52 protein-coding genes and 4 pseudogenes (2 of these 56 cut by a window edge) are annotated in these 57,671 nt (G+C 42.4%); 25 read left to right on the top strand and 31 right to left on the bottom strand.

The features are described 5' to 3' along the window. The 4 genes and pseudogenes from WDV75_RS19445 to WDV75_RS19460 form a co-directional block, all read left to right on the top strand. On the top strand, positions 1 to 244 hold the final stretch of the coding sequence (locus WDV75_RS19445; protein WP_273570979.1) for an amino acid ABC transporter substrate-binding protein. It extends 530 nt beyond the left edge of the window; only the last 244 of its 774 coding nucleotides appear in the window; its start codon lies beyond the left edge, outside the window; the stop codon is at positions 242 to 244. Positions 245 to 502: 258 nt separating this feature from the next. After that, positions 503 to 848 (top strand): annotated as a pseudogene (locus tag WDV75_RS19450) (type II toxin-antitoxin system RelE/ParE family toxin). A gap of 1 nt (position 849) precedes the next feature. Beyond that, positions 850 to 1,116 carry a transcriptional regulator gene (locus WDV75_RS19455; RefSeq protein WP_273570978.1) on the top strand — a complete coding sequence of 89 codons (267 nt, stop codon included), beginning with the start codon at positions 850 to 852 and terminating at the stop codon, positions 1,114 to 1,116. Positions 1,117 to 1,539: 423 nt separating this feature from the next. Next, positions 1,540 to 2,514, top strand: a complete 975-nt coding sequence (locus tag WDV75_RS19460) for a methyltransferase (RefSeq protein WP_273570977.1) — start codon at positions 1,540 to 1,542, stop codon at positions 2,512 to 2,514. Between the two features lie 4 nt (positions 2,515 to 2,518). On the opposite strand, the gene WDV75_RS19465 is transcribed toward WDV75_RS19460, so the two are convergent. Continuing rightward, positions 2,519 to 3,691, bottom strand: a complete 1,173-nt coding sequence (locus WDV75_RS19465; protein ID WP_273570976.1) for a PrpF domain-containing protein — start codon at positions 3,689 to 3,691, stop codon at positions 2,519 to 2,521. Positions 3,692 to 3,710: 19 nt separating this feature from the next. Then, entirely contained in the window at positions 3,711 to 4,457 is a 747-nt protein-coding gene (locus WDV75_RS19470; RefSeq protein ID WP_273570975.1) for a sterol desaturase family protein, read from the bottom strand. Between the two features lie 206 nt (positions 4,458 to 4,663). Between WDV75_RS19470 and WDV75_RS19475 the strand changes: the two genes are divergently transcribed. The 4 genes from WDV75_RS19475 (at position 4,664) to WDV75_RS19490 (ending at position 8,166) form a co-directional block, all read left to right on the top strand. Beyond that, positions 4,664 to 5,101 carry a helix-turn-helix domain-containing protein gene (locus tag WDV75_RS19475; protein WP_338860336.1) on the top strand — a complete coding sequence of 146 codons (438 nt, stop codon included), beginning with the start codon at positions 4,664 to 4,666 and terminating at the stop codon, positions 5,099 to 5,101. Further along, a complete protein-coding gene (locus WDV75_RS19480) occupies positions 5,071 to 5,631 on the top strand; it encodes an IS630 family transposase (RefSeq protein WP_338860338.1) in 561 nt (186 codons plus the stop codon). Before WDV75_RS19475 ends, WDV75_RS19480 begins: the two co-directional genes overlap by 31 nt. Positions 5,632 to 5,924: 293 nt before the next feature. Then, a complete protein-coding gene (locus WDV75_RS19485) occupies positions 5,925 to 6,962 on the top strand; it encodes a helix-turn-helix transcriptional regulator (RefSeq protein ID WP_273571406.1) in 1,038 nt (345 codons plus the stop codon). Continuing rightward, a complete protein-coding gene (locus tag WDV75_RS19490; RefSeq protein WP_273571404.1) occupies positions 6,952 to 8,166 on the top strand; it encodes an MFS transporter in 1,215 nt (404 codons plus the stop codon). The genes WDV75_RS19485 and WDV75_RS19490 overlap by 11 nt, the downstream gene beginning before the upstream one ends. 53 nt (positions 8,167 to 8,219) lie before the next feature. Here the strand turns inward: WDV75_RS19490 and WDV75_RS19495 are convergent, their stop codons facing one another. The 9 genes from WDV75_RS19495 to moeB all read right to left on the bottom strand — a co-directional run bounded on the left by WDV75_RS19495 (position 8,220) and on the right by moeB (position 21,913). Next, entirely contained in the window at positions 8,220 to 9,386 is a 1,167-nt protein-coding gene (locus WDV75_RS19495) for an acyl-CoA dehydrogenase family protein (RefSeq protein ID WP_273571402.1), read from the bottom strand. 38 nt (positions 9,387 to 9,424) lie between these two features. Continuing rightward, positions 9,425 to 11,938, bottom strand: a complete 2,514-nt coding sequence (locus tag WDV75_RS19500; protein WP_273571400.1) for an aminotransferase class III-fold pyridoxal phosphate-dependent enzyme — start codon at positions 11,936 to 11,938, stop codon at positions 9,425 to 9,427. A gap of 10 nt (positions 11,939 to 11,948) precedes the next feature. Then, complete coding sequence (locus WDV75_RS19505) at positions 11,949 to 14,360, bottom strand: hypothetical protein (protein ID WP_273571398.1); 2,412 nt, start codon at positions 14,358 to 14,360, stop codon at positions 11,949 to 11,951. Positions 14,361 to 14,380: 20 nt separating this feature from the next. Beyond that, complete coding sequence (locus WDV75_RS19510; RefSeq protein ID WP_273571396.1) at positions 14,381 to 15,403, bottom strand: hypothetical protein; 1,023 nt, start codon at positions 15,401 to 15,403, stop codon at positions 14,381 to 14,383. A 61-nt stretch (positions 15,404 to 15,464) separates the two neighbouring features. Beyond that, positions 15,465 to 16,652 carry an MFS transporter gene (locus WDV75_RS19515; RefSeq protein ID WP_273571395.1) on the bottom strand — a complete coding sequence of 396 codons (1,188 nt, stop codon included), beginning with the start codon at positions 16,650 to 16,652 and terminating at the stop codon, positions 15,465 to 15,467. A 6-nt stretch (positions 16,653 to 16,658) separates the two neighbouring features. Then, on the bottom strand, positions 16,659 to 19,997 hold the full coding sequence (locus WDV75_RS19520; RefSeq protein ID WP_273571393.1) for an AMP-binding protein: 3,339 nt from the start codon (positions 19,995 to 19,997) through the stop codon (positions 16,659 to 16,661). Positions 19,998 to 20,042: 45 nt separating this feature from the next. After that, positions 20,043 to 20,315, bottom strand: coding sequence for a MoaD/ThiS family protein (locus WDV75_RS19525; RefSeq protein ID WP_273571390.1), 273 nt, complete (start codon positions 20,313 to 20,315; stop codon positions 20,043 to 20,045). Positions 20,316 to 20,328: 13 nt separating this feature from the next. Next, positions 20,329 to 20,736, bottom strand: coding sequence for a M67 family metallopeptidase (locus tag WDV75_RS19530; RefSeq protein WP_273571388.1), 408 nt, complete (start codon positions 20,734 to 20,736; stop codon positions 20,329 to 20,331). Positions 20,737 to 20,746: 10 nt separating this feature from the next. Continuing rightward, the gene (gene moeB / locus WDV75_RS19535) at positions 20,747 to 21,913 is read right to left on the bottom strand and encodes a molybdopterin-synthase adenylyltransferase MoeB (RefSeq protein WP_273571386.1); all 1,167 of its coding nucleotides are present in this window, start codon (positions 21,911 to 21,913) and stop codon (positions 20,747 to 20,749) included. Between the two features lie 426 nt (positions 21,914 to 22,339). On the opposite strand from moeB, the gene WDV75_RS19540 reads away from it, so the two are divergent. The 3 genes from WDV75_RS19540 (at position 22,340) to WDV75_RS19550 (ending at position 25,869) form a co-directional block, all read left to right on the top strand. After that, the gene (locus WDV75_RS19540) at positions 22,340 to 23,377 is read left to right on the top strand and encodes a class I SAM-dependent methyltransferase (protein WP_338860343.1); all 1,038 of its coding nucleotides are present in this window, start codon (positions 22,340 to 22,342) and stop codon (positions 23,375 to 23,377) included. Between the two features lie 25 nt (positions 23,378 to 23,402). Continuing rightward, entirely contained in the window at positions 23,403 to 24,932 is a 1,530-nt protein-coding gene (locus WDV75_RS19545) for an aminotransferase class V-fold PLP-dependent enzyme (protein ID WP_273571382.1), read from the top strand. A gap of 433 nt (positions 24,933 to 25,365) precedes the next feature. Beyond that, complete coding sequence (locus WDV75_RS19550) at positions 25,366 to 25,869, top strand: GNAT family N-acetyltransferase (RefSeq protein WP_273571380.1); 504 nt, start codon at positions 25,366 to 25,368, stop codon at positions 25,867 to 25,869. A 79-nt stretch (positions 25,870 to 25,948) separates the two neighbouring features. On the opposite strand, the gene rraB is transcribed toward WDV75_RS19550, so the two are convergent. Then, positions 25,949 to 26,371 (bottom strand): ribonuclease E inhibitor RraB, encoded by a 423-nt coding sequence (gene rraB / locus WDV75_RS19555; RefSeq protein ID WP_189760021.1) that lies wholly within the window; start codon positions 26,369 to 26,371, stop codon positions 25,949 to 25,951. 233 nt (positions 26,372 to 26,604) lie between these two features. Here rraB and argF point away from each other — a divergent pair, with 233 nt between their 5' ends. The 3 genes from argF (at position 26,605) to WDV75_RS19570 (ending at position 30,799) form a co-directional block, all read left to right on the top strand. After that, positions 26,605 to 27,618, top strand: a complete 1,014-nt coding sequence (gene argF, locus WDV75_RS19560) for an ornithine carbamoyltransferase (RefSeq protein WP_273571378.1) — start codon at positions 26,605 to 26,607, stop codon at positions 27,616 to 27,618. Between the two features lie 554 nt (positions 27,619 to 28,172). Further along, the gene (locus WDV75_RS19565; protein ID WP_273571376.1) at positions 28,173 to 29,051 is read left to right on the top strand and encodes a Thoeris anti-defense Tad2 family protein; all 879 of its coding nucleotides are present in this window, start codon (positions 28,173 to 28,175) and stop codon (positions 29,049 to 29,051) included. Positions 29,052 to 29,518: 467 nt separating this feature from the next. Next, positions 29,519 to 30,799, top strand: coding sequence for a bifunctional O-acetylhomoserine aminocarboxypropyltransferase/cysteine synthase (locus WDV75_RS19570; RefSeq protein ID WP_273571374.1), 1,281 nt, complete (start codon positions 29,519 to 29,521; stop codon positions 30,797 to 30,799). 168 nt (positions 30,800 to 30,967) lie between these two features. On the opposite strand, the pseudogene WDV75_RS19575 reads toward WDV75_RS19570, so the two are convergent. Further along, positions 30,968 to 31,123 (bottom strand): annotated as a pseudogene (locus WDV75_RS19575) (transcriptional regulator); the annotation flags it as partial. A 142-nt stretch (positions 31,124 to 31,265) separates the two neighbouring features. Here WDV75_RS19575 and WDV75_RS19580 point away from each other — a divergent pair. Together WDV75_RS19580 and WDV75_RS19585 are read left to right on the top strand one after the other, a co-directional pair. Further along, entirely contained in the window at positions 31,266 to 31,538 is a 273-nt protein-coding gene (locus WDV75_RS19580; protein ID WP_273571372.1) for an AbrB/MazE/SpoVT family DNA-binding domain-containing protein, read from the top strand. Further along, the gene (locus WDV75_RS19585; RefSeq protein ID WP_273571370.1) at positions 31,538 to 31,912 is read left to right on the top strand and encodes a type II toxin-antitoxin system PemK/MazF family toxin; all 375 of its coding nucleotides are present in this window, start codon (positions 31,538 to 31,540) and stop codon (positions 31,910 to 31,912) included. Before WDV75_RS19580 ends, WDV75_RS19585 begins: the two co-directional genes overlap by 1 nt. Before the next feature lie 306 nt (positions 31,913 to 32,218). On the opposite strand, the gene WDV75_RS19590 is transcribed toward WDV75_RS19585, so the two are convergent. The 3 genes and pseudogenes from WDV75_RS19590 to WDV75_RS19600 all read right to left on the bottom strand — a co-directional run bounded on the left by WDV75_RS19590 (position 32,219) and on the right by WDV75_RS19600 (position 34,142). Then, positions 32,219 to 33,244, bottom strand: coding sequence for an IS110 family transposase (locus tag WDV75_RS19590; protein WP_338860193.1), 1,026 nt, complete (start codon positions 33,242 to 33,244; stop codon positions 32,219 to 32,221). A gap of 238 nt (positions 33,245 to 33,482) precedes the next feature. Further along, complete coding sequence (locus WDV75_RS19595; RefSeq protein WP_273572206.1) at positions 33,483 to 33,785, bottom strand: XRE family transcriptional regulator; 303 nt, start codon at positions 33,783 to 33,785, stop codon at positions 33,483 to 33,485. Positions 33,786 to 33,791: 6 nt separating this feature from the next. Next, a pseudogene (locus WDV75_RS19600) lies at positions 33,792 to 34,142 on the bottom strand (type II toxin-antitoxin system RelE/ParE family toxin). 147 nt (positions 34,143 to 34,289) lie between these two features. Between WDV75_RS19600 and WDV75_RS19605 the strand changes: the two are divergent. Both WDV75_RS19605 and WDV75_RS19610 read left to right on the top strand, forming a co-directional pair. Then, complete coding sequence (locus WDV75_RS19605; RefSeq protein WP_273572204.1) at positions 34,290 to 34,562, top strand: AbrB/MazE/SpoVT family DNA-binding domain-containing protein; 273 nt, start codon at positions 34,290 to 34,292, stop codon at positions 34,560 to 34,562. After that, positions 34,562 to 34,936: a type II toxin-antitoxin system PemK/MazF family toxin gene (locus tag WDV75_RS19610; protein ID WP_273572202.1), complete on the top strand. Its 375-nt coding sequence runs from the start codon at positions 34,562 to 34,564 to the stop codon at positions 34,934 to 34,936. Before WDV75_RS19605 ends, WDV75_RS19610 begins: the two co-directional genes overlap by 1 nt. 154 nt (positions 34,937 to 35,090) lie before the next feature. Here the strand turns inward: WDV75_RS19610 and WDV75_RS19615 are convergent, their stop codons facing one another. The 4 genes and pseudogenes from WDV75_RS19615 to WDV75_RS19630 all read right to left on the bottom strand — a co-directional run bounded on the left by WDV75_RS19615 (position 35,091) and on the right by WDV75_RS19630 (position 40,288). Continuing rightward, a complete protein-coding gene (locus WDV75_RS19615; protein ID WP_273572200.1) occupies positions 35,091 to 38,189 on the bottom strand; it encodes an inverse autotransporter beta domain-containing protein in 3,099 nt (1,032 codons plus the stop codon). A 318-nt stretch (positions 38,190 to 38,507) separates the two neighbouring features. Further along, positions 38,508 to 38,641, bottom strand: a pseudogene (locus WDV75_RS19620) (VapC toxin family PIN domain ribonuclease); the annotation flags it as partial. Continuing rightward, positions 38,641 to 38,871: a type II toxin-antitoxin system VapB family antitoxin gene (vapB, locus tag WDV75_RS19625; protein ID WP_273572198.1), complete on the bottom strand. Its 231-nt coding sequence runs from the start codon at positions 38,869 to 38,871 to the stop codon at positions 38,641 to 38,643. The gene vapB and the pseudogene WDV75_RS19620, both read right to left, overlap by 1 nt. 208 nt (positions 38,872 to 39,079) lie before the next feature. Then, a complete protein-coding gene (locus WDV75_RS19630; protein ID WP_338859767.1) occupies positions 39,080 to 40,288 on the bottom strand; it encodes a transposase in 1,209 nt (402 codons plus the stop codon). 22 nt (positions 40,289 to 40,310) lie between these two features. Here WDV75_RS19630 and tnpA point away from each other — a divergent pair, with 22 nt between their 5' ends. Further along, positions 40,311 to 40,727 (top strand): IS200/IS605 family transposase, encoded by a 417-nt coding sequence (gene tnpA / locus WDV75_RS19635; protein ID WP_338861193.1) that lies wholly within the window; start codon positions 40,311 to 40,313, stop codon positions 40,725 to 40,727. Here tnpA and WDV75_RS19640 read toward each other — a convergent pair. The 4 genes from WDV75_RS19640 to WDV75_RS19655 are packed head-to-tail and all read right to left on the bottom strand — an operon-like array spanning position 40,724 to position 44,856. Next, positions 40,724 to 42,046 (bottom strand): F390 synthetase-related protein, encoded by a 1,323-nt coding sequence (locus tag WDV75_RS19640; protein ID WP_273570919.1) that lies wholly within the window; start codon positions 42,044 to 42,046, stop codon positions 40,724 to 40,726. The genes tnpA and WDV75_RS19640 overlap by 4 nt on opposite strands. After that, positions 42,043 to 42,849 (bottom strand): MBL fold metallo-hydrolase, encoded by an 807-nt coding sequence (locus WDV75_RS19645; protein WP_273570920.1) that lies wholly within the window; start codon positions 42,847 to 42,849, stop codon positions 42,043 to 42,045. The genes WDV75_RS19640 and WDV75_RS19645 overlap by 4 nt, the downstream gene beginning before the upstream one ends. Continuing rightward, positions 42,842 to 43,861 (bottom strand): NAD-dependent epimerase/dehydratase family protein, encoded by a 1,020-nt coding sequence (locus tag WDV75_RS19650; protein WP_273570922.1) that lies wholly within the window; start codon positions 43,859 to 43,861, stop codon positions 42,842 to 42,844. The genes WDV75_RS19645 and WDV75_RS19650 overlap by 8 nt, the downstream gene beginning before the upstream one ends. Continuing rightward, a complete protein-coding gene (locus WDV75_RS19655) occupies positions 43,858 to 44,856 on the bottom strand; it encodes a 3-oxoacyl-[acyl-carrier-protein] synthase III C-terminal domain-containing protein (RefSeq protein WP_273570924.1) in 999 nt (332 codons plus the stop codon). Before WDV75_RS19655 ends, WDV75_RS19650 begins: the two co-directional genes overlap by 4 nt. Before the next feature lie 902 nt (positions 44,857 to 45,758). Here WDV75_RS19655 and WDV75_RS19660 point away from each other — a divergent pair. Further along, positions 45,759 to 46,631 (top strand): phosphorothioated DNA-binding restriction endonuclease, encoded by an 873-nt coding sequence (locus tag WDV75_RS19660; RefSeq protein WP_273570967.1) that lies wholly within the window; start codon positions 45,759 to 45,761, stop codon positions 46,629 to 46,631. Positions 46,632 to 46,678: 47 nt separating this feature from the next. On the opposite strand, the gene potD is transcribed toward WDV75_RS19660, so the two are convergent. The 4 genes from potD to potA form a co-directional block, all read right to left on the bottom strand. Further along, complete coding sequence (potD, locus tag WDV75_RS19665; RefSeq protein WP_273570968.1) at positions 46,679 to 47,731, bottom strand: spermidine/putrescine ABC transporter substrate-binding protein PotD; 1,053 nt, start codon at positions 47,729 to 47,731, stop codon at positions 46,679 to 46,681. A 161-nt stretch (positions 47,732 to 47,892) separates the two neighbouring features. Beyond that, on the bottom strand, positions 47,893 to 48,672 hold the full coding sequence (gene potC / locus WDV75_RS19670; RefSeq protein ID WP_273570926.1) for a spermidine/putrescine ABC transporter permease PotC: 780 nt from the start codon (positions 48,670 to 48,672) through the stop codon (positions 47,893 to 47,895). After that, positions 48,669 to 49,529 (bottom strand): spermidine/putrescine ABC transporter permease PotB, encoded by an 861-nt coding sequence (gene potB / locus WDV75_RS19675; RefSeq protein ID WP_273570928.1) that lies wholly within the window; start codon positions 49,527 to 49,529, stop codon positions 48,669 to 48,671. The genes potC and potB overlap by 4 nt, the downstream gene beginning before the upstream one ends. Beyond that, positions 49,513 to 50,628: a spermidine/putrescine ABC transporter ATP-binding protein PotA gene (potA, locus tag WDV75_RS19680; RefSeq protein WP_273570930.1), complete on the bottom strand. Its 1,116-nt coding sequence runs from the start codon at positions 50,626 to 50,628 to the stop codon at positions 49,513 to 49,515. Before potA ends, potB begins: the two co-directional genes overlap by 17 nt. Positions 50,629 to 51,112: 484 nt before the next feature. Here potA and WDV75_RS19685 point away from each other — a divergent pair, with 484 nt between their 5' ends. Continuing rightward, entirely contained in the window at positions 51,113 to 52,258 is a 1,146-nt protein-coding gene (locus WDV75_RS19685; protein WP_273570932.1) for a trans-sulfuration enzyme family protein, read from the top strand. 45 nt (positions 52,259 to 52,303) lie between these two features. After that, complete coding sequence (locus WDV75_RS19690) at positions 52,304 to 53,728, top strand: Na+/H+ antiporter NhaC family protein (RefSeq protein ID WP_273570934.1); 1,425 nt, start codon at positions 52,304 to 52,306, stop codon at positions 53,726 to 53,728. A 118-nt stretch (positions 53,729 to 53,846) separates the two neighbouring features. On the opposite strand, the gene WDV75_RS19695 is transcribed toward WDV75_RS19690, so the two are convergent. Together WDV75_RS19695 and WDV75_RS19700 are read right to left on the bottom strand one after the other, a co-directional pair. Then, positions 53,847 to 54,470, bottom strand: a complete 624-nt coding sequence (locus WDV75_RS19695) for a LysE family translocator (RefSeq protein ID WP_273570936.1) — start codon at positions 54,468 to 54,470, stop codon at positions 53,847 to 53,849. Between the two features lie 35 nt (positions 54,471 to 54,505). Beyond that, positions 54,506 to 55,051 carry an RNA 2'-phosphotransferase gene (locus WDV75_RS19700; RefSeq protein WP_273570938.1) on the bottom strand — a complete coding sequence of 182 codons (546 nt, stop codon included), beginning with the start codon at positions 55,049 to 55,051 and terminating at the stop codon, positions 54,506 to 54,508. A gap of 264 nt (positions 55,052 to 55,315) precedes the next feature. On the opposite strand from WDV75_RS19700, the gene WDV75_RS19705 reads away from it, so the two are divergent. After that, positions 55,316 to 55,579: an antitoxin gene (locus WDV75_RS19705; protein WP_273570940.1), complete on the top strand. Its 264-nt coding sequence runs from the start codon at positions 55,316 to 55,318 to the stop codon at positions 55,577 to 55,579. Beyond that, the gene (locus WDV75_RS19710; protein ID WP_273570942.1) at positions 55,579 to 55,971 is read left to right on the top strand and encodes a type II toxin-antitoxin system VapC family toxin; all 393 of its coding nucleotides are present in this window, start codon (positions 55,579 to 55,581) and stop codon (positions 55,969 to 55,971) included. The genes WDV75_RS19705 and WDV75_RS19710 overlap by 1 nt, the downstream gene beginning before the upstream one ends. A gap of 68 nt (positions 55,972 to 56,039) precedes the next feature. On the opposite strand, the gene WDV75_RS19715 is transcribed toward WDV75_RS19710, so the two are convergent. Next, positions 56,040 to 57,245, bottom strand: coding sequence for an RtcB family protein (locus tag WDV75_RS19715; protein ID WP_273570969.1), 1,206 nt, complete (start codon positions 57,243 to 57,245; stop codon positions 56,040 to 56,042). Between the two features lie 258 nt (positions 57,246 to 57,503). Here WDV75_RS19715 and rtcR point away from each other — a divergent pair, with 258 nt between their 5' ends. After that, positions 57,504 to 57,671: the start of an RNA repair transcriptional activator RtcR gene (gene rtcR / locus WDV75_RS19720; RefSeq protein WP_273570944.1), read on the top strand. 1,407 nt of this gene lie beyond the right edge of the window; only the first 168 of its 1,575 coding nucleotides appear in the window; the start codon lies at positions 57,504 to 57,506; its stop codon lies off the right edge, out of view.

The following is a 57,671-nucleotide window of genomic DNA, read 5'->3' on the forward strand; positions in this document are numbered from 1 at the left end:
GACCGGACGCGCTGATGCCACACTCAATGATCGTCTGTCATTCCTTGACTTCAAAAAACAGCGCCCTAATGCACCGGTAAAAATTGTTGCCCAACAAACCGATGCGAGTAAATCTGCCGTCTTGCTGCGTAAAGGGGATGCGGAGTTACTGGAAGCAGTGAATAAGGCTCTACAAGAGATAAAGGATGACGGTACGTATACCCGTATCTCTGAGAAATATTTTGGCGTAGATATTTCCAAATAAAATTTTCTTTGCTTGAGAATATGGCGTTGTTTTTTCCAAGGTGCCGTAAGACCCCGTTCTTCATACGCTATCACACAAGGGCGGGGAGACTACTATTCTGACGTAGTCTCCCCGCTCCCAGGCATTTGTCGTAAGTTATTGTATTAGTCGTCTAAACTACGTCTCAATTTCATAAATGACTTAATTATTATAGGTTACAATCTCTACTAATTATAGACTATGATCTATAAAATAATATTGCATATATAGAGAGTCAGTGTGTGGGAAATAATAACAACAACATTATTTGACCAATGGTTTAATGAACAATCTGATGAGCTACAGGAAGATGTTTTGGCTGCTATGCATGTACTGGGAATTAAAGGACCAATGTAGGACGACCACTAGCTGATAATTTGAATGGCTCACACCAAATATGAAAGAACTACGGATACAACATGTTGGCGAGCCAATTCGAGCGTTTTTCGCTTTTGATCCGAATCGCAGTGTGATCATTCTTTGTGCTGGTAGCAAGGCCGGGCAAAACCAAAAATTGTTCTACGAAAAGATGCTCAAGATTGCTGATAAACAATTCAAAATTCATTTGGAAAAATTGGAGAAATAACATGGCTACATTAAAAGAATTGGTGGACAAACGCAGTCCAGAAAGCAGAGGTAGAATTAAAGAGAAAGCAGCAGAATTACTGCTTGAAACACAACTTTATCAAATTCCTAAAAATTTGGGGATCGCACAATCGTCAGTCGCTGCTATTGAGCAACGTGGAAATGAACTGAAAATATCCACGCTGAAAAAATATATTGAATCTATGGGCGGCGAAATGACACTAGGTGTTAATTTACCTAATGGTAAATCAATGAGTTTTTCCACTTAAAAATAAGTGCGCCTGTGGTCCCACCTTGTTAACACTAGAATCCAATTGGTTAATACTCGCAATTTTTAATTATTTCCCTTCTTTAATTCAGATTAACCATACCAATCTAACTTCAAGATACGTGTGATTTTTCCCCGCTTAGCGGGAAGAAATCAGGTTTTATATCGTGTTGTAAATTGCAACTTGAAGTTTAATGCGTATATGTTGCCGAGAGATTCTCACTTCAATTCCATACCTTAAAATATCTTATACTAAAATCAGTATTAAAAAACAACACCACTCTCGCAGATCACCATTATTTATTAATGTTAATTAACATATTTAAACACACTAAAGCATTTAACAAAACTCTATAAAAATTTATAATTCGATTTATTTCACTGAAACCTAAACAACCTACAAATGAGTTAAGGAAAATAAATAATGCTATCAGAAATGACCACTGCTTATCGTAAATCTAACGCATTGTTTGCTTTTGTAGAAAGCAAAGCACCACTATATTTAAGTACCCAAGATGGAAAGACTCTGGAACAGCTTGCTCAACTATGCCATGTTTCCCAAGATAGGTTCCATCGGCTATTGAATTATATGCAATCTCTTAATGTATTAATAAAAAAAGATGATAAATTTTACCTTACAGAGCAATGTTCATCACTAAGTGATCCAAACAGTCTTGAAACACTACATGTAAAATTCGAATTAAGTCCAATCAGCTGGAACGCCTGGTCACAATACAGTGCTTCCTTAAGTAAAACAAATAGTAAATCGGCTTTTGAACTGAGTCATCAAGAGAAATTTTTTGACTATTTAAGTCATGAACATAATAAATCGCTTAAATCTACTTTTGATCATTTAATGACAAAAATTACCGACACAATGAATAAACATATTATTGAGCACATTCCCCTAAATGGTATTTCTTCAATCATGGATGTAGGAGGAGGTCAAGGCTCTTTAGCCAAAAATATAAAAATGCATTACCCACATATCCAATGCCACGTTATGGATCAGTATGATTTTACTGAACGAGAATCAGAAGAAGTCACTTTTATCAATGGCGATTTCTTTTCCTCTATTCCATCAAGATATGACGCTTATTGCATGAAAAATGTTTTGCATAATTGGCCAGATAATCAAGCCATTGATATTCTCAGGAATTGCCATAAGGCAATGGGTAAAGATTCCGTTTTATATATTATCGATATGCTTAAAGATCAAAATGATGCAGAGGCAGAGTCATTTGATTTACATATGGATATCCTTTTATCAGGTAAAGAACGGTATCAATCAGAATTTGAATCTGTAGCAAAACAAGCCGGACTCTCTATCACAAATACCTATAACCTGAATTTTTCCCTAACGGGAGGCAGCCAATACATTATTGAAATGAAAAAATAAATTTTTAATAATCTGAATTTGAGATAAGAAATTGTGTCATTATTTTTTCTAACTCATCGCTAGGATTATAAATAAAAAATTCACCTTTCATCAAAATTTGGGCGTTTCTCTGCACACTTGCATACTTTATATAGTCACCATCATGTGTGATACTAAATTTGGATATCCCAGATAAATGCTCAATCCGTACAGTAGAGTGGCCGTTAACCCTATTAGCATAATAAAGATGACTGGCAACCGTTCCGGGAAAACAGCAAGCAGCAGCTAAGCAGCAACCACCGGATACCGCGACAGATAAATGAACGTTTTTGGGCGTGAGATACCTGATAGTAATATCTCCTTTGGATAAAGAAGGCGCAACAATGGCGACTTTGGGTTGGGTGATAGATTCTGTTAAATCCTTTTTATTCATCACTGCTCCATTGTTCTGACGAATTCCCATCTTAATCCCCATCTCTACCCTGATTTGCATGATTTTTTCTTGTAATACTTGATTATTTTTAATTTCATTGGGATTTTCGTAACCCGAAATTCCCAAACTTTGGGCATTGATAATAATCATCGGTACAGCGACATCAATACACGTGACCGGAATGCCATTCACTTTATCAATCAAATTTCCTGTCGGAAAAAGGGCTTTTGTTTTTGAACATGCAGGATCTGCAAATGACACATTAATCTCAGGAAAATTACCCACTACACCAGGTATATGTGCCAGTTGGTATTTAGGTGACACATTCGCCATCGTACACACAATATTTTTATTGGTATTTGTATTATAAATACTTAACTTTCCATCGGGCATTAACAACTTTTCTTCTGGGAGATCTCTTATTACCAAGGGTATTGACGAGGTCATATTTCCACAGTTAACTTCCCACGATACGGTACTACTTTCTTTTTCAAGTTGAGCAAAAGTGCTAATCACCTTTTTAGCTTGATAATCGATATCAATAATAAAAGCTTTATTACTGGTTGTCGTTTCCCTGCCCAACCCCTGTAGTTGTTTATTATTTTCATTTTTTCCTTCAAGAGGCACACCCATGATATGTCTAATAATTTCTTCTTTGAGTTCTTTTTTTTCTGGTAGATGTTTTTGTAATAAAACGATACCGGTTGAAGTTCCACCTCTCACATAATAGAGAGGAATACGTATAGGAAAAGATAATTTTTTCATGTTAATTACCATTACTAAATTAGTTTTTCTTCAATGGCCTTATTATAGATTCAAACATATCTACATCTCGTTGATAGGCTAAACCATAATTCCAGTCTCTCTTAAAGGTTTCTTTATGATAAGTTTTTAAAAACCTATCCCAAACAGAAAATATAAAAGAATAGTTAGTATTATTATTTTCATATTCTTTATCATGATGAGGCTCATGGAATCGTGGAGTTGTAATTAAATAAGATAGTGTTTTTTCAAATTTAATTTGGAGCGTCACTTTTGAATGATGAAAAATAGCAATAATAAAACCAATAATAGAATGAAGTAAAATAGCCTCCATAGATATTCCCAATATCCAAATAATTATAAAATTTAAACACGTGTGGAAAATAGATTCCATAAAATGTACTCTCAACCCTGTTGTAGCATCCAAAACTTCATCAAGGTGATGTATCTCATGAAACTTCCACATGAATTGGTTTTTGTGGCTAATGCGATGAAAAAGGTAACCTGCCAGATCAAGGATGATAATAGCTATTATTATAGACAGAACTGCCCCTTTATGGGATAACATATGCGTTAAAGAATGGGTACTAGCATAAATAACAAGAGGCATAAGAAACAGAAATGAAATTAATTTTGTTAATAAAAAATTGCAAAAGTTATTTTTCCAATGGCGGTTATAAATATCATATCTATAATTTTTCCTTATATAAATAACAATATCAAAAATAAATAAGAATAAAAACCACAAAATAAGAAAATAATTAATCATCATATTCCCTAGATAAAAGAGATATAAAGGCACATAATCACGAGATAGAAAGAATGTATTGCATTAATGATAAACAAAATATAAATAAGGATTCTATTTATTGGTAAGTTAATAAGATAAATTATCTGCATTACTGTTATAATCGATAACCCGATTTTCCACCTGTTCTTATGAAATCGAAGATAACACTTTCTGAGTCTGAACGAATGACATTGCAACAACAGGCCTTGAATCACCCACATCGGGATGTCCGGACACGAGGAACGGGGTTGCTCATGCTTGCCAGAGGCGTCAAGCCGTCCCAGATCACCGTTGAGATAGGATGCAGTCTCCGGGTTATCTACAACTGGGTTCACACATGGCACCATTGCGGGATAGCGGGATTATTAGGGGGTCATGCCGGAGGCCGCTATCTTGCCATGACGCCTGAAATGATTGCCACTGCGGTCGAAGCAGCTCGCGCAGAGTCCCTGACGCTCGCCCGAATCGCTCAGTGTGTTGAGGCAAAGCATGGTTCCCTGCCCTGTACGCTTGAAACGCTGGCGAATACCCTGAAAAAGCAGGGGCTCACCTATAAACGAACCCGCCTGTCGCTGAAAAAAAGCGCAACGAAATGGAGTTTGCTAAAAAATCCGCCTTGCTAAGCAAAATTAAGGCGGGAGCCCAGTCAGGACATGACCGTCTGGTCTATTTTGATGAGGCCGGTTTTGCCGCATCTCCGCCGGTGCAATATGGGTGGAGCCCTCGGGGTAAACCCCATGAAACTGAACCCCAAGACCATCACAGACGGTCCGTTCTGGGGGCATTAAATTACACGGCCAACACGCTGTTTTACCAGCTAATATCAGGCAGTGTTACGCGAGCTGATGTGATTGATTTTTTAGAGCAGGTAGCCCAACAAGGAGACAACCGGCTGACATTTTTAGTGCTAGATAATGCGCGTATCCACCATGGGATCGAGGAAAAAACCAGAACTCGCTGGTTACGGGAGCACAACCTGATTTTACTTTATCTTCCCGCCTACAGCCCAGAGCTGAATCTGATTGAAATCGTCTGGAAACAAGCCAAATATCACTGGCGACGTTTTATCACCTGGACTCAAGATACCATGGAGTATGAGCTCAATACGTTATTGGAAGGTTATGGTGATCAATTTGCAATTAATTTCTCTTGAGCACTTAAAGAACATTATTTGTTACATCCTTCTTAAATTTTATATCAACAGAAACTATGGAATATAGCATTTAAGCCCCCAAGTATAGATAAGAAAATATTGTTGCTGGTCGTTATATTATCCCAAAGAAACTTAATCAGTCAGACAACTCATAATTATTTTCATCCATAATATTATAAATACCTGATAAAGATCACATAACATTTTAAAAACACTAGACAATTATATATTCAATATTGGATAAGAATAAAATCAATAATAATTCTTATTATCACTTGTAACGAGCTAAAACGATGAATGTGATTTCAAAAAAATCAAATAAAAACATCAGTAAAAAACAACCTATTGATTGTAAAGTTAATCTTGTGACACAAAAATTGCACTCCGATTCAGAATGCCGGAATATGGGCTGGTACAATATTTATCTCCCAAAACAACAGGGACAAAGTAATTTTCGTTGCTTTAATATTAGTAAAGAAATTTACTTCACTAAAAGCTACTATTATGGAAAAGAACCTCTGTTTTCTAAGAGTAACTATCTTTATGACACTACTCTTATGATTTTTGGCCTGAAAGGAAAAAGTCATCTAGGTCTCTCAGCAACACAACTAAACCACACGATCAATGCAGGAGATATTTGGTTATTTAATCTTCATCATCTTCATAACCCTGCATTATATCGCCTTAGCACACCGAATCTCCGACATGAAATGGCCGTTCTCAAATTTCCTACAGAACGTTTAAAACGCGCCTTTTCAGCTAATGATGAAAAACTTATGTCAATCTTTAATCTGGAGGTGTCCCATGTGGCAATACAACAGGATAATGATGAATGGATTGCTCCTCTGGTCGAGAACCCACTTAAAACCCCCTTTGATCGGATAAAAGCTGAGAGCAGGGCCCTAGAACTCATTTCACACTGGTTACTTCCTCTCGGGCAATATATATCCATCACCTCAAAAGATCATTCAGACTCATGTTGTTATCAAAGTACTGCGGTAGAAAAAGCTCGCGAGATCCTGATTGCTGAACTGACTAATCCACCAACCTTGTACGATTTGGCAAAACAAGTGGGAATGAGTCATACCCGGCTTAATCAGAATTTTAAAAGAAATTATGGAAAAACTGTTTTTGACTGGCTAAGAGGATATAGGCTACAGCTTGCAAAAACATATCTTCAAGATAGGCAATATAGTATCACTTTTATAGCACATTTATGTGGTTTCAGCAGCACCAGCCATTTCATACAAACATTTCGTCAACATGAAGGTTGCACCCCTGTTACCTATCGAACCAATTATCTTAGTAAGGAAATATATCATGTTGATTAAATTACCAACTCATTATCTTTCATTATTTCCTCTGATGATAATGCTTCTTGGGAACGCTATAGCACACAGTCTATTTATGATTGGTTTCCCAATTATAGGGCGCACTATGGGAATCAATGAATTGTTGACAGGAACATTACTTTCTGTCTCTGCTTTCAGTATGATGATTTTTGCTCCCTTCTGGGGCCGCTATACAGATAAACATGGGCAAAAAGCGCCTGTAGTTATCGGCATTGTGAGCACTGCATTATTTCTGATATTAACTGCTGGGGTGATCAAATTTCACACATCCTTTGAGCTTACTATCCCACTGCTTTTTTCCTTATTCTTACTGTTAAAACTGACTCAATCTATTGGTGTTGCAGGGCTGATGCCCAGTGCACAAGCGTATGTTGTAAACCAAACTTCACACCACGAACGTCTTTCAGGAATGGGGGTTATTGGGGCAACATTTGGCTTTGGCAGCATTATCGGTGGCTATCTTGCAATGAGTTCCGGCATAACACAATTTCCATCAGCGCTGTTTATTTTGGGGGTAATTATGCTCATCATTAGCTTGGGGCATCGTTTTTTGAAAACACGTCCACTATCCCATGTACCACAGAATACCATGCTCCCTTATTCTTCATGCCCCCAACCACACAACTCAATTTTACCCTTTGCTTTAATAACATTCTGCGTCTTACTGGTTTATGGCATGCTCCAGCAGACCACTGGTCTCAGATTACAAGATCAACTTGGGTTTTCTACTCAAGAGGCTTTAAAAGGAAGTGGGGAACTGTTGATTTCATCTATGATCAGTATGGCAGCAGGACAAGTTATATTCACTAATTTCACGACCAAGTACGCAGGCCGACTAATGATCATTGGATTTTTCTTCGGTTTGTTGAGTCTGATATATCTTGCGATAAGCAACACCTATATTTGTATGCTGATTGCGATGGTTTGTCTGGGAGGCGCCATGAGTTTGATTATTCCTGCCAACCTTACGTTGCTAAGTCAGACCGTCGGTGAAAAACATCAAGCTTATGCAGCCTCAATTAATTTGATCGGCAAGGGACTAGGATGGGCTGCCGGACCTGTTATGGGAGTTGTATTTTATCAATATACACCGACCCTACCTGTCTGGTTCTCAATGATATTCTTCCTTGTAGCACTAGGTATTGTGATTTATCAGCGAAAAAACAGGCTGATTTTACAATAAACTAATTATCATGAGGGCTCTGAAACAGATTGGAATAGAGCCCTCGGAGAACACTACACATCAACAATAATAGGTGCGCCCTGTTTGATTAAAGAGTTAGCGATAATATTACGATGGATTTCAGATGTTCCATCAATAATTCTGAATAACCGTGCATCGCGATAAAAACTTTCTATTAAATGCCCATCATGGCAACCTGAAGCGCCAAAAATCTGAACGGCATGATCGGCAACTTTCCCCAGCAGCTCGGTAACAAATACTTTCAGCATCGAAATTTCTTCACGACACGATTCTCCCTGATCCATTCGTCTAGCTGTTTCCCACAACAATGCTCGCGCCGCCCGAATCTCAATAGCACAATCGGCAAGTATGTATCGAATATTCCCAGTTTCAACAATAGGTTTTCCAAATTGGTGACGTTGCTTGGCATGTTCTGTCATCAGATCAAGTAAACGCACACATTTACCCAGACCACGTGCAGCAACTTTCGCAAGACGTGCCCTTCCCAGAGTTTGACATAATATTTTAAATCCTTGATTCATCTCACCCAGTAAGGCGTCTTCTTCCACATGAATTTGATTAAATATCAGTTCATTATGGCTAGTGCCAATAAATCCCATCATATTAAAACTCTTCCCGAAAGAGAAGCCAGGCACATTTTTGTCTACTAAAAACAGAGAAATCCCTTTCGCCCCCAGTTCAGGGGCTGTTTTCGCTGCCACAATAAAATAGTCTGAGTACTCGGCATCACTGATATACGCTTTCCGGCCATTAAGCACCCACCCCTGATCGCTCTTAGTTGCACAGGTCTTAATGGAAGCTGCATCAGATCCAGCCTCAAGCTCAGAAACAGCTAGCGAGCACCAACGCTTTCCTTTCAGTGCTGGAAATAAGTATCGTTCCTGTTGAGCCACTGTACCCAGCATCAGACATTCATAGATATTTCCCGTTGCCCGCCTGATTAGAATATCTTTTGTCACCCCCAATTGTTCCTGAATGAGTACATTTTCAAATGTACTCATTCCGGCACCGCCATACTTAAAATCAATATTGGTCGCAAACAACTTTGATTCCTGCCCCAATCTCATCAGAGTCCTGGCTTGCTCTGGCTCAATTCCTCCCTGTTGAGTCACCGTGTTCTCCAATGGCACGAGGTGTTCCCAAGTAAAGCGACGTGCTTTTTCGACCAGCACATGCTGGTCTAGTGTTAACTGAGTCATCACTTCTTCCTTCTGACATCCAGATAAATTCAGATGATCTAATAATGAAATGTCGACATATCTTCACAAACCTGACGAAATGCCTCAGCAAAATATTTAGCATCATCGTGAGTAAGGGTTAGTGGTGGCTGAATCCGCATCACTCGGTTACTATTTGCGGTCATAAATGTCAAAATCTGGTGTTCTTGTGCCAACTTAGTGACAATGCGCAAAACGAACATGTCTTCCATGCCTTGCTCTATCTCATGCAGGGCCTCATCAATATGGTATTTAGCCTTATCTGACAACAGATAGTAGGTTCCAACAGCATCCCAACTGAAACGGTGAGCCAACTCATTAACTGTGGCAGCAACACTTCCAGCAAAGGGTTGCTCGAACTCAATAGCTAACATGAGGCCTTTTCCCCGAACCGATTTCACAAACGGATAGTCGTCAGCAACATCCTGTAATAATTTTTTCAAATAGGACCCCACATCTATAGCATTTTCGGCTAGTTTTTCTTCTTCAATCAACTTAAGTGCACTCAAAGCAACAGCAGCAGCCAAATTTCCTCCGCCAAATGTTGATGTATGCAATATAAATCGATCTATACTGCCATAAGCCGCATCCCACACTTTAGGGGTCGAAATTGTGGCACCAATAGGAATGACACCGCCAGACAACGATTTCGATAACGTCAGAATATCAGGACACACCTGCTCCCACTCACAGTAGAACATTTTTCCAGTACGCCCCAGTCCCGTCTGGATTTCATCCAAAATCAACAAACAGTCATACTGATCACAAAGACGGCGCACAGCTTGCAAGTAGCCTGGAGGAGAAAGAATGACACCGCCTTCACCTTGGATAGGTTCCAAAATAAACGCAGCGATATTGCCCAATTTCAATTGCTGTTCCAATGCAACGATATCCCCAAATGGAATAGCATGACACTGACTCAACAAAGGTTTGAAATGCTTACGGTGCTTCTCCCTTCCTGTGACGGAGAGAGCCCCCATGGTTTTTCCGTGATACCCATTTTCACAATATAGCAATGTACTTTTATCCGATGCGGCTAGCGCCAATTTTATTGCAGCTTCAACGGCTTCTGTCCCTGAATTACTGAGAAATACTCGTGATAAAGCGCCCGGTGCTATATTAGCCAGTTTTTCTGCCAATAGTGACGCCTGATATGGAATCGAGACATACTGAACAAAAGTAGGTTGTTGATGGGCTAAATAATTTGTTACGGCTGCCACAATGGCCGGATGGTTATGACCAACATTTACACATCCATAACCAGAAATAAAGTCATAGTATTCAATTCCCTGCGTATCAGTCAGTTTGAGTCCTTCTCCTTTGACAAATACTCTTTCCAGATGATTATATTCATAGAAATCGATCATTTCAGGGTTGATGTACTGTCGGAAACGTTCTACCGTCTCCCGGAAATTCGAGATACTAGGATGAGAAACCAGTTCTGCTGGAGGTTGAGGATGATGATAACGTCGGATCGCCACCCAATCCTGCTCTTTTACATGCCTCCCCAGACTGGCAAGCCGAGCCGGACTAAAACCATGTTTCAAGGCAATCTCTCCAATATTGAGAACCTTATTACAATCTAACTCTCTGCCAATAGAATAGAGTTCTGCCCGTTCTTCAAGAGCAAGAATCAGAGTTTCAGCTAGACATCCATTCATAAACATTTTTGGCTCAAACTCAGGCTGAGCTCCGCCAAAAGAGATCTGATCATTGGCAGAAATCAATCCCCCATCCAGCAGGAGTATATCTCGCCTTGGTTCATCTTGAGGCAAAACATCCCGGGGAAGTGCCACATCAACCACCACTGAACCAGGTTTTAATCTGGCAGGGTCAATAACTCCACCAGTGGAGGTTGCCGCGACATAGAACGAAATGATTGGATAACATGTGCTAATATCATTTGTCAGCCGTATCTGAGCGTGGTAGGTTTCGGGCAGATAAGACAACAATTTTTCGGTAACCGCTTCACGGTGACGATGCACCAGATGTAAGCGAACCCCTAAAGGCAGTAATAAGCGGGCAAGCACGAGGGCAATGGAACCTGGATAGCCAGCAATGGCTATTTCTGCCTCATTTTCACTTATATTTAAATTTGCCAGTGTATCGAGCACATTCCGGTAAGCCACATAAGCTGTCAGAGAATTCCCTGTCGTCACCGGAACTACAGCCTGTTCGGCTGTTTGTAAACCACGTTGGCCGACAATACCCGTGAATCCACCTAGCCCCACCAACTCAGCACCTTCTTCGCAAAGTTGACTAATTCCTGCAACTACACGCTCAGTAATCACTTTAGGCTGTGTTAGCATTTCTTCGGCAGTTAATGGCATGTAATGAATAATCCCACTACAGGTGGCTCCCGTTGCACTAATCACTTTTTCAAATCGTGTAAAAGGAACTAAGTTTTCATGCTGCCAAATATTTGGCTGAAATCCTTGAGCTTGATCACGGCAAGTTCGGATAAACATATCCATCAACTTTGAATGCCGCTTAAGTGGTATTGATGTAGGATGTGCAATAAAACCAAATTTCACGTTACATTCCTTATACTATATTGACACATTGCCATGCTGCTTCAGAGAGCAGGCTAAGCCCATCCCCATCGGAGTTATGTGAGAGCATGACGTCGATAAAATAAATAGTTTGAGGGGTTGTTAACACAGTTTCGCAATAGGCTGCATCAAAAGTTGCCCAGCGCTCACGAATGACCTGTATTGTTCCATGTGGCTCAGAGGAAATCTGGATATTAGAAGTCGTGACCAGAGCTAGATAACGCGATGATGTAACAAGAGAGGACTGTTTTATCTCATTGGTTGCACTTCGCTTATCGATATATGATCGAATCATCGACAGCATACCATTACACAAATAAAACACAGAAATATTAATCTTCTGTCGATGTGGATTTTGCATCAATGCTCGCTCAATATGATGTTCGATGTTTGGAGTTAAATCTCTGGCACCATCACCAATAAATGCCAGAATATTCTGAGATGATGTGCGAGCCAAATAAGGCAATGACATCAACGCATCTCCCATCAGTGCCCGACCATACCAACCGGAAAATCCTTTTCCTGTTTTCGGTAAATTCCGAATCGCACTGACTCCGCATCTCCCTACATCATAAACACCTGTATAGACAAATCCCTGCTTACTAATCAGATTATGCAACTGTTTCCCTAAGTGGGCGTAAAAGTAATTGGGTGACATCGGCATCTGTGGCAGCCAATCTATCGGCGTTGTGTCAGGGCAATTCTGGACTCGTGCCAGTTCGTGACGACGATAAGCAAGTACCTCTTCATCCACATTAAGTCGAGCAAGCACTGTTTTTAAGAACGGGAGTAAATCACTATGTACAGCCAAATCAGTGTAAGGTGACATGTGTTCTGAACGACAGTTCACCTGAACAATATGACATTTATTTTTAAGTTTACTGGGAGAAAGTGGCGAGGATGCTTCATCGACTTTACTTTTGAGGAAAAAAATACTCTGGCTTTCAGGTGCAGCAAGCTCCTGTCCCTCATGTAAATAACGAAATATTCTGCGGCTGAAGCCATAGTTCGACAACGTTCCGATATAGTTACTTACAAGCTTTTGCTGATGATAATCACTGATCCCCCCCGGCGAAATCATCGCATCTGCTAACACTATTCCAGCTTTTTCAGCAATCTGATAAATCAGTTCACGTTCTTGAACTGCCAAATGGCAACATTGCCACAGTATACGACGCTTGTCATGATTGATCAGAAACATCACGGCATCTATGACGGACGTTTCACTATCCTCAATCAGTGGAGGCAAAAGACTCCACTGATTCGGATGGGGCAACTGTTCAGATTTCAGAGTGCATTCCAAAACAGATTGGGTTGCCAAAATAAACACGGGACCAGGCTGTGACTGTAATAGAGCACCGATTTCACTCAACCGCTCAGGTAAGGTCGCTCTATCATCAATATAGACACACGGAATTCCTTTGGCTTCAATCGATTTCCTGCCATCATAATCTTGGTGCATCGTACCTTGAAATGGATACCAGCTATTGCCAGGACTATCTGCACAAATGATGATACCTGGCGCATGAGCACGCTTTAGGTTGTATAATGTGCCACGAAACTCATCAATCATACCTGAAGTCGCTGCAATCACGTAACCATGCTGATAAAATTGCCAACCACAAAGTGCAGAAACAGCCAGGCTGTGCTCATTCGGCCCACTTTCACACAAGGTAGATGTATTATCACATAAGCGAAGCATGGAATCGATAAACCCAGAGATCATCGACCCTGTATAGTAGTGAAAGTCCCAACGCTCTTGAAAATGGTACTCCATATAATCATAGATAAACTGTGCCATCGATGATGTCATCAATTTAGAAGTCGTTGCTCTAACGAGCAAGGGATTAATATAAACATTATCCAAATGATCCATCAGGTTTTTTAATACCTGTATTTCCCAAACCAGCGGATCAGACTGCCTAATATTGCACGTCACAGAATCCATCATTTGTACTTGTGCACTATCCTGCGTCATTTCTGATAACGAAAACAAACAAGAATAGGGAGAAAATTTCCCAGAGTTCGACTCAAACAACTGGAAAAACTGATGACAGACCTGTTCGTAATCCCCATGCTGTAAAAACAGATCATCAGCAATCACTAGATCGAGGGTTCTGTCTGGATGCAATGCCATATCAGCCAGAGCTTCATCCAATGTTTCATAGGTCATAACATGAAAAGAAAATTGATGTTTTTTCTGATAGGCCAGCAAGTATTCTCTGGCTTGCTGAAGCAAGTACGTCATAATAAAGTCAACCGAAACTGCCGAATTAGGTTCCCAAACTCCACAGTCACCAGACTCAGTGCCAATTGATAATTCCAACTTATTAATTGCTTCTTTCACACCTTGACTTACAATTTGAGACTGAGCGACCACACAAATTCCGATGTAATGATGCATAGGATCTCCATAATTATTCATCAGAATGTACTAGCTTTGATCGTACCTGAAGCGACAAGCAAAGCCTGACATAGGAAAAAGTAGCCATAAGGCATTTCTGTAATTTCTTGGTTATTTTCAGAAGTGGTATAGCAACATCCAACAAACCTGATTGTTTCGTCCTCTTCGATAAAACTGGGATAAGTGAGTACCTGATGCAGTAAAACTTTGCCTCTTTCCCACCAGACAGAATTCCCGCCACAGGCTTCATCCAGCTTAAAAAAAGCCACAGCACTGATCAGTGTTGCAGAAGGATCAATAACAGGATGCTTATGATGCCCCGTCTTTGGCACATCGGAAGAATGAACGGAATAGTCTTGCCACCATACACTACAAGATAATTCCGCTACGTGGAGAAATGTTTCTGGATTATACAAAGCAGCACAGGCCATTCCTAACATTCCCCAACTTTGCCCACGTGGCCAACTGCCTGCCTCTCCTACTGGCTTCCATTTTTCTGAACTCTCTGACAGACAAAAATGACTGTGGGTATAAAATTTTCCTGAAGGGTGAATTAATTGATGGGCAGTTAATTGGGCATGTGCTTGTGGCATCTCCTGCCAATGATGATGTACTCCTAATTCAACCAATGCGGCACAAGGATCTATTGATAGGCAGTTGTTTCCATATTCTCCTCCTCCCATTTCAGTCCCAACAGGAAAGCCCTGCCAAGGAGCAAAGGTCTGACTCAATTGTTCTTGAAATTGGAGGATAAGTTCGCCAGCCCGAGCATCATTCACTAAACGCAACGCGGGACCAAATCCGTACCAAGCATTCATCACCCGAAATATAGACTGAACATACTTCCCTGCTTGGATTTGATCCCAACGGAATTGGGTACGGGATATCAAAGTAGGATGATTTGAGAAATAACCTGCTAGCCAACAACTCCCCGCCCAAAATCCGGCACCCCAAGAGCCACGAGATGACGTCATCCATGACGGACTATCGATAAGTCGATATAAAGGAAAACGGGGAGCAATCTGTCTCTCAATATTAGCCACAGACATTGCCAATTTATGAATCAACCTCTGGTAATCGAAGTGCATAATGAGTGCCTTCTGCTTACATTATCTGTGATAAAGACCAGCGCAAACGGAGTACTGCAAGAAAGCCGAAGCTTAATAGTATTAACATGAACCCCATTCCTGCCCATGTCGATCCAAAATAAGCCACCACCCACTGGAAAAGCAATGATCCCAATGCCAGCCCACCAAAAAATGCAAAAGAAACTCGTCCAGATGCAATGGGTATCTCACCAAAACAATCATGATGCAGAATCATAGACATCGCCAGAGCATTGGTTGCTACAAGCGTACAACCAATCCCAATCACCCCGACATAAACCAGCCAGAGGTTTTGTGGTGAGGCATTAAATGTCGCAAGTAAAGCGAGAAATGCAAATACAAACAATAAAGCCAATAAATCGGACTCTTGCTTAAAGCGACTTGCCAGAGGCGTCAGCACCAAACGAGAGATCCAGCCCATCAACCCGAATAATGTGACAAGAAATGCAGCCTGACTAATAGGCATTCCCAATTGAGAAGCAAACATCGGTACCTGGGTAATAAAGGCTGCCAACACAATACCAACACAACCTTGCATTAACATCAGCATACTTATTGTGTTCAATTGTGCTGTTCTGTGATATTTCACTTGTGGAACAGTCACTTTTGGCTGCCAGTTACAGATCGCAGCTAAAATCGCCATGAATAGACACACTGGAACAATAGCACCTAACGCTACCCGCCATCCCCATTGTGCTGCCATCCATGGCAAAATCGTCCCTGCCACCAATGCGGAGAGTTGAACTCCAGATTGCTTTAATCCCACCATGAACGATTTATGTGTAGGTGTTACCTGAGTCGCAATGGCCTGATTGGTCATCGGATTTGCCAAAGCCTGCGCAATACCGCAGACTGCTATTGCCAGTATCATCAGCCAAGGATGATTTGCCAAAACCAATGCTGCAAATGCTCCACCAGTGAACAAAAACAACGTAATACTTGCCCAACGGGTACCTAATTTTTTCACCCATCGTCCAGCGGGAAAGGATAAAATAGCAGCTACACCAAATGCTGTTAGCGTAAATCCTCCCAGGAGTTCGCGATCAATCTCACCCTCCTGTAACATAAAAGGTGCTAATGCCCCACTAGCATAAAGAATCAGCATAGGCAGTGCCATCGCTAGTACTAAAATAAATCCCAGCGATAACTCCATCTTTTTATTATGGGTTTCATTTTGAATCGCCATATACAATTACCTCCTCTGATGCACTGATTTATTTTCAATACAAAAGGTTGGGGTCAATTCTGATAACATATTACGAAGAGTAGGTTTATCAACTTTACCTGCAGGGCTAAGAGGTAATTGACTGAAATGGCAAAGATATTCTGGTAACTTGTGCTGTTCTAACCCATATGACAACAAAAACTGTGCTACATCATTTAGAGAAAGTGGTTGTACGCCTTCCCGCAGTGACAAACAGAGACAAATTCTTTGTCCTAAGTCCCTATCAGGAATGGCAATACATGCAGCACTGACAATATCCTGATGATTAGTCATCAGTTTCTCAATCTGAATAGGGCTAATATTGACTCCTCCACGGATAATGACATCCTTCTTCCTTCCCATCAAATTAAGGTAGCCACTTTCATCAATGCATCCCAAATCACCAGTGTAAACCCAACCATTTTGATCTCGGTACTTTTCATCCAGTATGGGGGAATTCACGTACTGCATGGGTGAAATTGGTCCACGAGCCGCAATCTCCCCAATCTGTCCCTGAGGCAGTGGTTGATGACGTTCATCAACAATTCGGATATCACAAATGGAAGGGTTAGGGCGCCCAACCGTCATAGCAATCTTTTCTCGTGTATCAGTCAAGGCATTAAAACAGTTTACACCATCAGCTGATCCGTAAAGGCTGACAAATCGACACCCAAATTTTTCATAACAGCGGTTAATTGTGGCTTCATCGATCAAAGCTCCTCCACTGACCAGTGCGACTAAGTCACGAAGATCCAAGTCATTCAGGCGATCATCGGCAACAATTCTCTGGAACATGGTCGGCACACCGAGAATGTGAGTCGGGCGATAATCATGAATTACCTCCAATGCCGCATCGACACTAAACTTAGGCAAAATTACAATAGTGCCACCCAGCCATGCTATAACACATGCACTGGCAGTAGAACCAAATGCCGAGCCTAGGGGCACCAGATACAAAGTAACAAACCTCGTATGGCTTCCTCTTAGTTCCTCCATAAAGCGTCCCCGTCCTCCTAACAAGGCGTTATGGGAATAGGCAACTAATTTAGGCTCTGATTCAGAACCGGAAGATATGAGAAAACGCACTGGATCATCAGCGGAAACCAACGGAAATTGTGTTAAAGGCTTCCCATCCAGTAATGCTTCAAATGACAGCCAATAGTCACGAGTTTTTCCCACTGTGATCAATACACGTAGCGATAATATCAAAGGCCGTAACGCTTCGATAATCTGACATACATCACCCTGATCATGCCGGTTTTCAACAATAATCGCACGCGCCTGACTGCGCTTAAGGATCGACTCAATATCTAACCGACCTCTTCCTTGTGGAAAAGGGCACACCACTACTCCTATAGCAGCGGCAGCAATATCAATGACAATCGAGCGCCAACTGTTACTCAACTGATAAACAATCACATCACCACGCACAAGCCCTGCATTAGCCAAACCTGCTGCCAACCTCAAACTTTGCTGATAAATTTCAGAATAACGATAACTTCCATCTTGGGAACAAACCGCTAACCCATCAGGCTGTTTTTCAACTTGCTTACGAAAGGCTTCAAATACAGTTGATTCCGGATAAGCACCTGATGCTTTCCATTCATGGCGAATTGATTCGGGGACTAAATTGATAATACCTGCTGGATTCATAAGGGGCCTCCATAATTCACGTAATTGTGTGTAACTTCCTCTCATCAAATAGGGTTCAACAAGTGGATGTGTAGGAAGTGATGCCAAATCGGTACAACACCATTCGGGTAAGGAGTTCTCTTTTGGGATAGACGAATTGTCGGTGAGAATGGGTTCTATCAACATTGTTGCAGCCCCCAGCAATGAGCTTCCAACACTCAGTCCTGACGTGCCTCTAACCCGACAGTAAAGAGCCATGATTGCTGCCTGTGCGGCAAGAATACCTCCGAAAACATCGGTCGCTGTAAACAACGTACCACCTTTAACACCCGCACTTTGGGCAATCACATCCGCCATACCGGAATAAGCCTGAGCCATAAAATCCGTACCAGGAATCATCATTTCATTGTCTAGTATCCCCCAACCACCTGCATAGACATACACCAAATCAGGGTGATTAAGACTTAAATCAGAGATATCCAGTGCTAACTCAGATGCTTTTCCCGGCGCCCAGTTGTGTATAAATAAGTCAGCATCATGAACCAATTTTTCGATGGTTTGTTTTCCCTCTGCTGATTTGATATCTACTTCAATCACCTGCTTACGAGCGTTCAACGCCTGAAAACGGGCAGAAGAATCACCCGCCAGAGGAGGCATATCACGCAATGGATCGCCCCCCAGCGGCTCTATGCGCGTCACAGTCGCTCCAAGCATGGCGAGCAGATGCCCTGCCATAGGTCCTTGAATTCTCCGACAGGATTCCACCAGACGGATTCCTGCAAGTGGCAACCCAGATTTCACAGTGTCCGAGAGCATCCGAGTAGGCTTCTTGGCTTCATCACCAATGGCCTTAATAGACCAAGGACCGAACTCAAGTAATGACTGTAAATCTCGATCCATCTTACGATCTTGAATACGCCTGACTGGGGTAATTGCAATTCCTGTCTGACGAGCCAGATCAGCCAAATCTGCATAGACATGACTGGCAAGCCGTGACACCATCTCTTCAGGCAGTGACACAGTCCCTCTAGCATATCGCTGCATAAAGGTATGCCAGCCTCTGCCTATTTGCTGAATATCTGTTCCTAATTGAACCCAAAACTTCTGCCAAAGTTGTGGAGAAAGAGATTCTAATTCAAACAAAACACCATCAAGAGACACGAAAGGGGGCCTGAGAGAGATATCTGCTTCGCCACATGAGAACACTTCAGCTCCAGTTTTTGCAGTAGCGCCTGCCAGATATTGTCCGACAGCTAATATTCCGGCTTGCACTAAATCAAAAGTAGCTTTCTGTATTCTACTGCACCGGTTCTGTGCGATTAACCCAGCCAATAGTTGTTGCAATACCAAAGAGGCACTAATCACCGAAATATATTCAACACCTAACGGAACAACCCGATCCAATGAACGGCTATGGACAGCAACTAATCCGGTCAATGCCTGTAACGCGACTTCATCACAAACTTGTCCATTGATCACCGGCGAAGTAACCGTGAGCATAAATTGCCAGCCTCCCTGCTCTTGCAGTATCACCACCAATTCGTTGTTCGAGGTCTGAACTGAAGATTCATTGACCACAATACCGATTTTCTCTGCCTGAGAATTTAATGCCCTTATAAATGGGGCAAATGCTGCATCGGCCTGGCTAAATGTGCCACTGAGCCGCAATAACTGAAATATTTTTTTTCTTGGCATGAATACGCCCCCGATTACAATAAATAACGGTTCTAACGTTGTGAATTACCCTCCCGCCACTGCCGGAAGGATGGTGATCACATCTCCGACTTTCACGGTAGTTTGCAGCCCTTTTCCAAATCGGATGTCATCGTCATTTACATAGAAATTGATAAACCCGTGAACATCTCCTTCCTTCACTAAACGATCTTTAATTCCAGGGAAATCAATCTCTAATTTATCAATAACTTCACAAACACTTTCACCAGAAGAGGTTACAGTTTTCTGGTCATTAGTGAATGTTCTTAAAATAGTAGGTATATGAACCATGACCGACATAATTATTATTTCCTCATTGAGTAATTTTTATGATTTCTTCGATTGCATGTCCCTGCACATATCGGTAGCTACGCAGTTCAAGCCGCGATGCTGGCGCAGTAGAAAGAATGACATGGTGAATCTGGGGTGAAACAGAAAAAGCTAAGTCTTCTCTACTCGGATAAGCCCGTGAGCCAGAATGAGAGTGGTAAAGAACTATCGGTTCCAGTTCTTTTTCTTCCATCTGACGCCAAACCTGAAGCTGTTGTCTCGAATCAAACCGGAAATAAACCTCGGAAGCGGCACTATTGTGCATAGGAATAACCAATTCAGGCTTATCGCTCCCACAGGGACCAACGATGAGTCCACAAGCTTCAATTGGATGTTCTTTCTCAGCATGTTTCACAATTTCATCCAATTGGACTTGAGATAACACTAGCATTGGATACTCCTTAATATGTAGCTTGTGAGGAATCAACTTGTCGGATCCAATTTAGGATTCCGCCTTCCAAACTGAATAGTGATTTAAATCCCTGTCTCTGCATGGCAAGCAGTACTTTTCGGGAGCGTCCACCCATCTTGCAATACACAACTACCGGACATTGTCGATCAAGCAGTTTGAGACCTGTCCCATTTATAATTTCTTGTTGAGGTATCCCAATAGCGTTGTCGATATTACAGATAGCTCGTTCGCCAGGTTCTCGTACATCCACCAATTGAACAGCTTCTCCCCGCTCCAACATTTTTTGAAGCTCTTGCGGAGTTATTTGGGGAACAACCTCATCAGGGGTTTGTGATTTGAGACCACAGAAGATCTGATAATCTGTCAATTGTGTTATCGTCATACGATTTTGAGCGCGGCGAAGCGGTAACGTACGATATGTCATATCCAACGCGTCATAGACCATCAAACGACCTAAAAGGCTTGTTCCTGCCCCCGTAATCAATTTGATGGCTTCAGTCGCCATAATAGAACCAATAGCAGCACACAGTACGCCAAATACCCCACCTTCAGAGCAAGAGGGAGCATGTTCAGGTGGCGGTGGTACAGGATATAAATCACGGTAATTCAGTCCCAGCCCACCCGGTGCATTTTCCCAAAACACGGACGCCTGTCCTTCAAAACGGTAGATAGATCCCCATACATAAGGCTTGCCAGCCAGCACACAAGCGTCATTTACCAGATAACGGGTTGAAAAGTTATCCGTTCCATCGAGTACCAAATCGTACTGACGGATCAGTTCTAATGCATTCTCTGGTTCAAGGCGTTGTTGATGGCAAATGATATTAGTAAGGCGGTTGGTTTCTTGTATCGACTGACGAGCACTATCCGCTTTGTTGCGTCCGATATCGGATTGACCGTGAATTATCTGACGTTGTAAATTTGATTCATCAACCACATCAAAATCGATAATTCCTATTGTTCCAATACCCGCTGCCGCTAAATAGAATAATATAGGTGATCCTAATCCCCCAGCCCCTATCACTAACACTTTGGCGTTTTTCAGACGACACTGGCCGATATATCCAATATCTGGCAGTAATAAATGACGGCTGTATCTCTCCTTTTCCTCTTTATCTAAGTGAGGTGCAGGCTCGACAAGCGGTGGTAGTTTCATTGTAATCCCTCCACTTTCTCTTTATCTGTCCCGCGTGCAAATAATCGGGACTTCAACATACGGCTAGCTATTTAAAAGGAAGGGAGGTAGTAAAAATATCAAACGCAGAGCTAATTTTTATCATTCTATGAACGCAAATCTAGTTTGTTCGTCATTTGATATCAGATTGCTCCGTGTTTTATATCGGGCGACACCACAATCCCTATAGTGATATTGGATAGGAAAAATAATCTTAAGACGGGACGGTTATCAATTAATTGGCTTCAACACATGTTATTCGCGGAGTTTTATTCTCGTTCATGCTTGCAATGAACTGCCTGAGCGATGAAGAAACCTCTAACCAGATTATCAAAATACCACAGGTATTCTGATAGAAATTAGAGGAAAACCTCCTTATTCTCGCAAGTTATCAAAAGTGACTCACAAATGAATTTGTCAATAAACAAAATTAATGAGCAACAATATCTATTTAACATGCTATTAGGCCCAATTCGCTTGAATATACTCGTATTCGCATTCCACCATAGATTGTTTGATCACTTCATCACTATGGCCGATGCAACCACTGTGGCCCAACAATTCAACTGGTGCCCGACACGATTAACATTACTTCTCAATTCTTATGTCTCCCTAGGAATTATGGAAAAACAAGCCCAGAGTTTTTCCATTAAATCTAATTATCAGCCTTACTTACTTAGTCATTCACAATATTATCTGGGGGAAACACTCTGCTCGCTGGCAGAAATCAAATCTCTCACATTGACGAAATCCGATGAGTGGCTGGTACAAAACACACAACCAAAACAACAAATGGATATGCATGACCAACGTTTTTGGCAAAAAGCGACATCGCGTTTACGAGCTTTTCACCGAAGTACAAGAAACCCAATCCTTCTATCTATCCTTCAGTCGCTTGATAATTGGCAAGATGGACTGCATTTCCTTGATGTTGGAGCAGGCTCTGCGGAGCTAGCCCAAAATATTTTAGCTATTCACCCACAAAGCAAAATCACATTGCTTGATTTGCCTCTCTGTTGTACAGCAATACAAATGCAATTGATAGATTCGGATGGATTTGATGAATCTAATCCCTTTCAGTCCATCAAGTTTCTTCCTGGTGATATGAACACCACCCTTTTTGGCGGTCCTTACCAAATAATAGTAGCTGCGATGTCTCTCTATTTTGCTACCAATCTTCAAGATTGTATAAATAGGCTTTGGGCATCATTGTCTCCCGGCGGAACATTGATTAGTTTCCACGAATCACTGAACCAAGAACGCACTCAACCTGAGTTTCATGTATTGGGCCGCCTCCCTGCTGAACTGGCAAATGGCCCACTTTCTATCGAGTCAGAACAGATTGAAGAGGCGTTAAAAGCCAATCACCCCTCTCGTCTAGATACCCGAAAAATCCCAACTCCATTTGGAGAAATGACACTAATTATTGCCCATAAATGCATTTGACAATCAGGAAAAGGAGACAAGAACAATGTCATTAAGTATGGATCTTATCCGCCAGTCGATTATCGGAGAATGCTGGCCCATTAAAACCCCGTTTGGTACCAAGCCGTTGATCTATACAGATTATACGGCTTCCGGGCGAAGCCTCAGTTTTATCGAGCAGTTTATTCAGCAACAAGTAATGCCCTTCTACGGAAACACACATACTGAGACCTCAATCACAGGACTCCAAACAACATATCTGCGTGAGCAAAGCCGTCACATTATCCGCCAAGCACTAAACGCTACCCAAGCCTATCATGTTATTTTCACTGGTTCAGGAGCAACCAGTGCCATTAACCGCTTTATTCACATGCTGAATCTTCCTCGTTATCAGGAACAAAAACCGGTTGTTTTCATAGGTGGTTATGAGCACCACTCCAACGACCTACCCTGGCGGGAAGCGGATGTAGAATTGGTTCGTATTCCACTCACTCCAGAAGGTATACTGGATCAAACAGAGCTAAAAACACAACTCTTAAAATATCAACATGTTCCTCTCAAAGTTGGCTCTTTCTCTGCTGCTTCCAATGTCACAGGGATTAAAACCGATATTAATGGAATCTTTAACCTACTCAAAAGTTTTAATGCACTATCATGTTGGGATTTTGCAGCCGCAGCACCCTATATGTCCATTGATTTACAGGCAATTCCAATGGATGCTATATTTATTTCACCTCATAAATTTTTAGGTGGTCCTGGTACACCTGGTTTGTTGGTAATTAGAGATAATTGTTTTAGTCAGACTATTCCTGGTCTTAATGGCGGTGGCACCGTATCTTATGTAAATGCATCGACTCACCAGTATGTCGACAATATCGAACGTCGTGAAGAAGGTGGTACTCCTGCCATCATTGAATCAATTCGTGCAGGGTTGGTATTTAAAATCCAACAACAAATTGGTCTAGATTACATTAAAAAACGGGAAAAAGAGCTGGTTGAACAAACACTCTTATATTGGAGGAATCTCCCTAATTTCGAGTTAATGGGTAATCCTTCCCTTCCCAGACTAGCCATCTTCTCATTTAATATTAAAGGACTGCACTATGGTGTGGTTGTTGCCATGCTAAATGACTTATTCGGAATTCAGGCAAGAGGCGGTTGTTCTTGTGCGGGACCTTATGCCCACCAGTTACTAGATATAAACCAAGACGATAGCCGGAATATCCAAGAAAAATTAGCACAGGGAAACAATCTTGCCCGCCCTGGCTGGGTACGGCTAAATCTGCATTATCTGCTGGAAAAATCCACAGTTCATTACATCCTGGAGGCCGTTTCACTCATCTCCCGCTACGGTCACTGGTTAGCAAAGCAGTATCATTACCACAATGACAAAGGTGTTTGGTTATACCAACAATACCAACCTCAATTGACTGTTTCTCTTGATCATCTGGAATTCTTTCACCAACAGAGGAATATCCGCCCAGAATCTCTTGAAGAATCCATGAAATCAGCTAAAAATATCCTGTTAAAAAGCAAGTTACATGTCAGTAGTGAGAAAATCGCTAATATATTATGAATGGTTAGCTGTTATGATAAACTTCATCTCCTTTTTATTGGTGGCGCATAGATAGATAGAATATACCTACTTTGCAACCCAACCTGGAGTTAAAGAATAAATTGTCGATATGATCATAAATACGCTAGCATTTGCAATACTGCTCGTGTGCTGAAAGTCGCAAGGGTCACTGTTATGAGAACATGAAAAACTCACCGCCCAACACATGCATACACTCCTATCGAACGGGAATGATATTTAGCTTATCTTAGCAGTGGATGAACAATGGTCTTTTGTTCGCTACAGAATATAATAGATGGAAAATTAGTGAATTTTTCCATTTAAACCCCATGTATCCGCGCCTCCATAGTTATCTTATTACTTATTGATTAACTTAATATATTTCATGCTGTATTATTTAATTCCCTATAAATAAAAATATAAAGAGAAAATAATGACAACAAAAACAACACACAATTACATAATTCGCCCCATCACTCAACAAGACAATGCAAGCATTGCCGCTGTGATCCGTGAGGTTTCTGCTGAGCATGGCTTAACCGCAGATAAAGGCTTTGCCGTCGCTGATCCAATTCTGGATACCCTGTACGAAGTTTACAATCAGCCACGCAGCGCTTATTGGGTGGTTGAAATGGATGGCGAAGTCGTTGGCGGTGGCGGTATTGCTCCGTTGGCTGGTGGTGATGGTGATACTTGCGAATTACAGAAAATGTACCTTTCGTCGGTATTACGCGGAAAAGGTATTGCCAAGCAAATCGTGAAACAATCTCTCGAATTTGGCACAGAGCAAGGCTTTAAACGCTGCTATCTGGAAACGACAGAGAATCTGAAAGCCGCTATTGCTTTGTATGAAAAGCTAGGCTTTGGCTATCTTGATAAGCCTCTTGGCAATACAGGCCACAGCGACTGTGAAGTCAGGATGCTCAAAGCATTATGATGCTATATAGCTTTCAATTAAAGATAGCCAGCCCCACGGTTTAAGTGGGGCAATGTGGTTTGACGCAATCCTCGAAATCTTAATGGAGTCTGGGTTCATCGTCCTCAGGGGGAAAGAGATCACCGTCATCTTCATCATCAGGCGCATTAGGGTCTTCAAAGTACGTTCCCCAACCGTCGTAATTTACACCTATTTTACCAGCCAGATCCATGAGCTGCTCAACCTGTGCGTCGATCAATTCAGCTTCCAGACGACTTTCGCTGATCACATCACAACACATCAAAACAACACCGTCTTCTGTTTCCAGCTCTTCTGCATCCGTCACTTCATAGCCTAACCTGAAAGCTTCAAGGGCTGCCTTTTCCAGTCGGTCGAAGTCTTCTGCCGAAAAATGGTGCTCAATAATATAGAGTGCATCCGGATCACTGCCATCTTCCAATAATTCTTCGATGATCAAGCGAGTTTCTTCACACTGTTCTTCTAAAGCATGTGGGTCTGCCATGCCAATCCCCTCTGTCAGTTGGCTGTCTTGTTTCGCATTCTCCCATCTTTTATGTACAAAGGATATATCTATCCAATTTTGTTCAAAAAGAAATACATAACTTAAGCGGCTGATCTATAACCTGTCTTGGTACATTCATTCCTATAAACTCTGCACACAGGGCTTGTAATTGAATTTTTTTATCGATATATAGTGAATATAAATTCAATATTGCCTAATGGAGACAATGCATAATGAACCCTTTTTTCAAGCGTTCTTTCCTAAGATTACTTGACATTACTCCCTCAGAAATTAATACCCTTTTAACTTTGTCTCATGCATTAAAAGCGAATAAAAAATCAGGTTCTGAATCTCTGTTACTCACTGGGAAAAATATTGCCCTGATTTTCGAAAAAGACTCCACTCGTACACGCTGCGCATTTGAAGTTGCAGCCCATGATCAAGGTGCCAACGTTACCTATTTAGGCTCAAGCGGCAGTCAGATCGGGCATAAAGAATCCATCAAAGATACTGCGCGGGTACTTGGGCGTTTATATGATGGTATCCAATACCGTGGATATAGTCAGAAAATTGTCGAAACGCTTGCGCAATACTCAGGCGTTCCGGTTTGGAATGGCCTGACGGATGAATTCCACCCAACCCAACTATTGGCTGATCTAATGACGATGCAGGAACACAGCCAAAAACCACTCTCTGAGATCAAATTGGCTTATTTGGGCGATGCCCGCAATAACATGGGTAATACTCTGCTGGAAGCGGCTGCATTGACAGGGATAGATCTCCGTTTGGTTGCTCCAAGAACATGTTGGCCGGAAAAAAATTTGGTTGCGGAATGTCAAAAACAGGCAGAGAAAACAGGCGGCCAGATCACCCTGACAGAAGATATTACGCAAGGTGTAAAAGGTGTCGATTTTCTATATACCGATGTTTGGGTATCAATGGGAGAACCAAAATCGACCTGGCAAGAACGCATTGCCTTACTGAAGCCCTATCAAGTCAATATGGATGTTGTGAAACTCACAGGAAACCCAGAAGTTAAGTTCCTGCATTGTCTGCCTGCTTTCCATGATGAAGAAACAACACTTGGTAAGCAACTGGCAGAGGAATTCAACTTATATGGTGGTCTGGAAGTCACAAATGAAGTATTTGAATCAAAACACAGCGTTGTGTTTGATCAGGCTGAAAACCGAATGCATACCATTAAGGCCGTAATGGTAGCAACACTGGTGGAAAACCTCGTGTTGTAATAATTGATTTATATTTTTCGTCCTCTTATATAAAAGATGCACTATATAGATCTATAGCAATCTCACTTCAAGATGCGTGTGATTTCTCCCCGCGAAACGGGGAGAAATCAGGTTTCATATCGTGTTGTAAATTGCAACTTGAAGCTTAATGCGTATACACTTTTAATTTAAAGAAGATAACCAAATAAAAATATTGAATTAACTCACTATTTTTATTTACATCAATTAATATCACTAACAAAAATAATTCCAAGTATTTTTTGATTTATATACTATTTAAATTAGATTAACAATCAATAACCAAAAAGATTTGAACAAGAAACAATATTTCAATATCGCGTTTTTTAGCAGCAAACTTCAAATTTACAACCTAACTAATCGCCATAACAGCAAATAAATATATTTTACAACCTAAAACCCGATTTTACTCCGTATTTATTGTTTTCATATTTCATATTGTTGAAATAAAAATCCGACTTAAGTAAGATGAAGTGGCGGTTTAGCAGTAGGATGAAATTACCTTGAACTTTAACGAGCAAATAAGTGAGGAATTTATGTCTGAAATCAATAAACCAGAAAATCTGAATGCCAATCTTAGCTGTTCATTCAATCCTGATCTGTATAAATTTAATGGTTTTAGTGGCGAAGTCACTGTGCCAATAGGTTCTTTGGCATGGGCACTGAGCCATGTATATTTAAAAAAACAGCTATTATATCGTATCGGTTGGAATGCTCCTAAAGAGCATATACGCCTTGCTCATCAAACGATAGCTAATAGTGAAGGCGATGGATCTCCTTATATCGAGAAGAGTGATAAAAATGGCTATTGGCTTCCCTGGGAACCGACACAAGAAGATTTAATAGCTTGTGATTGGAAAATACTGATAGAACCACCACCGTATTGGGTATCTTTTGACCTTAAAATAGGCAAGTTTTATCATGAAATAAAGTATATGGGATATTCTACCGAAGAAGTAGTGAACATGATCGGCAACCCATACAATGACCCGAACACAAATTTTAATTTCGGCACTCTATCTAACTTTCAGAATAAGACAACACCCATTAGGAAAATAATGGGATTTATTAGCCGTAACTGGAATCCAATAATATCAGATATAAATGTCTCTAATTTAACACTTATCGTATCTTGTGATAAAAATAACCTTCAAAAAACAGCAGAGTTACTTAGCAGAGATCTCTATTTGGCTGTCGATGATAGAATCTATAAATTTTTTATTTCCAATTCACCTGTCCCTCCTAAAGTGGACGAAACAACAATTACTGTCAATTATCTACCTGTTGACTCGGCACCTGATGGTTCTCATCCTTTTAATGAAAAAAAATTGTTTGATCTTGATGAATTATACAAAATAATGAATGATAACATAGGTAAAACCAAGCACTTCCATCTTAGCTGGTACGATAAATAATATCCCCCAATTTCCACCCTAAATTTAAGGCTACATTCCAGTAGCCTTTTATATATGCCATCGCAATAAAAAATAATGGGATGACATTTATATTAAAAATTATCATTCTCCCCACATAAACCCCATTAATGCCATGATCTTTATCACTCTATTTTACGCGTGCTCCTTCATAATCCGTATAAAAACTGAGGTTTTGAATAGGATTAAACGCCACTCCTGCACCCTAGGCAAAGTGAGTCGATTTTTTATTTACTCATTACCCTTTTATACGCATCTTGAAGTTAGATTGGCATATGTTTATTAAATGTTTTAACCGTTTAAAGTATAGATAGTTTCTGTAAGGCAATCGGATAAAATGCAATATAGGATTATTTTTTGATATCAACAAAGTCAAAACAAACGCGTTACTCTTTTTGATTGTCAGTCTCAAACGTCAGTACCACTTTAATCAACTAAAGGAAATGGCAATGAAATTAGAAACTTTATCCATCCACGCAGGTTATTCACCCGATCCAACCACCAAAGCCGTTGCGGTCCCAATTTATCAGACAACTTCCTACGCTTTTGATGATTCCCAACATGGTGCTGATCTGTTTGATTTAAAAGTGGAAGGTAATATTTATTCCCGCATCATGAATCCAACCAATGATGTATTGGAAAAACGTGTCGCCGCTTTGGAAGGCGGTATCGGTGCGCTGGCGGTCGCTTCGGGCATGGCGGCAATCACTTACGCCATACAAACCATCGCCACGGTCGGGGATAATATTGTCTCTGTTGCAAAATTGTATGGCGGAACTTATAACCTGATGGCACACAGTTTCCCAACTATGGGGATTGAAACCCGTTTTGTTGATCATGACAATCTTGCGGCCATTGACACCCTGATCGATAAAAGAACCAAAGCCGTCTATTGCGAATCCATCACCAACCCCAGTGGAAATATCATTGATATCCAGGCGCTGGCAGAGATTGCCCATCGGCACGGCATTCCTCTTATTGTCGATAATACCGTCGCAACGCCCTACTTATGCCGCCCGTTTGAACATGGCGCCGATATTATCATCCATTCCCTGACCAAATATATTGGCGGTCATGGCACCTCGATTGGTGGGATGATTGTCGATTCAGGCAAATTTCCCTGGGCAGCGCATCAGGATCGCTTTGCAATTTTAGGCACACCAGATCCTTCATATCACGGTATAACCTATACCGAACATTTTGGTGCTGCTGCCTTTATCGCTCGCTGCCGTGTCGGGCCACTGCGTAGCACAGGCGCGGCATTGTCACCGTTCAATGCCTTTTTGATGTTACAAGGGCTAGAAACATTGGCGTTACGGATGGAACGCCATACTGAAAACGCCCTGAAGATCGCACAATATCTGGAAACACATCCTCAAGTCTCTTGGGTGAACTATGCAGGGTTGCCTGCACATCCTGAACATGATTTGGCTGTCCGTTATATGGGGGGCAAGCCAGCGTCTATTCTATCTTTCGGCATTAAAGGCGGGGAAAAAGCAGGCATACGCTTTATTGATGCCCTGCAATTGATTGTTCGTTTGGTTAATATTGGTGATGCCAAATCTCTGGCTTGTCATCCAGCCTCAACAACCCACCGTCAGCTAAATGATGAAGAAATGGTAAAAGCGGGGGTTTCACGCGATTTAATTCGCTTATCCATCGGTATTGAACATAGCGATGATATTATTGCCGACCTCGCACAAGCGCTGGCGGCAGCAAAGACGCAGTAAATTCGTTGTTAGAACGATACATAAAAATAAACACAGGCTCAAAATTAGAGCCTGTGTTTTATACGCATTAAACTTCAAGCTGCAATTTACAACACAATATGAAACCTGATTTCTTCCCCCGCTCCGCGGGGAGATATCACACGCATCTTGAAGTTAGATTGGTATAGATTAAACGACAAAGCCGTAATGTGTACCGTCGGGTAACTCTACGTCGATACGTAACTTGCCACCGGATGCTTCCACGTAACGTTTGAGAGAAGACAACTTCAAATCGCGGCCATGTTTCCCCATATCGGGGACAGTCGGTTGCTTAATGCCGAGGGCAACAGAGATAACGGAAATATCTTTCTGTGGGTATGATAGGGAGCTAGCCCTACCACTATACCGAAATTAAAGTGTGACTTTGTGAAACTTAATGATACAATCAATGTGTGAGATAAAGTTACATATTTATTGGAGGGTCATTATGGCAATAACGCGTTTACGTCAACAGGGAGGAGCTGTCGTTGTCACTATCCCTAGTGAAGTTGCAACAGTACTCGGATGGTCTGTCGGCATGACATTGGATATCAAACCATCAGGCGACACAATAAGCATCAAACCAGCGGGTAGAATTGCCAGAGGCCGGAAGTCTCTTTCTGAGCTGCTGCAAGGCATTGATGAAACAGAGGTGAGAACTTTCAACGAAGCCACTGCCAACGAACTAAATTCTCACCCTGTTGGTCATGAGGTGATTTAATGGTGCGTAAAAAGAATGTCCCAGGCAAGGGTGAAATCTGGCACACTAACGGCGATCCCGTTAGCGGAAGAGAGTTTAAAGGAGCGCATTACTATCTGGTTATCTCTGAATTTGCACTGAATCAAAAGCTAGGTACTGCACTTTGCGTTCCAATTACCAGCGGAGGAGGGGTAGCACGCTCTGAAGCGGTCACAGTATATCTCGATGGCTCGAGTACCGATACCGGAAAAATTACCGGTGTTGTGCTTTGCTACCAAATTCGTTCACTTGATTTGAATGAAAGCAAAGCGACCTATTCAGCACAAGCTGAACCCAGCGTTGTTGATGAAGTATTATCCAAAGTCATAGATATTTTAGATCCTCAATTACATTGATTTTGACATCCTCTGAAAGCCGAAGTTTTACGGCGTACTGGATAAAAAGTGGATGACTGTCATATATGGACGTCCCATAATATTCAACTTTTTTAGTGACTCAGTGTATTGCTAATTTCGGTTCACGGTCATATATCCGGCGTCTGGCAATCATTTAAATTTGCTGCGCCATGGTGAAGTCCGAACCTTGCCTCCTCATCAGATCAACGGATTAAAAATCCTCGACAGTCTCAGGTTTTTGCAAGGCCGGATAACCGTTTAGCTCATCAACTGTAGTCAACTCTATTGAAAATGAAACCGGTTTATTTAAGCAAAGGCTTTGCTCATCTGGAACGCATCTTTATTAACCATAATTGACCAGCATATCCTGGCACATTTATTGGCATAAGCGACACACGCCTTATTAAATCCCCGTCGGTTAACCAAAGACTGCATCCAATCACCGAGGGCATCATGCCGTAACGCTCTGCGTTGTATAGCAGCTCTGGCGCCATGAATTAAAATCCCGCGTAGGTACCGATTACCCTTTTTAGTGATTTTGCCTAATTGTGTTTTCCCACCACTGCTGGCCTGTCGAGGAACGAGTCCTAACCAAGCGGCCATTTGCCTGCCGTTATTAAATTGTTTTCCATCACCAATATACGCGACCATTGCGGAGGCAATCAGGGGGCCAATACCGGGAATAGATTGGAGTTGCTGCCACTGAGCCGTTTGCGATGATAGCGACTTGAGGGTTTCTTCTATTTCTTCTGTCTGCTGGATCAGCTTCAGCCATTCTTCATAGAGTTGTTTCAGAACCCTGCGTGCAATCATCGTTAATCCATTATCGGCATCTTCAAGTGCCTCGTACAGTGACTCTCTAAGAGCCGCAGAGCGTTGCGGAAAAATAATGCCATATTCTGCTGCCAGTCCTCTGATTTGATTAGAGAGAGCAACGCGTTTTTGAACTAATGACTGCCGGACATTATGGAGAACACAGAGGTCTTGTTGATACAGATTTTTGACCGGAACAAAATGCATACCCGGCCGATTCGCAGCTTCACATGTTGCCAACGCATCATTGGCATCATTTTTATGGTGTTTAACGAAAGCTTTCACATGCTGAGGGGGAATAAGGCAAACTTTAAAACCTAGATTTTCAATCGTTCGTGCCCAATAGTGGGCGGTACTACAAGCCTCCATAGCAATCAAAGTCCCGGATTCCATTTGTCTAACAGCATCCAGTAATCGACTTCGGGTCATTTTTTTATTAAATATAATGTGATTATCGTTAAGCAAACAAAGCTGAAAAACAGATTTAGCGAGATCAATACCGAGAATTTTATGATACATGATGGACGCTCCCATAAAATGAATATGCTTATTTCATTTTGGTACAATTGACGCCATACGGGACGTCCATCTCATCAGATCAAGTTGCGACTAGTACAATAAACACAGGCTCAAAATTAGAGCCTGTGTTTTATACGCATTAAACTTCAAGCTGCAATTTACAACACAATATGAAACCTGATTTTTTCCCGCTTCGCGGGAAGAAATCACACGCATCTTGAAGTTAGATTGGTATAGATTAAACGACAAAGCCGTAATGTGTACCGTCGGGTAACTCTACGTCGATACGTAACTTGCCACCGGATGCTTCCACGTAACGTTTGAGAGAAGACAACTTCAAGTCGCGGCCAGGTTTTTCCATATCGGAAACAGTCGGTTGCTTAATGCCGAGGGCCGCAGCGATGTCGCCTTGAGTCAGATTCATGCGTTCGCGAAGTTCTGCCAGATGGATGTTAAGCAACATCTCAGTCGCTGCTTTTTGTGCATTGGCAACAACCTCGGGCTTTTCAGTGACTAGTATTTGGTCAAGCGTTCTTGCCATAATTCTCTACTCCTTCTCCAATTTCTCCAGATGTGCCGTGAATTCGCGGTCAGCAATCGGAATCATGATTTCGTAAAACCTTTTCTCATTTCCGTTCTTGTTACCGGCACAAAGAAGAATTCCTTTACGTTTAGGATCGAACGCAAAGAACGCTCGGATGGGATCCCCTTTACTTTGAACCCGTAACTCTTTCATGTTGCTGTAGAGTGAACCTTTAACGGTGTCTGCGTATGGCCTCGGTAACATCGGTCCTCGTTTTCAAAGCACCATCATTGAAGCCAGAACGTTGGCACGGTCGGTGTCATCTAGAGCATCAAACCACTCATCAAAGGCGTCCGTTGTCTCGATGGTCCACATGATTACTCCTTACACAATATAGACGTAATACTATATAGATGAAAACCTATAATCAAGATCTTTATCTTGTTTCAGGAGTGTGACTTTGTGAAACTTATGATACAATCAATGTGTGAGATAAAGTTACATATTTATTGGAGGGTCATCATGGCAATAACGCGTTTACGTCAACAGGGAGGAGCTGTCGTTGTCACCATCCCTAGTGAAGTAGCAACAGTAATGGGATGGTCTGTCGGCATGACATTGGATATAAAACCATCAGGCGATACAATAAGCATCAAACCAGTGGGTAGAATTGCCAGAGGCCGAAAATCTCTTTCTGAGCTGCTGCAAGGCATTGATGAAACAGAGGTGCAAACTTTCAACGAAGCCACCGCCGACGAACTGAATTCTCACCCTGTTGGTCATGAGGTGATTTAATGGTGCGTAAAAGGCATGTCCCAGGCAAGGGTGAAATCTGGCACACTAACGGTGATCCCGTTAGCGGAAGAGAGTTTAAAGGAGCGCATTACTATCTGGTTATCTCTGAATTTGTACTGAATCAAAAGCTAGGTACTGCACTTTGCGTTCCAATTACCAGCGGAGGAGGGTTAGCACGCTCTGAAGCGGTCACGGTATATCTCGATGGCTCAAGTACCGATACCGGAAAAATTACCGGTGTTGTGCTTTGTTACCAAATTCGTTCACTTGATTTGAATGAAAGAAAAGCGACCTATTCAGCACAAGCTGAACCCAGCGTTGTTGATGAAATATTATCCAAAATCATAGATATTCTAGATCCTCAATTATATTGATTTTGACATCCTCTGAAAGCCGAAGTTTCACGGCGCCCTGGATAAAAAACAAACCTCACTATGTTAAATGGGTTTGTCAGCGATCTGAAATAAACACAGGCTCTAATTTTGAGCCTGTGTTTTTTTATCACTTATCTTACTTGGTTAGCTATTTTTACATGTCGATCAGACAAACCAGCCCACCTTCTTTTGCTGAAAAATCAATGGTACGTGTATTAATATTAAGTCTAATAGGTGACTCACCTCCAGTTCCACCACCACTAGGGCCTTTATGAGGGTTAAGCACGTTGTTCCACACCGTTATAATGGAACTAGACTGTTTTCCATTCATCAATCCCCAATCTATTAGATTGGGAAACTCTTCAAGCAGCGTCGTGCCATCTTTTACCATCTGGATGGGAAGATACGTAGTAGGATCACCTTCCCAGGATACTGGCCACACATCCGATAACTGCGCTCGCATTTGGCCTACCGTCTCCATAGCTATACAATCCTGCTTTCCAGGGTCTGGCTCGTTGTATGTAAAATAACGCCGTGGTTTTATTGTATAAGTATAGGTCCTTATCGCTCCTGTCCGTTTGTTAGTAACAGTCAACCTGAGCGTTGTAGGTGCCAATGAAGTCCAATCATTCCCATCAGTACTGAGGGGAAACATGAATGGATCTGCGGAATCATAATCTATAAGAACTCCGTTTCCTGCAACTGTTTCAAGCTTGCCTTCTTCATCGCCACCAGGCGTAAAAATAGGTGTATCTGACTTAATTCGTAGCTCTCCTCTTAACGACTCAAAGAGGTTATGAGGTCCATTCTCATTACTCTGGTAAAAATGATGGATATCTGGATTAAACGCATTGAAAAGATGCAACCCAGCAGGCTGATCAACCGATATAAATTTCACGGCAGTGTTAGCAACCGATTCCTGTTTTCCCTCTTTTGTCACAAGCTCCAGCTTGACTTTGACATTGTCAACACCGACAGAACTGGTCAACGTTGTCGTCAAGTATCCCTGCCCATCCGTGGTGAACTGTTTATTGCCAAACACCAGATTACCTTCCTCAACCAGTTTATTATGGTCAAGCTTGTCATTAACCACGCTCCAAATCACCTTATCGTGATCAAAGGTCAGATTTGGTATAGCTACATCAGTATGAGCATCCGTAATTTTTGCTTTATAGAGATAAGCCTTTTGCCCGTTATCATCAAGATCCTTATTCGGTGTCACTACAATGTCATCAATCTTAATATCACCGACGAAAGCTACAGGTTTTTCAGCGTATGTTGTCGTTTTACCCTCATCAATTGACGCACCGACTTTAATATCTTTTACAGGCTTGGTACTGGTTAAGGTAGCAAACAATTCCCCTTCGGTATTTGTAGTGTCTTGCACTGACGACCACTTCATACCATCCGGTAATGTCTCAGGATACCACTTAACATCCACCTTCTGATTATTCAGGGCAGTACCATTCTTATTTTTTACAACGGCCGTAAAGGTATAGCCATTATCTCCAGCGAGAAGTGGCCCAGATACGGACGGAGTAACGGATTGAACCTTAAAGTCAGAAATCAGGCCACTAAAGCCAATATTACCAATATGGGTTTTTGGCATTCCAGGTAGTTCCAGGAAGACTTTCACATCTTTCAGTGGCTGGGAGGTCGTTACTTTTGCCTGCAATTGCCCCTGAGAATTGGTTCTGCTGGGGTTTTTCCAATCCAGTTTGACATCCTTACTTTGTGGCTCAATCGACCAGGTGACATTATCAATCACACCATCGCGGATAATATCTTTATCAGTTGCACCATGAGCGATAGTCGCCAGTAAATTATAACCACCCTCATCCTGAGCGTCCGCATTAGAGGTTGTTAATTGTTCAGCCTTAAATTGTCTGACAACAAAAGGCTGTACTGTCACATTCAAAATAGCGGGCTTGCTTATCTTACCGTTATTTTCTTCGGCAACGATATTGACCGTATGCGTATTCTGTCCATCAGGAATATATTTAGGCAATACAAGCGAAATTAGCTTATTATCACCACTAATATTGGAAATACTGCCGCCATTTTGGGTAAATGCGTTATCTGCCTGAAAGATGAGTTTTTTAACGTTTGATTCGATGTTAGCCGTTATAGATATTGGTGCTGGCCATGTTTGTTGGCTATAACCAAAGATGGTATTTTGCGACATCGTCAATTCCAGTTCGTATGGCTTCTTCCGATGATCAAGCACAATATGGTTATTTCTTTCCACTAAGTCATAACGGCTACCTGCCAGTGTCCGCATGGAAGCAACACTACCAGGTGAGAACTGCGCACCCCAAGGTACACCAAAGCGATAATTCAGGTTGGCCTGGAACAGCGTTTCACTGCGTCCGCTACCCCCATATTTGTAATCTACCCCCATTGTCACCAACGGGATCGGTGTATAATTCAGGCCAACTTTGCCCAGGCTGGGGTTTTTCTGTTTAGTGTCACGATTGAACACAGCAACGTTATCACCAAAGTATTGTTCAAAGCCTAACTTACCCCCCAGGTTCGGGTAAGCGGGTAAATAAAATTCACCTTGAAGATCAAAACCGTTGGCAGGACGCTCTTCCCAATCATGATTTTTCAATGACTGGCGCCATTCAGTCAGACGCCAGTATGAATTGGCAGAAAGTTTGACATAATCTGTCCAGGCTTCTGCCCCGACACCGAGGCGCTGGTTTTTACCGGTGACATCATGGTCAAAGAAGGTATTCAGCCCGTACATCCAATGAGGCGTAAAATAGCGTCCCCCCAAACCAACGTTCACAGTATGACGACTGTCTTTATGGCGATAACCAAATTGGGAGAAAACCAACCAGTCGGCTTTATTGTCATAGAGCGGAAGCAACATATCCAGGGAGCCATTATCCAATTTGCCTTTTCTATCAAGGGAAAAGTTGATTCTGGCTGTTCCAAACTGGGATAACCATTTTTGGGTTTCGCTGGATATTACCCCATTAACTTTTCCTAACGCGTAGGATTTAGCTTGTTCGGTAAGTTGGGAAGGTGAAGACGACAGAACCCGACTTACCGTCTGAATATTTTTCGCTATTAAACTTGCGGTTTTATCGCCCCTATTATCTAACTGATTTTCACCTGCCACTTTCTGTGCTTGCTGTTCAGTGTTTTTCTCACCTATAGCCAATGTATTCGTTGCGATAAATGGTAAAAACAAAGAACCTATATATAGAGAAGACTTAATGAACTTCTTACTAATATATGAGCCCATATATAGTACCTCATGGAATATTTGATGTCCCAACATTGAATAAGAATAAAAAAATAATCTTTTTGTGCACTTAGGATACATTAGGTGACTTATTACTAATCTGCTTAATGAAAATTTTTTATTAGTTGATAATAAGAAGTTATCACTTGCTATTTTGAATAGCAGGTTATTACATGAGGTAAAAATTAAAATAAAAAATCAGGCTTGGTATTTAATGAAATAGGGGGCGATGATATGTTTTTTATTATACTGGTTATGGCCTATCCGAAAAACATCAAAGATAGCCTAACGAATGCCGAAAAAGCAGAACTGAAAAAAATAAATTAACTCCATCAATGTTACAGAGCTGATGCAAAGCTGACCATAATGTTGATAAAAAGCGTCTCTGACTTTCTGTGGTTTATTCTTGATAGTATAAATAAAATATTGTTATAAATCATATAGTTAATCATCAAAATTCTTCCCTGAGCTGTTCACTTGGCTGCTGCCTGTCAGTCATAAAATCAGGGGTAACATTTTCGCCATCAAACCAACTATCCCATCCCTCTCCTGCTGGAGTGATGATACAAGTTCGACCGATAGCAATAATATCAACATGTTTTACATCTTCCGGTAAAGCAACAGCTTTGGGCAAGCGTACAGCCTGACTATGGTTACTTTTAAAGACAGTTGTTTTTTCCATACTGACCTCCGAAATAAAATCTTCCAATTAAGTTCATTGAAAAGCATAACCCTCTTCTGGGATATGTTAATGGGATATACCTTACTTAACTTGTCTTAAGTTCAACCAAACTGCGAGCAATTATCAATCACCCGCAGCTCGCCCCCCGATTATCCCTTCCTCTTATTGACATCCTCCCCGCCCTAAAGGACGGGGATTCCTACAGCGTTCAGACCGAAGCCTGACTCACCTCGGTGGGTTCCTGCTTCAACGGGCGGTCTGACTGCACCATCCCTCCACAGGCAAGCACGGCATGTCCTGCCGCTAAAATATTACGTGCGGCGTTTACATCCGCGTTCGCGCTGTAGCCGCATACCTGACACACGAATTGACTTTGCGTCTGACGGTTTTCTTTCGCCGTATGACCACAGCAGGCACACCGCTGGCTGGTGTATGCCGGCGGTATCGCCACTACCTGACCACCGCGCCAGAGCTGCTTGTACTCAAGCTGACGGCGCATTTCATGCCAGCCTTGATCCCGTATCGAGCGGTTCAAGCCTGATTTGCCTCTGACGTTTCTTCCGTGCTTCTCTGCCGTGCCTTTTGCCGATTTCGACATGTTACTGACCTTCAAGTCTTCAATGACGATCATCGCGTGGTTTTTGCTGATTTCACTGGTGACTTTGTGAAGGTAGTCGCGCCGGATATTGGCAATGTGCGAGTGCAAACACTGGATTTTCCGTTTTTGTTTCTGCCAGTTTGCGCTGAATTTTACTTTGCGACTCAACTGCCGCTGGAGTGTTGCCAGCTTACGTTGGTTTGCTTTGAAGCTGCTTACTGGCTGATATACCGTGCCATCTGAAAGCGTGGCAAGTTTTGTTACTCCGGCATCCAGTCCGACCATGGATTCTGCATTGTGAGCAGGGTCAGTCACTTCGTATTCAGTCTGGATACTGACGTACCATTTGCCGCATGACTGGCTGACCGTGACGTTTTTCACTTCGCCAATGACTTCACGGCTGTTGCGATAGCGTATCCACCCTAACTTTGGCAACGAGATTCGACTGTTGGGCTGATCGAGCTTCACGCCCTGCGGGTAGCGGAATGAGTCATGTTGACCACGTTTTTTGAAGCGGGGGAATGCAGCCCGCTTCTGGAAGAAATTTTTGTAGCCGCGCTCCAGATCTTTCAGTGACTGCTGCAACGGTTGCGAGGGAGATTCTTTCAGCCATTGTGTTTCAGGTACGGATTTCCACTCAATCAGCCATGAAGCCATTTTGGTGTAGGGGAGATATTTATTCCCTGCTGCATGGTTCTCATTCTGGAGTGCCAGTGCACGGTTAAAAACGAAGCGACAAGCCCCTGCGAAGCGTCGCATATCGCGCTCCTGCTGACCATTTGGTCTTAACTGGAATTTGAAGGCTTGAAGTCGTTTCATGACTATCATTATACTTTGGTCTATGACAAAAGAAACTGATATTCGACGCGGAAGACACGGTGTTTTCCTGATGCACGTCCACTTGGTATTCGTCGCCAAGTATCGACGAAAGATATTCGATCTGGATGCCATCGAAAAGCTACGCAGCTACTTTAGCAGCGTATGTGCTGATTTTGGTGTTGAACTGGTTGAAATGGACGGCGAATACGACCACGTGCATTTGCTGATCAACTACCCGCCAAAGCTCGCAGTATCGAATCTGGTCAACAGTCTTAAAGGCGTTTCCAGCAGGCTGCTTCGGCGTGACCGTCCAGATATTGCTCTACGCTATTACTACAAAGGCGTTCTGTGGACACCGAGCTATTTTGCAAGTAGTTGCGGAGGTGCGCCGATCTCGATCATCCGGCAATACATCGAGCAGCAGAAAACACCAGGTTAGTCGGAAAACCGCGCCTTATATCCCCGCCCTGAAGGACGGGGTTTTACGGCGCACCTGATAATCCGGCGACGCTTATTAAACAGATCCGGCAGTATCACTTGCGATACGCACTGCCATTCAATTTTATCGATATCCACCCCTTGTTTGGCAAAATAGTCTGACAGCGCTGACTGGCAGTGCTGGAGGACTTCGATGCTACAATTCCCTTCCAGTTTCAGCGACAACGCCGTCTGGGTTAACCGATAATCGCTCGTTAACGGCAGAGTATTGGCAATGATCCGCGAACAAGGATCAGCGAAAATACTGACTGTTCCCCCTGTAAGCGCAGGTAAAATTAACTGATCATCATTGCGCCCTTCGATGCGCTCTATCGCCAATGCAGGGTTACCGCACGCACAAGGTTTTTTTCTCACCACCAAAATATCATCAAGCTGATAACGTACAATAGGCTGCGTTTCACGGGTAAAATCAGTAATAATCGGGTTAAAACGCGATTCATCTATCCATTTCGGCTCAATATGCAAAAACTCTTCATTAAGATGCAGCGTCCCATGCGAGCAAGTACACGCCAGAAAACCTTCCGTTGCCTGATAAATTTCTCCTACGTCCCTGAATACGGCCTGCAACAGTTGGCGATCTTGCGGTTCCAGCACTTCTGCCACCGAGATCACTTTAACCGGCGGTAATGATGTTTCACCTTGCTGGATCTTCAATGCCAATGCCCGCAACACCTGGGCGGGCGCGACAATAATAGTGGGTTGATACGCGACTAATGCTTGTACCTGCTGATTAAAGTCAGCAAACAAGTCAAAAAAACGGAAGGATATCCAACGGTTCTGGACACTCTCGTAGAGATTATTCCCCGCCCGTAAAAACAGCGCAACTCGCTCACCGTGAAATAAGCCGTTTGGTAGCATTTTGGCAAGCAGGGTTCCCGCCCAAATGCTCCGCTCTTTCGGGCTGGCAACGAAAAGACCTCGTTGTCCTGATGTCCCCGATGACATGCCAACACTGAATTTGCCGACTGTTGGCGTGAAATCTCGTGACTGTTCACTCAACCGTGCACATGCCAAAAGCTCATCGCATTTGAGACCCGCCGTATTCATCTGGTCGAAATTTTCCATCATGATGGCTTTATTCATAAACGGATATTCCGCCAACGATAAATCACCATATGAGGAAAAATAAGGGCTTTTAGCCAGAACCCTATGCCTGAATCGCGCCAATTCTCTCAATTGGTGTTGCTCAAGCTGCTGTCGGTTGGTGAATTTCCACCGTTTTTTGGCTCGCCAATAGTACCAAAACGTTTTAAATATCATTCCAAATCTCCTTCATGGCAGAGCTGGATAGGGATCTGTTTTTGGTCAATGTGATGCAGCTTATTCAGTGTTTCGTAATAGGCACGGCTGTCATCCATAATAAGATTCGCCAACTTTGCAGGCCCACGCAGTTCACGGTAATTCGTTGGTGACCAGGCAGCATCTCCCGCTAACAATATCCAACCCTGATCACTCAATACACACAGGCCAAGATGCCCTGCCGCATGACCAGGCAGCGGAACAATCAGTATCTGCTTCTGGCTCCCCGGCACGGCATAACCTTTCCCCAATACCGATAACTCTTCTGGCAACGGACTGGCTTCAAACCCTTCATAAAAACTGACTCTGGATTCGAAATCTTCCGGCATTAATCCCCGCACAAAGGCTTTTCTTAGCGCCGCGATACCTCGTAAGTGACGCGTCTGCCGCCAACCTTCCCCCGAACAGATAAATTTGGCCTGCGGGAAATCCCGTAATCCAGCAATATGATCACCATGAAAGTGAGAAATGATAATGCCATCAATATCACGTGCCTGAATACCTTCCCCTTTGAGTTGCATCACCAGTGCGTCTTTACTGTCAAAGTAAACCGGCGTGACCGTGCGATATAAGCGAATAATCCCACTACGGGTATGATCGTAAAAATGGTTGGCGTATCCGGTATCAAGGAGCCAACGCTTATCATGACACTCCAGCAACCACGACCGAGCCGGAAATTTGCATACGCGAAAACTGGCGCCTTTCAATGCCATGCAACCGGAATGCGTACAATATCCCACGTCAAAAACACGTATCTTAACCATGTGAACCCGTTTGCTGGTCTGCCTGTTTTAGCCAATTGGCCGTTAAATGAATACCTTCCTCTATGGTATAAATCGGCGAATAACCCAGCTCTTCTTGCGCTTTTGCGTTATCCAGTGTCATGGAGTAATAAGCCGCGCCAATGCCATAACGCGTCAGCAATGGCTCTTTTCGGGTGAACATAGCAATGCCTTCCAGGATTGTCGCAACGCCATACAAAAGTGGATAAGGCAATGATTTGATCCGATAACTAAACTGCATCTCATCAAATAACTGCCCTAAGATCTTCGCCAATGGCTGTGGCTGTTGATTAGTAATGTTGTATATCGCCCCACTTTGTATGCCTTCACGGTGAGTTGCCAATAACATGGCATGAACAACATTCATGACGTAAGTGAGATCCAGGGCATTCCTCCCCCCTGCTGGCAAAGCAACAACGCCTTTGCTGGCTTTAACCTGAGCCAACAAACGCGGCAACAATACTCTGTCATGCGGGCCAAATAACCCACGGGGGCGCAGGATAATGTAAGTCGTGTCAGGATAGCGGGGGATCAATTGACGTATGCTCTCTTCCGCCAGAAACTTGGTTCGGGCATAATCATTGGCGAAACGCTGGCTGCGCTGATGTTCGGTAACATGCTGTTGGTGGGAAAAATTAAAATACACAGCTGGAGTAGAAATATGGACAAATCGCTGGATACCACATATGCCAGCCGCCTGTGCCAAAATCTGTGTCGCAGCCACATTGATACGTTCAAACTCATCAGGATCGCCCCAGGGAGAAGATTTGGCGGCGCAATGCCAGACTGCATCACACTCTGACATCAGCCCGATGGCTTGCTCCTTCGTTAACGTCGCCAGCTCAGCACGGCGAAATTCCGCCCCCAATCGAGACAATTCCCTTCCCGCCTGCGGATCACGTCCGGTTGCCACCACCGTCTCGCCACGGGATAACAGATAATTAACGGCATTACGACCTAAACCACTCGTGGCTCCGGTTACAAGAATTTTCATGGTATTAAAATCATCTCACTTAACGAAAGCCCAGCCGCTGTACCAAGCAACATCACATAATCACGGCCATAATAGCGATCTGTCATGATGGCTTCATGCAGTGCGCTTGGAATAGATGCCGCAACCTGATTACCGCGATAACGATAGATATTCACAAATCTCTCATCTTTGATATTCAAGCGCTTGAGAATATGTTTCAATCCCAAATGGCTTGCCTGATGAGGTATTACGGTACCGATATCGGACATGGCAAGATTGGCACTCCCCAATACACGCGCTGTAAATTCTTCAATCAATGAAGCGGTTAGTTTAAACAGTGGCTTACCCTGCATCTGGAACAGGAAATCGCTATCTTCCATACCTGTACGCAGATTCTTGCGGGTTCCGCCAGCCCGGATCTCACATAATTCAAGGCCTTCTGGGTAGGTTTCATGTTTGTAGGTCACAATCCCACTTTTCCCATCCCCTTTTTCAACGATCACACAAGCCGCCCCATCACCAAAAATCAGTGAGGATTCTTGATGCGACCAGTCAATTCCACGGGAAGCCATCTCCGAAGAAACAATAGCAATCCGCCGGTACTGTCGGGTTGCCAGCAATCCACTCGCAATATCCAGCGCAGAAATAAAACTCACACAGCTTGCATTAATATCAAAACAGGCAGTTCCTGCCTTTAAACAGCTCGCTTTTAAAATATGTGCTGCGGAATAAGGTAAGGCTTGGATTGGGATAGCCGAAGCTGAAATCAGCAAATCAATTGAATCTGGCGAAATTTGATGTGTTTCTAACGTATTATGCAGTGCATCTGCGGCTAATTTAGCTGGAGATGCTTCATAATTCGAATGATAGCGATACTCTATTCCAGAATGTTTTTCGACAAAACCCTTCGGCTTATTAAGCCTTAAATCTAAATCGGATGAATACACTTTGTTTTCTGGTAGGGCAATACCAGACGCAATGATCTTTAATGGGATCAATTCATTTATATTTTTCATTTTTTTATAACTTCCAAGTGTTAATTTTTTGTTTAAATTCGTAGCCAGAATATGAAGGTGAATTCTGAGTAGGGTGAGAATAAATGAATATTTATCAGATAGCCGATTAAACAGGAAGTCTATATTTATGATACATCATATTACTAAATTGAAATATTCAATGCAGTTACTTGAAAAATAAAAAAATTTCTCAGTTTATAATTTCAGTATCATAAAATTTTTTTAATGCAAAAAACACATTATGAGATTTAATCATGGCATTTGTTGTCTATATGTAAAATAAAGGTCAATGTTAATTGACAAATAAACTAACTTGATTTAATTAATAGGAAATAGTCATTTATAGTTTTTGTTTTGTTAGTTAAATATACCAACCTAACTTCAAGATGCATGTGATTTCTCCCCGCGTCGCAGGGAGAAATCACGTTTCATATCGTGCTGTAAATTCCAACATGAAGTTTAATACGTATAAAAAAGTCACCATAATATTTTGAATAAGTATGAGCTCAATATTTTCATTGCTTTTAAGTAGAAGTAAAAAATCAAATAATCAATATATATCTCTATTAAAAGTAAAAATAACGAGTTTATTCTTCTGGATAATAAGCATTCGTTCAGAAGAATGGTAAATAGCGTTTCAAAATGATAGGAGTACTCCAACATCTGATACTCTCAGTATTATGAAAACCATTTATAAAAAACTTAATCGCCCAGTCCGGTATCAATGGAGCGTTAAATAATTCCCACATCGCTCTAACTAAAAGGTGTATAGCAATATGTTTTTACTGTCTATACACCATTTTCAGCAGCCCACCATAAATTTCTTTCAGACCAATACATTGCCTCTCATCATTTTTGCGAGCATGATCGTAATACCGTTACCCATTATTCAAACAACTTACATGTCTGCAATCAAAGAACTCCAAGTCGCAATTTCAAACCTTTCCGTATGGCGCAAGGGTGATCAACGTGCACCACATAAACCTTTATTGCTATTGTATGTCCTCTCGCAATATCAGAAAGGCCATGAAAGACTGTTTGCGTATGGGGAGGAGATCCACCAGCCACTCTTGGAGCTGCTCAATAACTTTGGTCCAAGACGCAAAACCCACTATCCCTCTTTACCCTTCTGGCGCTTACGTGGCGACGGGTTTTGGGAATTACAAAATACCGAACTCTGCACCCCACAAAAAGGTAGCAAGGAGCCGCCAAAACGTGAACTTATTGAATTTGGTGTCAAAGGTGGTTTCGACCAACAAAGCTACCAGTTATTACGCAAAAAGCCCGCTACCATCAATAAATTGGCACAACAAATCCTGAGTGAACATTTTCCTGACAGCATACAAGAGCTGCTCGCCAACCAACTGGATTTCTCTTTAAGTGATATCCGCAAAATTCGTGATCCCCATTTTCGCCAGCAGATACTGCGCGCCTATAACTACCAATGTGCAATATGTGGTTACAATTTGCGACATGACAGTACCCCCGTTGGGCTGGAAGCCGCACATATCAAATGGAAACAATACGGCGGTCCCTGTACGGTAAACAACGGGCTTGCCCTCTGTTCTCTGCACCATTCTGCATTCGATATGGGATCAATCAGTATCGACGATAATATGAATTTATTAGTTTCAGAAAGTGTCAATGGCGGCACGATAGTGAAGCAACTTTTCTGGAATTTGGCAAAACAGCCGATCTTGCGTCCCCTGAATAAAGATTATTATCCATTGGAAAGTTTTATTGCCTGGCATCGCAACCAAGTCTTTAAAGAATAACCTGCAAGCATATTAAAAAGGGGAGCCAAAGCTCCCCAATAATTCCGTCATTGACCTGCTTTCAATTTTTGGAAGTACTCTTCGTATAGGATACTGGCATTGCCAACATCACTCTGCCATTCGCCTTTTTTTATCACTTCGGCGTCTGGATACAACGTCTTATCTTCTGTCATGGATTTCGGCAGTAATTTTTTCGCTTCCAGATTCGGTGTCGGGTAGCCAATTTTCTTAGCAACCTGCGCCGCAATTTCCGGGCGTAACAAGAAATCAATCAATTTCATCGCGCCATCAACATTCTTGGCATTCGCTGGAATAGCCAAGCTGTCCATCCAGAAAATCCCGCCCTCTTTCGGCCAAATAATCTCAACCGGTGTACCAGCCTGACGCGCAACATAAGCAGAGCCGTTCCACATCATACCGATATCCGCCTCGCCTTCCATAAATGGGTTGGCAGGGTTGTCAGAATTAAATGCCAGTACATTTGGCATCAGTTTTCTCAGTTCCTGATAAGCAGCTTCAATCTCTTTCGGATCAGAGGTATTGCCGGAATATCCCAATTTCAGCAACGCCATCTGGAAAACTTCACGCGCATCGTCAGTCAGCACTAAACTGTTTTTGTACTCTGGTTTCCAAAGATCAGCCCAGGAAGAGAAGGAGTTAGGATCAATATTATCGCTATTGACGCCAATTGCCGTTGCACCCCAAATATAAGGGATAGAGTACTCGTTATTCGGGTCAAAAGACTTATGGAGCAGGTTAGGATCAAGGTTATGGAAGTTGCTCAATTTACTGGTATCGATTTTTTGCAACATCCCTTCTTTACTCATCTTTGAGATAAAGTAAGTGGATGGAACCACTAAATCATAAGCGCCGTCTTTATAAGTTTTCAGCTTGGTGTACATGCTCTCATTGGATTCATAGGTGGAATAAATCACCTTAATCCCTGTCTCTTTAGTGAACTGGTTGAGCAAACCAGGCGGAACATATTCAGTCCAGTTGTAGAAATACAGCGTCTTGCCATCATCAGCGGCAGCGGCATTCACCGAACCAATGCTTAATGCCATCATCCCAGCGGCTAACAGACAGAACCACTTTCTCATGTTGTTTTTCATGTCGTGTTTCCCCTCGCAGTTGGTGCGTTAGTATCATATATAGGTTCGGCGTGAACCTATCCCCGAAAAAGGGGGCTATTATAAAAGTGACATTTAATGGGGTAAACTAATAAAAGCGTGGTCAACCCGCAACCACGCTTAAAAGAAGGTTAAGACTTTTCTGTGCGATCACGCATCACAAATTGGCTAATCAGCACCAAAACCAAAGACATAAGTAATAAAATCGTTGCCAATGCGTTCACTTCTGGCGAAATTCCCACTTTTACCATTGAATAGATCTTAAGTGGCAAAATCTCGTAGCTTGGCCCCGTCACAAATGAAGAAACAACCACATCATCCATCGATAGGGTAAAGCTTAGTAGCCAACCCGCCATAACCGCTGGCATTGCCAGCGGCAGGATGATTTTTCGCAGGATAGTCAATTCACCCGCACCCAAATCACGCGCCGCTTCCAGCATTTTGACATCGAAATCTTTCAGGCGGGAGTACACCGTTATCACCACAAACGGCAAGCAGAAAGTGATATGCGAAAACAGTAGTGACCAGAATCCCAGTGAAACGCCGAGTAGCATAAACAGCACCAGCAGTGAAATCGCCATCACGATATCCGGCGACATCATCACGACAAACAGCATACCGCCAACAAACTTTTTGCCCCGGAAGGAATAACGATACAAGGCGACCGCAGTCAGGGAACCAATCAAGGTAGCAAACGTGGCGGATGTGACCGCCATCGTCAGAGAATGGCCTGCCGCTTGAAGCAAACTGTCATTCGCGAATAGCAGGCTATACCATTCAGTGGTAAAACCCTGCCAATGAATGCCAAAGCGTGATTGGTTAAACGAGCTTACCAACAGGATAATAATCGGGATATACAGGTAAGCATAAACGATGGTCATGAAGCCACCGCGCAACAGGCGTCCGATCATTCCAGCTCCACCTTCTTGTTCAGCAACTTAGCCGCACGATAATAAACCAATAACATCAATCCCATTACCAACGTCAAACAGATGCTAGTCGCTGCCCCAAATGGCCAGTCACGGATATTGAGAAATTGGCTCTTAATCACGTTCCCGATCAGCAGGTTCTTCGCCCCGCCCATCAAGTCAGCCACATAGAACAGCCCCATCGCCGGTAACAAAACCAACAAACAACCCGCGATAATGCCCGGCATGGTCAATGGCACAATGATGCGGATAAAAGTCTGCAATTTCCCCGCCCCCAAATCGCGCGCCGCTTCCAGACAGGATTTATCCAGCTTCTCAATACTGGAATAAAGCGGCATCACCATAAACGGCAGCAGGATGTAAACCACCCCCAACACAACCGCTTCGGGGGTATACATAATGCGAAAGGGCTTATCGATAATCCCCACCCACATCAGAAAATCATTCAAGTACCCGCGGGTACTGAGGAACATCTTCAAGCCATAAATACGGATTAACGAGTTCGTCCAGAATGGCACGATCAACAGGAATAGCATCAGGGAACGCAGTTTCTTTGGCATACGAGCCAGGAAAAAAGCGAACGGATAGCCAATCACCAGACAGCATAGCGTCGCTATAATCGCCATATTCAGCGAATGCAGCAGCACCTCGGCATACAGCGGATCAAACAATCGGCTATAGTTATCCAGCGAGAATATCATCTGCACTAAATTGGCGTCATCACGGGTCAGGAAGCTGGTTCCGATGATCATCAGGTTCGGCAAAAAGACGAACAGCATCAGCCAGGATACGATGCCCGTAATGACGATATTCTGGAATAGTTTACGCGTCTTCTTCATCGACCAGCACAACCTCCCAGCTTTCTACCCAAGTGACCGCAATCTTCTGGTTCAGAGAATGGTCAACATCAGGATCGTCTTCGTTGAAGAATTCGCTCACCATGACCATCTTGCTATTTTCCATTTCGACCACGGAGTCCAGCGTCATGCCCTTGTAGTTACGCTCACGGACGTAACCAATCAGTCCCGATACCTGCTCACCGTTATTGATCTCTTCCACGCGCAGGTCTTCCGGGCGTAGCAAGACTTTCAACGTTTGCCCAACGGTCACTGGCAGCGAGGTGAAAATATCACACTCATGGCCTTCGACATTAGCGCGTATCCGTTGATCATCAATACGATGCAGCACTTTAGCATCAAAGATATTGATTTCGCCGATAAAACGGGCAACAAACAGGTTTTTCGGCTCTTCGTAAATCTCACGCGGAGAGCCATCCTGTTCAATACGCCCGTTACGCATAACCACGATACGGTCTGACATAACCAGAGCCTCTTCCTGATCGTGGGTCACAAAGATAAAAGTAATGCCAAGCTTACGCTGGAGCGCCTTTAGCTCATTTTGCATCTGCTTGCGCAACTTGTAATCGAGCGCGGACAGCGATTCATCCAACAGCAAAACTTTCGGTTTATTGACAACCGCACGGGCAATCGCCACACGTTGCTGTTGGCCGCCGGAAAGCTGGGCAGGTTTACGCAGGGCAAACTCTTCAAGCTGAACCATGCGTAATGCCTCCTCAACACGCGGAGCAATCTCTTTTTCCGGTGTTTTCTGCATCCGAAGTCCAAAAGCGACATTTTCAAATACGGTCATGTGGGGGAACAGGGCATAACTTTGGAAAACCGTATTAACGCAACGGTGCTCGGCAGGAATATCCGTAATATCCTGCCCTTCCAGCAAAATTTTGCCGCTGTCTGCATCTTCTAGCCCGGCAATCAGGCGAAGTACTGTAGTTTTGCCACAACCGGATGGCCCAAGAATGGTCAGAAACTCGCCATCATTGATTGTCAGATCGAGCTGTGAAATAACTTGTTTACCGTCGAAGCCCTTACTCAAGGCTTTCAATTCAACGAGTGGTGTCAGAGAGGTGTTCTCAGTCATTTATGCTATCATCTATCCCTTGGAATAATGCAGATAGAACCGCCACGGGAAAAGACTGTGTTAGCTAGCAGGAGACATCATTTCTCCGCTAAAGCTCAAAGCCAGTGGCGCCGGTTGAAATTACGAAGCGCGCATCATAAACGCAGTAAGCCCAAATTGAAAGCCGAAACAATGACAATATGTCATTTTTTATTACTATTTTATGAATGTTAACAACGTGCTCTATTTTGCTCCGAATTTTACCGGATGGAAATAGTTTCATATCGGATATTTTTGGAATAAAAAAATGCTATTGTTTTTCAATGCATTTAGGCAGGTATCCAACCGATTCGGGATCAGGCTGCGGCCAGCTTTAAACTTCCCCCTTCCAGCGCGTGTTACTTTTGGGAAAAATTTTTTTATCTCTCTATGCCATATTCTTCTTCAATAGTGTGATATTTTCCCTAAAAAAATATCTTGATAACTCATTTATAGGACTACAAAAATGATAAAAAATATAGCCACAGCATTAATCCACGGTGGAAAACAGCAAGACAAAGAAAACCATGCCATTTTCCCCCCTATCACAACAGCCAGTACTTTTGTACAGAAAGATTTATCTGAACATGGTGAATACTGCTATTCCCGTTGCAGTAACCCCACACGCTATGCCTATGAAACATTATTAGCCGAAATAGAAGGGGGTATTTATGCAACGGCAACCGCCTCTGGTGTAGCTGCCGCGGCTTTAGTCTTAAACTTGTTACCTAAAGAATCCCATATTATCGCAATGAAGGGAGTTTATGGTGGCACATTTCGTTTATTTGAACGGGTAGCGATTGAAAATAATGGCCACCAATTTGACTATGTTGACTTAAATAACCTTACTGATATTAAGGATAAAGTAAGAGAGAATACTCGATTAATTTGGATAGAAAGCCCAACCAATCCATTATTAGAATTAGTTGATATCAAACGTATTTGTGCATTCGCAAAAAATCACAATATCTTAACTTGTGTTGATAATACATTTGCAACCGCATGGAACCAAAAACCCCTCGAATTAGGGGCAGATGTTGTGATGCTATCTACCAGTAAATATATTGGTGGCCATTCGGATCTTATTGGCGGAGCCGTTATTACACATCGGGATGATTTAGCCAATAAGCTGGATTTTTTAAAAACGACCACTGGTGCCATTGCCTCTCCCTTTGATGCCTATTTAGCATTACGTGGATTAAAAACATTAGCGTTACGCATGTCAGCGCAATGTGCTAATGCTCTTGAAATTGCCAATTTTCTGCAATCCCACCCCAAAATTGAACAGGTCTATTATCCTGCTTTACCCACTCACCCGCACTATTCCATTTGCCAGCAGCAAATGCGCGCAGGTGGTGCAGTCGTTACGATCAGATTAAAAGGTGAACTGGAAGATACAAAGAGGTTTGTAAGTAAGCTACGCTATTTTGTTTTGGCAGAATCTCTCGGTGGCGTGGAGAGCATGGTTAACCATTCTGCCACAATGTCACATGGCTCAATGACAAAGGAAGAACGTGAAGAGATTGGTATTTATGATACTGTGTTACGCTTATCAGTAGGGATTGAAGATATTCGCGATTTATTAGCTGACCTTGAACAAGCATTAGAATAAATTTACTTAATATAGAAAATAACAATAAAATAAGGTAAGTAAAAAATGAATGATTACGGTATTTGGACCATTATTACCCCTGTTGTCACAATTATTTTAGCTATATTCACACGCCAGGTTATTTTATCACTACTACTCGGCATATTAGTGGGTTTTACTGTCATTAATAACCATAATGTTATTTTAGGTATACAAGGAACTATTGAAGGTATTATTGATACTTTTTCCTCTTCCGGTAATACAAAAACCATCATTTTTATGTTGATGATTGGTGGCATAATGCGGCTTGTGGTTGTTACAGGAGGCGTGCGATCGTTAGTTCGTTTACTCACGGAAAAAACACAGCTAATTGAAAATAAAAAAGCAGTGCAATTTTTGGCAATGATCATTACATCATTAATTTTTATTGAAAGCTCTATTAACCAATTAATTGCGGGAGCATCAACCAAGAAATTAGCCAGAAATTACGCTATCCCACCAGAAAAAATGGCTTACATTATCCAAACATCCTGTGTTTCTGTTTGTTCTTCCGCCATGATCAATGGTTGGGGCGCTGCAATGATGGGGGTCATAGGTGTGCAGATTTCCAGAGGATTAATCAGCGGTGAACCATTCGATATCCTGGCTGGCTCTATGGTTTATAATATTATGGCTTGGTTATCTCTGGCTTCTGTCTTATTTTATATTTTTTCTAATGTTTCTTGGGGGCCAATGAAAACTGCGGAAATGTGCGCCTTACATGAACATGTAAATAGTGATATTGAAAACAAGCACAGTGAAGATAATGATGATATTATTGAACATCCCAACTGCCATACTTCATTAAACTTTTTTATTCCTATCTTATCAACGGTATTCATGCTCCCTATTGCTCTCTATATCACAGGTGATGGTGATTTTAGTAAGGGCAGCGGTTCAACCTCTATCTATTGGAGTGTTATCTTTGGAACCACAATCTCTTTTTTCTGGTTCTTATTACGCCGAGTTTTAACCATCGAAGCCTTTTTTAAAGAGCTTTATATTGGTTATGCCAGCATGATAAAAATAAGCTCTGTCATGGTATTGGCCTTCTTAATGGGTAACGTTTCCGCTGAGTTAAATACCGGTGCTTATATTGCACAAATGACTTCTGGTATTATTCCGGCGGGTTTTTCCATCGGTTTTATTTTCCTGATGAGTTCTATCATGTCATTAGCAACAGGCACCTCATGGGGGACATTTGCAATTATGATCCCCATTGGGGTACAGCTAGGTATTTCAGTGGGTATGCCTCCTGAATATATGATCGGTGCCGCAATTGCGGGTTCCATTTTTGGTGATATGACGTCGCCAATTTCCAGCGATGCTATCGTCGCATCAATGGCAACAGATTGTGATCATATTGAACATATTCGGACTCAAATGCCATATGCGTTGGTTACTGCAAGTTTCGCTCTCGTTATCTATTTCTATTTAGGTTTCACTTATTAACGGCAACCCACTAAGAATAATCGGTCTTTAAAATAAAATTTAGGGGGATGATTATGAAAAAAGTAGCAAAAATAGGCGTAACCAAGACATAAATAGACAATGTACAGATATCGCAAAATCATCGTCGACTACTCATTACGAGTTTAAACGCAAACAGCAAAAATAATCCGCCTGTCGCGCGATTCATCCACTTGATGACATTTTCACGGCGTAATAGATGGGAAAGCGGACGTGTGGCATAAATCAGTAACAATGACCACAATGTGCCAAGTAAGACATGGATCGTCACCAAACTAAATGTCCATAAAGTGGGTGAATGCCCTTGAGGAATAAACTGCGGCAGGAATGAAACATAAAACACGCCCATTTTGGGATTCAGTACATTTCCAAACATTCCTTTGATAAACCAATTCTGCCCCTTAACGGAAGAAGATACCTCTCCGCCAAGATCTTTGTTGGGGTGCCAGATCATTTGAATTCCCAACCAGCATAAATATAATGCGCCACACCATTTTAATATGTTGAACGCCAGCTCTGATACCGCAATCAATGTGCCAAGGCCAAATGCCACCATTGCCCCCCAAATAAAACAACCCGTATTAATACCAAGAGCGGCCTGAAAAGCTTTTTTACCCCCTTCCACTGTTGCAGTTCGCAGAACTAGCGCAGTATCCAGGCCAGGGGTCAAAGTGAGCAAAGTCGCCGCCACTGTAAAGGCAAGCAAGGAATCCATAACTGTCATGTTTATCTCCGAATACAAAAACAGGGGCAAAAATGCTAAATGACACTGATATATTTAACAGGCACCGTTTTTGTCAACCAAACACCATTATCTGCCTGATAAAATTTAAAGCCTTGCTCATACATCAACTGAGTATCAATCTTCAAGATAATCACCTTACCGTGTCGTTGCCCCACTTTGATCGCCGTGGATTTTTCCGCCGATAAATGTACGTAATGACGTGTTCCCGCCACTAAGCCTTGCTTAAAAATCGAATCCAAAAAACGGGTGGCCGTTCCATGATATAAAATCTCAGGGGGCGTTTTTTCCTGATAGCGAATATCCACCTTCTGCGTTGAGTGCCCTTGTACTGCCCTGATACGTTTCTGATCCACAGAAATGGCAAACCGTTTTTTATCATTGGTATCGACAATTTTTTCTATGATTGCATAGTTCAATCGCTTACCGTGATTGGCGGCACATTTGATCAATGTGCCGATATCGGCCCATCCTTCGCTATCTAAAACGAGGCCAATGGACTCCGGTTGATGACGCAATACGTAACTTAAGAACTTACTGATTTTAGTATCAACTTGATCCATATTTTCACCTGTTAGTCTGAATTCTTTGCCCGTTTAACTCGCAACAGATCGTTAAGTTCTATACCAATCTCACTTCAAGATGCATGAGATTTCTCCCCGCAAAGCGGGGAGAAGTCAGGTTTCATATCGTGTTGTAAATTGCAACTTGAAGTTTAATGCGTATATGTTAATTAATTGGTTAATATTAAATCTTACCTGTACTTTGACATAGACTTAAAGATGGCATATGCTTTGGCATATGCATACTATTTTTAGAGGTGAATGATGGAAAGAATCGTAAAAATTTTCAAAAATGGGCGTAATCAAGCTATTCGGTTACCTGTCATGTTTGAATTTGATACTGATAGAGTTTACATCCGCCAAGATAAAAATGGGGATCTTATTTTGTCAAAAAACAAATCTAAACATGATGATTGGGATTTATTTCTCAATATGTTAACTAATCTTTCTGTTCCAGATGATTTTTTAGATACCAGTGATCGTAATCAGGACATAACGAAACGCGATCCATTTGAAGGAACTCTTTAATGTACATGCTGGATACAAACACGGTCAGTTATATTTTTCGGAAAAATCAATTAATAATCAACAAATTGCGCACAATACCACCATCAAGAATATGCATATCCAGTATTACTGAAGCTGAATTACGCTATGGGATTACCAAACGGCAAAACAAGGAACTACAAAATATCGTCAACATGTTTATTGAGTCGGTCACTGTTTACGATTGGGACAGTGCCGCTGCAAAAACTTATGGCGAACTCCGTGCCAGTATGGAACAAATTGGTCGTGTTATGGGCACAATGGATCAATTGATTGCTGCTCATGCCCTCAGTAAAAAACTGACGATGGTTACCAGTGATGCTGCATTTGGGATGGTTCATGGTTTAAGTGTCGAAGACTGGAGCAAATATTGACAGGTGGGACCACGGTCCCACTTAACCCACAACCTCTCCTCCCCTAACGGATAACACTTCTTTGCTCCCTATCCTTTTACACACACTACCTGACGTAAGGTATGCACGATTTCCACCAGCGATGATTGTGCTTCCATCACAGCATCAATATCTTTGTACGCCATCGGAATTTCATCGATCACATCGCTGTCTTTACGACATTCTACATGGGCCGTCGCACGTATTTGGTCACTTACAGTGAAGCGTTTTTTCGCCTCGTTACGGCTCATTACCCGCCCTGCACCGTGGCTACACGAACAAAAACTTTCTTCGTTCCCAAAGCCGCGGACGATATAACTTTTCGCACCCATCGATCCCGGAATAATCCCCATCTGGCCTTTACGTGTTACCAAAACTTCTTCACCGTAATGCTGTTCACGCTGGACATAGTTATGGTGGCAGTTCACGGCTTCCTGTTGTGTTGTAAAGGGCTTGGGGATCTCACGTGACAACGCTTCAAGCACGCGGTGCATCATCACTTCTCGGTTCTGGCGGGCGTAATCCTGTGCCCAACCTACCGCTTCCATATAATCGTCAAAATAACGACTTCCTTCTTCGAAATACGCCAAGTCACGATCAGGCAGGTTAGCGATATGTTGTTGCATATCCTTTTGCGCCAATGTGATAAATAAATTCCCGATAGCATTACCTACACCACGAGAACCGCTATGTAACATCACCCAAACGCGATCTACTTCATCAAGACATAACTCGATAAAATGGTTTCCCGTCCCCAACGTTCCCAAATGCTGATGGTTATTGGTGTTCAATAGTTTTGGGTATTTATCGGTAATACGCTTAAACCCATCCGCCAAAGTCGCCCAATGTTGATCCACAATCTCCGGTGCATTATGCCAAGCACCTTTATCGCGGCCGCCACGGTGTGTGGTTCGTCCATGCGGTACGGCTGCTTCAATGGCATGGCGAATATTTAACAGACTATCCGGTAAATCAGATGCCACCAGCGAAGTACGCACCGCAATCATTCCACAACCGATATCCACCCCAACCGCCGCCGGAATAATGGCGCCTTGTGTCGGGATAACGCTACCGATGGTAGAACCTTTACCGACATGGACATCCGGCATTACTGCCAGATGTTTGAAAATAAAAGGTATCTTGGCTGTATTTTGCAATTGGCTAATGGCTTTGGGATCAACGGGTACGCCATTTGTCCACATTTTTACTGGCGCACCATTCTCTTGCGTCAATAAGTTATAAGCGTTGGTTTTCATTCCCGAGGTTATCATTGTTGTGCTCCTTTAATTTTTACTAATCCGTCGTTTAAGACACATACTATCTCAGTGTGCTGACCATCTGGTTATTGCCAATTACGTGCCAACTTTGAAAAAAAAACAGAAATATTTTTTATCTATTTGAAAAATAATTGATTTTATTTTCATCTAATCTTATTGATTGTTTTTGCAGATTAAACTCCCTATCTTTCTATATCGTTGTTTATAAATTTAGATAAGAAGAATCTAGGGAAGACAATGAAACGCAGAGTCGCTATTGGTATTTTAGGTACAAAGTTAGACAGGCGAGGTAAGAAGGCTAATCGCTGGACGAAATGGCGCCCGACCATTGGTATGTGCCAACAACCAGAGTTGCCGATTGATAAGCTGGAGTTACTCCACCAAACCAATGACTCAATTTTGGCA

The organism is Xenorhabdus griffiniae, assembly GCF_037265215.1.
Classification (GTDB): domain Bacteria; phylum Pseudomonadota; class Gammaproteobacteria; order Enterobacterales; family Enterobacteriaceae; genus Xenorhabdus; species Xenorhabdus griffiniae.

What these genes read in the sequence shown, in the direction of transcription:
- WDV75_RS19455 (WP_273570978.1), top strand. Translation starts at nt 850, where the DNA reads ATGGCTACATTAAAAGAATTGGTGGACAAACGCAGTCCAGAAAGCAGA.
- WDV75_RS19460 (WP_273570977.1), top strand. Translation starts at nt 1,540, where the DNA reads ATGCTATCAGAAATGACCACTGCTTATCGTAAATCTAACGCATTGTTT.
- WDV75_RS19465 (WP_273570976.1), bottom strand. Translation starts at nt 3,691, where the DNA reads ATGAAAAAATTATCTTTTCCTATACGTATTCCTCTCTATTATGTGAGA.
- WDV75_RS19470 (WP_273570975.1), bottom strand. Translation starts at nt 4,457, where the DNA reads ATGATTAATTATTTTCTTATTTTGTGGTTTTTATTCTTATTTATTTTT.
- WDV75_RS19475 (WP_338860336.1), top strand. Translation starts at nt 4,664, where the DNA reads ATGACATTGCAACAACAGGCCTTGAATCACCCACATCGGGATGTCCGG.
- WDV75_RS19480 (WP_338860338.1), top strand. Translation starts at nt 5,071, where the DNA reads ATGGAGTTTGCTAAAAAATCCGCCTTGCTAAGCAAAATTAAGGCGGGA.
- WDV75_RS19485 (WP_273571406.1), top strand. Translation starts at nt 5,925, where the DNA reads ATGAATGTGATTTCAAAAAAATCAAATAAAAACATCAGTAAAAAACAA.
- WDV75_RS19490 (WP_273571404.1), top strand. Translation starts at nt 6,952, where the DNA reads ATGTTGATTAAATTACCAACTCATTATCTTTCATTATTTCCTCTGATG.
- WDV75_RS19495 (WP_273571402.1), bottom strand. Translation starts at nt 9,386, where the DNA reads ATGACTCAGTTAACACTAGACCAGCATGTGCTGGTCGAAAAAGCACGT.
- WDV75_RS19505 (WP_273571398.1), bottom strand. Translation starts at nt 14,360, where the DNA reads ATGCATCATTACATCGGAATTTGTGTGGTCGCTCAGTCTCAAATTGTA.
- WDV75_RS19515 (WP_273571395.1), bottom strand. Translation starts at nt 16,652, where the DNA reads ATGGCGATTCAAAATGAAACCCATAATAAAAAGATGGAGTTATCGCTG.
- WDV75_RS19520 (WP_273571393.1), bottom strand. Translation starts at nt 19,997, where the DNA reads ATGCCAAGAAAAAAAATATTTCAGTTATTGCGGCTCAGTGGCACATTT.
- WDV75_RS19525 (WP_273571390.1), bottom strand. Translation starts at nt 20,315, where the DNA reads ATGTCGGTCATGGTTCATATACCTACTATTTTAAGAACATTCACTAAT.
- WDV75_RS19530 (WP_273571388.1), bottom strand. Translation starts at nt 20,736, where the DNA reads ATGCTAGTGTTATCTCAAGTCCAATTGGATGAAATTGTGAAACATGCT.
- moeB (WP_273571386.1), bottom strand. Translation starts at nt 21,913, where the DNA reads ATGAAACTACCACCGCTTGTCGAGCCTGCACCTCACTTAGATAAAGAG.
- WDV75_RS19540 (WP_338860343.1), top strand. Translation starts at nt 22,340, where the DNA reads ATGAATTTGTCAATAAACAAAATTAATGAGCAACAATATCTATTTAAC.
- WDV75_RS19545 (WP_273571382.1), top strand. Translation starts at nt 23,403, where the DNA reads ATGTCATTAAGTATGGATCTTATCCGCCAGTCGATTATCGGAGAATGC.
- WDV75_RS19550 (WP_273571380.1), top strand. Translation starts at nt 25,366, where the DNA reads ATGACAACAAAAACAACACACAATTACATAATTCGCCCCATCACTCAA.
- rraB (WP_189760021.1), bottom strand. Translation starts at nt 26,371, where the DNA reads ATGGCAGACCCACATGCTTTAGAAGAACAGTGTGAAGAAACTCGCTTG.
- argF (WP_273571378.1), top strand. Translation starts at nt 26,605, where the DNA reads ATGAACCCTTTTTTCAAGCGTTCTTTCCTAAGATTACTTGACATTACT.
- WDV75_RS19565 (WP_273571376.1), top strand. Translation starts at nt 28,173, where the DNA reads ATGTCTGAAATCAATAAACCAGAAAATCTGAATGCCAATCTTAGCTGT.
- WDV75_RS19570 (WP_273571374.1), top strand. Translation starts at nt 29,519, where the DNA reads ATGAAATTAGAAACTTTATCCATCCACGCAGGTTATTCACCCGATCCA.
- WDV75_RS19580 (WP_273571372.1), top strand. Translation starts at nt 31,266, where the DNA reads ATGGCAATAACGCGTTTACGTCAACAGGGAGGAGCTGTCGTTGTCACT.
- WDV75_RS19585 (WP_273571370.1), top strand. Translation starts at nt 31,538, where the DNA reads ATGGTGCGTAAAAAGAATGTCCCAGGCAAGGGTGAAATCTGGCACACT.
- WDV75_RS19590 (WP_338860193.1), bottom strand. Translation starts at nt 33,244, where the DNA reads ATGTATCATAAAATTCTCGGTATTGATCTCGCTAAATCTGTTTTTCAG.
- WDV75_RS19595 (WP_273572206.1), bottom strand. Translation starts at nt 33,785, where the DNA reads ATGGCAAGAACGCTTGACCAAATACTAGTCACTGAAAAGCCCGAGGTT.
- WDV75_RS19605 (WP_273572204.1), top strand. Translation starts at nt 34,290, where the DNA reads ATGGCAATAACGCGTTTACGTCAACAGGGAGGAGCTGTCGTTGTCACC.
- WDV75_RS19610 (WP_273572202.1), top strand. Translation starts at nt 34,562, where the DNA reads ATGGTGCGTAAAAGGCATGTCCCAGGCAAGGGTGAAATCTGGCACACT.
- WDV75_RS19615 (WP_273572200.1), bottom strand. Translation starts at nt 38,189, where the DNA reads ATGGGCTCATATATTAGTAAGAAGTTCATTAAGTCTTCTCTATATATA.
- vapB (WP_273572198.1), bottom strand. Translation starts at nt 38,871, where the DNA reads ATGGAAAAAACAACTGTCTTTAAAAGTAACCATAGTCAGGCTGTACGC.
- WDV75_RS19630 (WP_338859767.1), bottom strand. Translation starts at nt 40,288, where the DNA reads ATGAAACGACTTCAAGCCTTCAAATTCCAGTTAAGACCAAATGGTCAG.
- tnpA (WP_338861193.1), top strand. Translation starts at nt 40,311, where the DNA reads ATGACAAAAGAAACTGATATTCGACGCGGAAGACACGGTGTTTTCCTG.
- WDV75_RS19640 (WP_273570919.1), bottom strand. Translation starts at nt 42,046, where the DNA reads ATGATATTTAAAACGTTTTGGTACTATTGGCGAGCCAAAAAACGGTGG.
- WDV75_RS19645 (WP_273570920.1), bottom strand. Translation starts at nt 42,849, where the DNA reads ATGGTTAAGATACGTGTTTTTGACGTGGGATATTGTACGCATTCCGGT.
- WDV75_RS19650 (WP_273570922.1), bottom strand. Translation starts at nt 43,861, where the DNA reads ATGAAAATTCTTGTAACCGGAGCCACGAGTGGTTTAGGTCGTAATGCC.
- WDV75_RS19655 (WP_273570924.1), bottom strand. Translation starts at nt 44,856, where the DNA reads ATGAAAAATATAAATGAATTGATCCCATTAAAGATCATTGCGTCTGGT.
- WDV75_RS19660 (WP_273570967.1), top strand. Translation starts at nt 45,759, where the DNA reads ATGTCTGCAATCAAAGAACTCCAAGTCGCAATTTCAAACCTTTCCGTA.
- potD (WP_273570968.1), bottom strand. Translation starts at nt 47,731, where the DNA reads ATGAGAAAGTGGTTCTGTCTGTTAGCCGCTGGGATGATGGCATTAAGC.
- potC (WP_273570926.1), bottom strand. Translation starts at nt 48,672, where the DNA reads ATGATCGGACGCCTGTTGCGCGGTGGCTTCATGACCATCGTTTATGCT.
- potB (WP_273570928.1), bottom strand. Translation starts at nt 49,529, where the DNA reads ATGAAGAAGACGCGTAAACTATTCCAGAATATCGTCATTACGGGCATC.
- potA (WP_273570930.1), bottom strand. Translation starts at nt 50,628, where the DNA reads ATGACTGAGAACACCTCTCTGACACCACTCGTTGAATTGAAAGCCTTG.
- WDV75_RS19685 (WP_273570932.1), top strand. Translation starts at nt 51,113, where the DNA reads ATGATAAAAAATATAGCCACAGCATTAATCCACGGTGGAAAACAGCAA.
- WDV75_RS19690 (WP_273570934.1), top strand. Translation starts at nt 52,304, where the DNA reads ATGAATGATTACGGTATTTGGACCATTATTACCCCTGTTGTCACAATT.
- WDV75_RS19695 (WP_273570936.1), bottom strand. Translation starts at nt 54,470, where the DNA reads ATGACAGTTATGGATTCCTTGCTTGCCTTTACAGTGGCGGCGACTTTG.
- WDV75_RS19700 (WP_273570938.1), bottom strand. Translation starts at nt 55,051, where the DNA reads ATGGATCAAGTTGATACTAAAATCAGTAAGTTCTTAAGTTACGTATTG.
- WDV75_RS19705 (WP_273570940.1), top strand. Translation starts at nt 55,316, where the DNA reads ATGGAAAGAATCGTAAAAATTTTCAAAAATGGGCGTAATCAAGCTATT.
- WDV75_RS19710 (WP_273570942.1), top strand. Translation starts at nt 55,579, where the DNA reads ATGTACATGCTGGATACAAACACGGTCAGTTATATTTTTCGGAAAAAT.
- WDV75_RS19715 (WP_273570969.1), bottom strand. Translation starts at nt 57,245, where the DNA reads ATGAAAACCAACGCTTATAACTTATTGACGCAAGAGAATGGTGCGCCA.